General features: G+C 67.5%; 50 protein-coding genes and 1 riboswitch (1 of these 51 running past the window's edge). Of the genes, 21 read left to right on the top strand and 29 right to left on the bottom strand.

From position 1 onward, the window contains the following. Positions 1 to 115 precede the first annotated feature (115 nt). The gene (gene paaZ / locus ACIQCM_RS06365) at positions 116 to 2,227 is read left to right on the top strand and encodes a phenylacetic acid degradation bifunctional protein PaaZ (protein WP_400604846.1); all 2,112 of its coding nucleotides are present in this window, start codon (positions 116 to 118) and stop codon (positions 2,225 to 2,227) included. A gap of 147 nt (positions 2,228 to 2,374) precedes the next feature. Here the strand turns inward: paaZ and ACIQCM_RS06360 are convergent, their stop codons facing one another. The 5 genes from ACIQCM_RS06360 to ACIQCM_RS06340 all read right to left on the bottom strand — a co-directional run bounded on the left by ACIQCM_RS06360 (position 2,375) and on the right by ACIQCM_RS06340 (position 6,402). Continuing rightward, entirely contained in the window at positions 2,375 to 2,680 is a 306-nt protein-coding gene (locus ACIQCM_RS06360) for a hypothetical protein (RefSeq protein ID WP_400604844.1), read from the bottom strand. Positions 2,681 to 2,692: 12 nt separating this feature from the next. Next, positions 2,693 to 3,718, bottom strand: coding sequence for a S1C family serine protease (locus ACIQCM_RS06355; RefSeq protein ID WP_400605443.1), 1,026 nt, complete (start codon positions 3,716 to 3,718; stop codon positions 2,693 to 2,695). A 157-nt stretch (positions 3,719 to 3,875) separates the two neighbouring features. Then, the gene (locus ACIQCM_RS06350) at positions 3,876 to 4,505 is read right to left on the bottom strand and encodes a TetR/AcrR family transcriptional regulator (protein ID WP_400604843.1); all 630 of its coding nucleotides are present in this window, start codon (positions 4,503 to 4,505) and stop codon (positions 3,876 to 3,878) included. Between the two features lie 27 nt (positions 4,506 to 4,532). Beyond that, positions 4,533 to 5,912 (bottom strand): phenylacetate--CoA ligase PaaK, encoded by a 1,380-nt coding sequence (paaK, locus tag ACIQCM_RS06345; RefSeq protein WP_400604841.1) that lies wholly within the window; start codon positions 5,910 to 5,912, stop codon positions 4,533 to 4,535. Between the two features lie 7 nt (positions 5,913 to 5,919). Beyond that, complete coding sequence (locus ACIQCM_RS06340) at positions 5,920 to 6,402, bottom strand: hotdog fold thioesterase (RefSeq protein ID WP_400604839.1); 483 nt, start codon at positions 6,400 to 6,402, stop codon at positions 5,920 to 5,922. 232 nt (positions 6,403 to 6,634) lie between these two features. Between ACIQCM_RS06340 and pta the strand changes: the two genes are divergently transcribed. Next, a complete protein-coding gene (pta, locus tag ACIQCM_RS06335; RefSeq protein WP_400604837.1) occupies positions 6,635 to 8,698 on the top strand; it encodes a phosphate acetyltransferase in 2,064 nt (687 codons plus the stop codon). A gap of 36 nt (positions 8,699 to 8,734) precedes the next feature. On the opposite strand, the gene ACIQCM_RS06330 is transcribed toward pta, so the two are convergent. Beyond that, positions 8,735 to 9,061 (bottom strand): hypothetical protein, encoded by a 327-nt coding sequence (locus ACIQCM_RS06330; RefSeq protein ID WP_400604836.1) that lies wholly within the window; start codon positions 9,059 to 9,061, stop codon positions 8,735 to 8,737. Positions 9,062 to 9,293: 232 nt separating this feature from the next. Between ACIQCM_RS06330 and ACIQCM_RS06325 the strand changes: the two genes are divergently transcribed. Continuing rightward, positions 9,294 to 10,460 (top strand): acetate kinase, encoded by a 1,167-nt coding sequence (locus ACIQCM_RS06325; RefSeq protein WP_400604834.1) that lies wholly within the window; start codon positions 9,294 to 9,296, stop codon positions 10,458 to 10,460. Between the two features lie 54 nt (positions 10,461 to 10,514). On the opposite strand, the gene ACIQCM_RS06320 is transcribed toward ACIQCM_RS06325, so the two are convergent. Then, positions 10,515 to 11,708, bottom strand: coding sequence for an NAD(P)/FAD-dependent oxidoreductase (locus tag ACIQCM_RS06320; protein WP_400604833.1), 1,194 nt, complete (start codon positions 11,706 to 11,708; stop codon positions 10,515 to 10,517). A 166-nt stretch (positions 11,709 to 11,874) separates the two neighbouring features. Further along, positions 11,875 to 14,100 (bottom strand): S9 family peptidase, encoded by a 2,226-nt coding sequence (locus ACIQCM_RS06315; protein ID WP_400604831.1) that lies wholly within the window; start codon positions 14,098 to 14,100, stop codon positions 11,875 to 11,877. Between the two features lie 640 nt (positions 14,101 to 14,740). On the opposite strand from ACIQCM_RS06315, the gene ACIQCM_RS06310 reads away from it, so the two are divergent. After that, positions 14,741 to 15,163, top strand: coding sequence for an Hsp20/alpha crystallin family protein (locus tag ACIQCM_RS06310; protein WP_400604830.1), 423 nt, complete (start codon positions 14,741 to 14,743; stop codon positions 15,161 to 15,163). 209 nt (positions 15,164 to 15,372) lie between these two features. Here ACIQCM_RS06310 and ACIQCM_RS06305 read toward each other — a convergent pair whose 3' ends face one another. After that, positions 15,373 to 16,365 carry an NAD(P)H-hydrate dehydratase gene (locus tag ACIQCM_RS06305; protein WP_400604829.1) on the bottom strand — a complete coding sequence of 331 codons (993 nt, stop codon included), beginning with the start codon at positions 16,363 to 16,365 and terminating at the stop codon, positions 15,373 to 15,375. Next, complete coding sequence (locus ACIQCM_RS06300) at positions 16,349 to 17,134, bottom strand: histidine phosphatase family protein (protein ID WP_400604828.1); 786 nt, start codon at positions 17,132 to 17,134, stop codon at positions 16,349 to 16,351. The genes ACIQCM_RS06305 and ACIQCM_RS06300 overlap by 17 nt, the downstream gene beginning before the upstream one ends. 134 nt (positions 17,135 to 17,268) lie before the next feature. On the opposite strand from ACIQCM_RS06300, the gene ACIQCM_RS06295 reads away from it, so the two are divergent. Together ACIQCM_RS06295 and ACIQCM_RS06290 are read left to right on the top strand one after the other, a co-directional pair. Then, a complete protein-coding gene (locus tag ACIQCM_RS06295; RefSeq protein WP_400604827.1) occupies positions 17,269 to 17,613 on the top strand; it encodes a PadR family transcriptional regulator in 345 nt (114 codons plus the stop codon). A 4-nt stretch (positions 17,614 to 17,617) separates the two neighbouring features. Then, positions 17,618 to 18,019 carry a hypothetical protein gene (locus ACIQCM_RS06290; protein ID WP_400604825.1) on the top strand — a complete coding sequence of 134 codons (402 nt, stop codon included), beginning with the start codon at positions 17,618 to 17,620 and terminating at the stop codon, positions 18,017 to 18,019. Between the two features lie 63 nt (positions 18,020 to 18,082). On the opposite strand, the gene ACIQCM_RS06285 is transcribed toward ACIQCM_RS06290, so the two are convergent. From ACIQCM_RS06285 to ACIQCM_RS06250, 8 genes are all read right to left on the bottom strand, one after another. Next, entirely contained in the window at positions 18,083 to 19,771 is a 1,689-nt protein-coding gene (locus tag ACIQCM_RS06285; RefSeq protein ID WP_400604824.1) for an alkaline phosphatase D family protein, read from the bottom strand. A gap of 185 nt (positions 19,772 to 19,956) precedes the next feature. Beyond that, on the bottom strand, positions 19,957 to 21,039 hold the full coding sequence (locus tag ACIQCM_RS06280; protein ID WP_400604823.1) for an LCP family protein: 1,083 nt from the start codon (positions 21,037 to 21,039) through the stop codon (positions 19,957 to 19,959). Positions 21,040 to 21,070: 31 nt separating this feature from the next. Continuing rightward, positions 21,071 to 22,225, bottom strand: a complete 1,155-nt coding sequence (locus tag ACIQCM_RS06275) for an LCP family protein (RefSeq protein WP_400604821.1) — start codon at positions 22,223 to 22,225, stop codon at positions 21,071 to 21,073. A 128-nt stretch (positions 22,226 to 22,353) separates the two neighbouring features. Continuing rightward, positions 22,354 to 23,037 (bottom strand): low molecular weight phosphatase family protein, encoded by a 684-nt coding sequence (locus ACIQCM_RS06270; protein WP_400604819.1) that lies wholly within the window; start codon positions 23,035 to 23,037, stop codon positions 22,354 to 22,356. 189 nt (positions 23,038 to 23,226) lie between these two features. Next, the gene (locus ACIQCM_RS06265; RefSeq protein WP_400604817.1) at positions 23,227 to 23,853 is read right to left on the bottom strand and encodes a DUF305 domain-containing protein; all 627 of its coding nucleotides are present in this window, start codon (positions 23,851 to 23,853) and stop codon (positions 23,227 to 23,229) included. Positions 23,854 to 23,907: 54 nt separating this feature from the next. Continuing rightward, the gene (locus tag ACIQCM_RS06260) at positions 23,908 to 24,390 is read right to left on the bottom strand and encodes a hypothetical protein (RefSeq protein ID WP_400604815.1); all 483 of its coding nucleotides are present in this window, start codon (positions 24,388 to 24,390) and stop codon (positions 23,908 to 23,910) included. 94 nt (positions 24,391 to 24,484) lie between these two features. Next, a complete protein-coding gene (locus tag ACIQCM_RS06255) occupies positions 24,485 to 26,653 on the bottom strand; it encodes a heavy metal translocating P-type ATPase (RefSeq protein ID WP_400604813.1) in 2,169 nt (722 codons plus the stop codon). A 52-nt stretch (positions 26,654 to 26,705) separates the two neighbouring features. Further along, positions 26,706 to 27,050 carry a heavy-metal-associated domain-containing protein gene (locus tag ACIQCM_RS06250; RefSeq protein ID WP_400604811.1) on the bottom strand — a complete coding sequence of 115 codons (345 nt, stop codon included), beginning with the start codon at positions 27,048 to 27,050 and terminating at the stop codon, positions 26,706 to 26,708. 167 nt (positions 27,051 to 27,217) lie between these two features. On the opposite strand from ACIQCM_RS06250, the gene ACIQCM_RS06245 reads away from it, so the two are divergent. The 5 genes from ACIQCM_RS06245 (at position 27,218) to ACIQCM_RS06225 (ending at position 34,478) form a co-directional block, all read left to right on the top strand. Continuing rightward, the gene (locus ACIQCM_RS06245) at positions 27,218 to 29,827 is read left to right on the top strand and encodes an ATP-binding protein (protein WP_400604809.1); all 2,610 of its coding nucleotides are present in this window, start codon (positions 27,218 to 27,220) and stop codon (positions 29,825 to 29,827) included. Then, on the top strand, positions 29,824 to 30,501 hold the full coding sequence (locus ACIQCM_RS06240; RefSeq protein ID WP_400604807.1) for a response regulator: 678 nt from the start codon (positions 29,824 to 29,826) through the stop codon (positions 30,499 to 30,501). The genes ACIQCM_RS06245 and ACIQCM_RS06240 overlap by 4 nt, the downstream gene beginning before the upstream one ends. Positions 30,502 to 30,687: 186 nt before the next feature. Beyond that, positions 30,688 to 32,646 carry an amino acid transporter gene (locus tag ACIQCM_RS06235; RefSeq protein ID WP_400605440.1) on the top strand — a complete coding sequence of 653 codons (1,959 nt, stop codon included), beginning with the start codon at positions 30,688 to 30,690 and terminating at the stop codon, positions 32,644 to 32,646. Further along, positions 32,643 to 33,989, top strand: a complete 1,347-nt coding sequence (locus ACIQCM_RS06230) for a TrkH family potassium uptake protein (RefSeq protein ID WP_400604806.1) — start codon at positions 32,643 to 32,645, stop codon at positions 33,987 to 33,989. The genes ACIQCM_RS06235 and ACIQCM_RS06230 overlap by 4 nt, the downstream gene beginning before the upstream one ends. Positions 33,990 to 34,061: 72 nt before the next feature. Next, a complete protein-coding gene (locus ACIQCM_RS06225) occupies positions 34,062 to 34,478 on the top strand; it encodes a four-helix bundle copper-binding protein (protein WP_400604804.1) in 417 nt (138 codons plus the stop codon). 32 nt (positions 34,479 to 34,510) lie between these two features. Here ACIQCM_RS06225 and ACIQCM_RS06220 read toward each other — a convergent pair whose 3' ends face one another. From ACIQCM_RS06220 to ACIQCM_RS06210, 3 genes are read right to left on the bottom strand one after another with little or no spacing between them, the layout of a single operon-like run. After that, positions 34,511 to 35,152 carry a hypothetical protein gene (locus ACIQCM_RS06220; protein WP_400604802.1) on the bottom strand — a complete coding sequence of 214 codons (642 nt, stop codon included), beginning with the start codon at positions 35,150 to 35,152 and terminating at the stop codon, positions 34,511 to 34,513. A gap of 20 nt (positions 35,153 to 35,172) precedes the next feature. Further along, the gene (locus tag ACIQCM_RS06215; protein WP_400604801.1) at positions 35,173 to 35,880 is read right to left on the bottom strand and encodes a sortase domain-bontaining protein; all 708 of its coding nucleotides are present in this window, start codon (positions 35,878 to 35,880) and stop codon (positions 35,173 to 35,175) included. A 27-nt stretch (positions 35,881 to 35,907) separates the two neighbouring features. Continuing rightward, positions 35,908 to 36,678 (bottom strand): hypothetical protein, encoded by a 771-nt coding sequence (locus ACIQCM_RS06210; RefSeq protein ID WP_400604799.1) that lies wholly within the window; start codon positions 36,676 to 36,678, stop codon positions 35,908 to 35,910. 314 nt (positions 36,679 to 36,992) lie between these two features. Between ACIQCM_RS06210 and nhaA the strand changes: the two genes are divergently transcribed. Further along, positions 36,993 to 38,330 carry a Na+/H+ antiporter NhaA gene (gene nhaA / locus ACIQCM_RS06205; protein ID WP_400604797.1) on the top strand — a complete coding sequence of 446 codons (1,338 nt, stop codon included), beginning with the start codon at positions 36,993 to 36,995 and terminating at the stop codon, positions 38,328 to 38,330. Positions 38,331 to 38,422: 92 nt separating this feature from the next. On the opposite strand, the gene ACIQCM_RS06200 is transcribed toward nhaA, so the two are convergent. Together ACIQCM_RS06200 and ACIQCM_RS06195 are read right to left on the bottom strand one after the other, a co-directional pair. Next, positions 38,423 to 38,683 (bottom strand): GlsB/YeaQ/YmgE family stress response membrane protein, encoded by a 261-nt coding sequence (locus ACIQCM_RS06200; protein ID WP_400604796.1) that lies wholly within the window; start codon positions 38,681 to 38,683, stop codon positions 38,423 to 38,425. A 157-nt stretch (positions 38,684 to 38,840) separates the two neighbouring features. After that, complete coding sequence (locus tag ACIQCM_RS06195; protein WP_400604794.1) at positions 38,841 to 39,125, bottom strand: DUF1540 domain-containing protein; 285 nt, start codon at positions 39,123 to 39,125, stop codon at positions 38,841 to 38,843. A 221-nt stretch (positions 39,126 to 39,346) separates the two neighbouring features. On the opposite strand from ACIQCM_RS06195, the gene ACIQCM_RS06190 reads away from it, so the two are divergent. Beyond that, positions 39,347 to 39,703: an SPW repeat protein gene (locus ACIQCM_RS06190; protein ID WP_400604793.1), complete on the top strand. Its 357-nt coding sequence runs from the start codon at positions 39,347 to 39,349 to the stop codon at positions 39,701 to 39,703. Between the two features lie 334 nt (positions 39,704 to 40,037). Next, complete coding sequence (locus ACIQCM_RS06185; protein ID WP_400604792.1) at positions 40,038 to 40,436, top strand: response regulator transcription factor; 399 nt, start codon at positions 40,038 to 40,040, stop codon at positions 40,434 to 40,436. A 1-nt stretch (position 40,437) separates the two neighbouring features. Here ACIQCM_RS06185 and ACIQCM_RS06180 read toward each other — a convergent pair whose 3' ends face one another. The 5 genes from ACIQCM_RS06180 to ACIQCM_RS06160 form a co-directional block, all read right to left on the bottom strand. Then, entirely contained in the window at positions 40,438 to 41,130 is a 693-nt protein-coding gene (locus tag ACIQCM_RS06180) for a potassium channel family protein (RefSeq protein WP_400604790.1), read from the bottom strand. Further along, a complete protein-coding gene (locus ACIQCM_RS06175; protein WP_400604788.1) occupies positions 41,123 to 42,472 on the bottom strand; it encodes a TrkH family potassium uptake protein in 1,350 nt (449 codons plus the stop codon). Before ACIQCM_RS06175 ends, ACIQCM_RS06180 begins: the two co-directional genes overlap by 8 nt. Before the next feature lie 171 nt (positions 42,473 to 42,643). After that, positions 42,644 to 44,215 carry a signal peptidase I gene (locus ACIQCM_RS06170; protein ID WP_400604786.1) on the bottom strand — a complete coding sequence of 524 codons (1,572 nt, stop codon included), beginning with the start codon at positions 44,213 to 44,215 and terminating at the stop codon, positions 42,644 to 42,646. 90 nt (positions 44,216 to 44,305) lie between these two features. Beyond that, complete coding sequence (locus ACIQCM_RS06165; RefSeq protein ID WP_400604784.1) at positions 44,306 to 44,686, bottom strand: hypothetical protein; 381 nt, start codon at positions 44,684 to 44,686, stop codon at positions 44,306 to 44,308. A 23-nt stretch (positions 44,687 to 44,709) separates the two neighbouring features. Next, positions 44,710 to 44,785, bottom strand: a riboswitch (cyclic di-GMP riboswitch). Between the two features lie 218 nt (positions 44,786 to 45,003). Continuing rightward, positions 45,004 to 45,693, bottom strand: a complete 690-nt coding sequence (locus ACIQCM_RS06160) for a GntR family transcriptional regulator (RefSeq protein WP_400604782.1) — start codon at positions 45,691 to 45,693, stop codon at positions 45,004 to 45,006. Positions 45,694 to 45,832: 139 nt separating this feature from the next. On the opposite strand from ACIQCM_RS06160, the gene ACIQCM_RS06155 reads away from it, so the two are divergent. Next, positions 45,833 to 47,566, top strand: a complete 1,734-nt coding sequence (locus ACIQCM_RS06155; protein WP_400604781.1) for an L-lactate permease — start codon at positions 45,833 to 45,835, stop codon at positions 47,564 to 47,566. Beyond that, on the top strand, positions 47,566 to 50,409 hold the full coding sequence (locus tag ACIQCM_RS06150; protein WP_400604780.1) for an FAD-binding and (Fe-S)-binding domain-containing protein: 2,844 nt from the start codon (positions 47,566 to 47,568) through the stop codon (positions 50,407 to 50,409). Before ACIQCM_RS06155 ends, ACIQCM_RS06150 begins: the two co-directional genes overlap by 1 nt. Positions 50,410 to 50,501: 92 nt before the next feature. Here the strand turns inward: ACIQCM_RS06150 and ACIQCM_RS06145 are convergent, their stop codons facing one another. Then, positions 50,502 to 51,476, bottom strand: coding sequence for a type IV toxin-antitoxin system AbiEi family antitoxin domain-containing protein (locus tag ACIQCM_RS06145; protein ID WP_400604778.1), 975 nt, complete (start codon positions 51,474 to 51,476; stop codon positions 50,502 to 50,504). A gap of 367 nt (positions 51,477 to 51,843) precedes the next feature. On the opposite strand from ACIQCM_RS06145, the gene paaA reads away from it, so the two are divergent. The 5 genes in view from paaA to paaE are tightly spaced (at most 11 nt apart) and all read left to right on the top strand, a layout consistent with a single transcriptional unit that may run on beyond the window. Further along, entirely contained in the window at positions 51,844 to 52,854 is a 1,011-nt protein-coding gene (gene paaA / locus ACIQCM_RS06140; protein ID WP_400604776.1) for a 1,2-phenylacetyl-CoA epoxidase subunit PaaA, read from the top strand. Then, a complete protein-coding gene (paaB, locus tag ACIQCM_RS06135) occupies positions 52,851 to 53,234 on the top strand; it encodes a 1,2-phenylacetyl-CoA epoxidase subunit PaaB (protein ID WP_400604774.1) in 384 nt (127 codons plus the stop codon). Before paaA ends, paaB begins: the two co-directional genes overlap by 4 nt. Next, positions 53,231 to 54,154 (top strand): 1,2-phenylacetyl-CoA epoxidase subunit PaaC, encoded by a 924-nt coding sequence (paaC, locus tag ACIQCM_RS06130; protein ID WP_400604772.1) that lies wholly within the window; start codon positions 53,231 to 53,233, stop codon positions 54,152 to 54,154. The genes paaB and paaC overlap by 4 nt, the downstream gene beginning before the upstream one ends. 5 nt (positions 54,155 to 54,159) lie before the next feature. After that, on the top strand, positions 54,160 to 54,687 hold the full coding sequence (gene paaD / locus ACIQCM_RS06125; protein WP_400604770.1) for a 1,2-phenylacetyl-CoA epoxidase subunit PaaD: 528 nt from the start codon (positions 54,160 to 54,162) through the stop codon (positions 54,685 to 54,687). Between the two features lie 11 nt (positions 54,688 to 54,698). Next, positions 54,699 to 55,565: the 5' portion of a 1,2-phenylacetyl-CoA epoxidase subunit PaaE gene (gene paaE / locus ACIQCM_RS06120; RefSeq protein ID WP_400604769.1), read on the top strand. Its footprint extends 372 nt past the window's final position; the window shows 867 of its 1,239 coding nt (coding positions 1–867); the start codon lies at positions 54,699 to 54,701; its stop codon lies beyond the right edge, outside the window.

Raw genomic sequence — 55,565 nt, 5'->3', positions numbered from 1 at the left:
CAAATTCCTAGTGTGCACCACGGCGCATTCATGTACTGTAGTTATATTACCGAACGGCCGGTCAGTAATGATCGACCGTCTTCGTCTGCCCCCGTGTTGGAAGGACCAGTCAACGATGACCACCACTGCCACAGCTCCCCAGGCCACGGTCGACACCGTCGAGACCGTCCCCAGTTTCGTCCAGGACCGCTGGTGGACGCCCGACGCCGGCTCTGCAGCTTCCGCTGTCCCCGTCCGGGATGCCAGCACGGGTGAGCTCCTGGCCAGGGTGAGCACGGAAGGCCTGGACCTCGCCGCCGTCGTGGAGCACGGCCGCACCGTGGGCCAGGCCGAACTCGGCAAGCTGACCTTCCACCAGCGCGCCCTCAAGCTCAAGGAACTGGCGCAGTACCTCAATGCCCGCCGCGAGCACTTCTATGCCTTCTCCGCGCAGACCGGCGCCACCAAAATCGACTCCATGATCGACATCGAGGGCGGCATCGGCGTCCTCTTCACCTTTGGCTCCAAGGGCCGCCGCGAGCTCCCCAACGCCCAGGTGGTGGTGGATGGCCCCATGGAGATCCTGTCCAAGGACGGCTCGTTCGCCGGTGAGCACATCTACACGCGCATCCCCGGCGTAGCCGTGCAGATCAACGCGTTCAACTTCCCCGTCTGGGGCATGCTGGAAAAGCTGGCGCCCGCCTTCATCGCCGGCGTCCCCACCATCGTCAAGCCGGCCACCCCCACCGGCTACGTTGCCGCCGCCGTGGTGAAGGCCATTATTGAATCCAACATCCTGCCCAAGGGATCGTTGCAGCTGGTCTCCGGCTCCGTCCGCGGGCTGCTGGACGTGCTGGACTACCGCGACCTCGTGGCCTTCACGGGGTCTGCGTCCACCGCGCAGTCGCTGAAATCGCACCGCAACGTGGTGGAGGGCGGAGTCCGGTTCACCTCTGAAACCGACTCCCTCAATGCCGCGATCCTCGGTCCGGACGCCGTGGAGGGCACCCCCGAGTTCGACGCGTTCGTCAAGTCCGTGGTCACCGAAATGACCGTCAAGGCCGGGCAGAAGTGCACAGCCATCCGCCGCGCCATCGTGCCCCAGGCGATGGTTCCGGCCGTCTCCGCCGCCATTGGCAAGCGCGTCCAGGAGCGCGTGATCCTCGGCGACCCCCGCGCGGAAGGCGTCACCATGGGTGCCCTCGCCTCCGTAGAGCAGCTCCAGGACGTCCGCGCCGCCGTCCAGTCAATGCTCGACGCCGGCGGTGAGCTTGCCTACGGAACGCTCGATTCGCCGTCGGTCACCTCTGCCGACGGAACCGCCGGGGTAGTGGAGGAGGGCGCGTTCATGTCTCCGGTGGTGCTGAACTGGCAGGATCCCGAGGCGGAGGCGATCCACTCGCTGGAAGCCTTCGGTCCGGTCTCGTCCGTGATCGGTTATAAGGACATTTCCGACGCCGTCCGCCTTGCCGCCCGCGGCGGCGGCTCGCTGGTGGCGTCCGTGTGCACCAATGATCCCGAAGTCGCGCGTGAACTGGTCACCGGCATCGCTGCCCACCACGGCCGCGTGCTGATGCTGAACCGGGAGGACGCCCGCAGCTCCACCGGGCACGGCTCGCCCGTGCCGCACCTGGTCCATGGCGGCCCGGGACGCGCCGGCGGCGGCGAGGAGCTTGGCGGTATCCGGTCCGTCATGCACCACATGCAGCGCACCGCCATCCAGGGTTCGCCCAACATGCTCACCGCAGTCACGGGCATCTGGCACGCAGGGGCGGACCGGAACTTCACCGTGGAGACCGAGGGGACGCACCCGTTCCGGAAGCCGCTCTCCTCCCTCCGCATCGGCGACGCCGTCCGGTCCGGGCTGCGCCAGGTCACCCTGGAGGACATCACCGCGTTCGCCAACTCGACCGGCGACACGTTCTACGCCCACACCAACCAGGAAGCGGCGGAAGCGAACCCCTTCTTCCCGGGCATCGTGGCCCACGGTTACCTGCTGCTCAGCTGGGCCGCCGGGCTGTTCGTGGAGCCCGCTCCGGGCCCTGTCCTGGCGAACTACGGGCTGGAAAACCTGCGGTTCATCACCCCCGTCGCGGCAGGGGATTCCATCCGGGTGACGCTCACGGCCAAGAAGATCACCCCGCGCGAAACGGATGAGTACGGCGAGGTCGCCTGGGACGCCGTCCTGACCAACCAGAATGACGAGATTGTGGCCACCTACGACGTCCTCACGCTGGTCGAAAAGTAACGGCCGAAAAATCGCGGCGCGGAAAGCGGGCCCCTAACCCCCGACGCTCTCTCACTTAATGCGCCTTAACGCCCAACGCTCTCTCACTTGGTGAGAGAGCGTTGGGCGTTTTGCAGCATTAAGTGAGAGAGCGTCCGGCGGGGAGGATCAGGACTCGGCGCCGGCGTGCAGGCCGTCGTCGCTGCTGTCGTCCTCGGGGCCGGTGCCGTGACCGGTGCTGCTCTGGTCCGAGAGGTCCATGTTGCCGCGGGCTTCCTCCATGGTGGGGCCGCCGGACGGAACACTGTAGGTGTCCGGGCGGATGCCGTGGGACTGTTCCTCGATCAGGGCCTGCTCTTCACTGAACCGGATAGCGTTCGCCTCATCGCCGGCGTCGCCCGGGACGTCGTCCCGCACCTTGGACGGGTCCGGGACGATGAAACCGGCGTCCGCTTCTTCTTTGGGGTGGCTCATTTTCTGACCTTCCTATCGGGTGGTTCTACTGGTGGGCCGCTCCACGAGGTCCGCCTTGATATCCAGGCTTTGGTCCCCGCGTTTGATCTTGAAGCCTACGGTATCGCCGGGATTCCGGCCGCGAAGTTCAGCCAAGAGCTTCTCCGGCGCCGTCAGCTGGACGCCTTCCATGGACTCCAGCGCATCCCCCGGCCGGATCCCGGCGCGCCCGGCCGGCCCGTCGCCGTCGACCGCCAGGACCAGCACGCCGGAGCCCGCCCGGATGCCCAACTGGCTGGCGATCTGCGGCGTGAGCTCACCTGGGGTCAGGCCCAGGTAGGCGTGCTCGGCTGTGCCATCCTCCAGCAACTCCTCGGCAACCTCAACCGCGGTGGCGGCGGGTATGGCGAAACCCAGGGCCACGGCGCCGGCTGACGGCGGGATGTAGGCCTCGCTGATGCCGATGATCTCGCCCCGCATGTTGATCACGGCGCCGCCCGAGTTGCCGGGGCTGATGGGTGCATCTGTCTGGATCAGGTCCACCAGGGACAGGCTGTTGGATGCCGATCCGGGAATCGAGCGGTGCAGCCCGGAGATGATCCCGGCCGTGGCAGTGTTTTCGAAGCCCAGCGGGGAACCCAGCACCAGGGCGTCCTCGCCCACCTTGGGGAGCGTGGTCTGGTACACGGGCTTGGGCAGGCCGGTACGGTCGGCCTGGATCAGCGCGAGGTCGGTGACCGCATCCGTCGCCTTGACCGTGCCGCTCACCCTCTGTCCGTCCGCGAACCCCACTTCAACCTCGGCGGCGCCGCGCACCACATGCTCGTTGGTGAGGATCAGGCCGTCTTCGGAGTACACCACCCCGCTGCCCAGGCCGCCCCGGGTAAAAATCGTGACCACGGACGGCGACAGGTTCTCCACCAGTTCCGGAAGGCTGCCCGCCGCGGCCGGCTCCGGCGCGGCACTCGGCGGGGCAACCGCCGTCGTACTCGCTGGTCCCTCTGGCGTGGGAGGCAGGGAACCGGTGCAGGCGGAAAGTACGACGGCGGCGCTTGCCATGGCGGCGGCGGCAGCCGGGCGCCGGAGGGGCTGAGCTGCGGCTGGCTTCACGGGGCAAACCTCCCTGCGGATGCTGGTCTTGCTACCACCGTAACCGTCGGGCGCGTCGATACCAAGTACGCTTAGTATCCTTGGTTGAACCGACGTACGCGCCCTTCTACTGGTGGCCGTGCAGCCCGTCAAAGGCCATGGTGATGACGTCGTCCGCCAGTTTCTCCGGCGAGAGCGACCCGCCCGGCCTGTACCACTCCACGATGGAGTTGATCATGCCGAACAGAAGCCGGGTGACCGTGCGCGGATCGATGTCCTGGCGCAGTGAGCCCTCGTCCCGGGCAGCGGAAATGAGCGCGGCCACCTTGTGGTCGAACATGCGGCGGCGGGCCAGCGCGTCCCGCTCGATCTCCGTGTTGCCTCGCAGGCGCAGCAGCAGGGTGACGAACGGCAGCCGGTCCACCAGCACCGCCACCGTCTGCCGCAGCACGAATTCCAGCCGGGCATCCGCCGCGCCGGATGTGGCCTGCGGCTGCTCCAGGATGGCCTCCAGCCCGCCCAGCGCGTGGTCCAGGGCAAGCTTGAGGAGGTCGCCCTTGGACGGCACGTGATGGTAGATCGCTGACTTGGAGATGCCCAGGTTTTCCGCCAGGATGCCCATGGAGGTTGCGTCGTAACCATGCCGGTTGAAGACGTCCACCGCAATGCGCAGCACCGACTGCTGGTCGTAGCCCGGCCGGCCGCGCTTGGTTCCCGAAGGGGTGGCGGCTGCTGTGGTGCTTGCTGTGCTGGGCATAGAGGCTAGTTTCTCACGAACGGTCGGTCAGCCTTGTCCCTTGGGGCGCAGGTCGTAGATGCGGCGCAGCTTGCCGTTTGAGCGCTCAAGCGATCCCGGGTCCACCACATCCACGGCGCACGAAGAACCCACGTGGATCTTGATCTGCTCCTTCAAGGCACGCGCCGCCGTCGCGCATTGCTCGGGGGTGACGGCATCCCGCCGCTCGATCCGCACGGTCAGCTGGTCCATCCGCTGGCCTTCGGGGCGGGTGAGTTCGAGCTGGAAGTGGGGGCTCAGGTCGGGGATGCGCAGGGCGATCTCCTCGATCTGGGACGGGAAGAGGTTCACGCCGCGGAGAATGATCATGTCATCGCTGCGGCCGGTGATGCGGCCCATGCGGCGGTGCGCGGGGCGGGCGGTGCCGGGGAGCAGGCGGGTGAGGTCCTTGGTGCGGTAGCGGATGATGGGCAGCGCTTCCTTGGTGAGCGAGGTGAAGACGAGTTCGCCGTGTTCGCCGTCGCGCAGGACGTTTTCCTTGCCCACCGCGGGGTTGTAAGCGTCAATAATTTCGGGGCGGAAGTGGTCCTCCCAGATGTGGCTTCCATCCTGGGTTTCCACCGCTTCGCCGGCGACGCCCGGGCCCATGACTTCGGACAGGCCGTAGATGTCGCAGGCCTTGATGTCCATGGTGACCTCGAGTTCGTGCCGCATCTCCTCGGTCCACGGCTCGGCGCCCAGGACCGCGAATTTCAGGGAAGTGGACCGGGGATCGATGCCCATGTGCGCCATGGCGTCGGCGATGGTCAGCAGGTAGGTGGGGGTGGCCAGGATGGCATCCGGCCGGAAGTCCTGGATGAGCTGGATCTGGCGTTCGGTCTGGCCGCCGGACATCGGGATGACGGTGCAGCCCAGCGCCTCGGCGCCGGCGTGCGCGCCCAGGCCGCCGGTGAACAGGCCGTAGCCGTAGGCGTTGTGGACCTTCATGCCGGGCCGCACACCGGAGGCGCGGAGTGAGCGGGCCACGAGCTTGGCCCAGTCAGCCAGGTCCTTTTTCGTGTAGCCGACGACGGTGGGCCTGCCCGTGGTGCCGGAGCTTGCATGGACGCGGGCTACTTCAGCCTGCGGGACGGCGAACATGCCGAACGGGTATTCCTCCCGCAGGTCCTCCTTGGTGGTGAAGGGAAAGTTGCCCAGGTCGCTGAGTTCCCGGAGGTCGCGCGGGTGGATGCCGGCGTCGTCGAACTTGCGCTTGTACAGGGGGACGCGGTCGTAGGCGTACTGAACGGTATGCTGCAGCCGGCTCAGCTGGAGCGCTTCGAGCTCGTCGCGGGAGATGGTCTCCTCGCGGTCCAGGACGGCGTCCGAGCCTGTGATATCGGCTGAAGCGGCGGTGGCGGCGGGGGTTTCAGGGGCATGCAGGGACATGGTTTTCCTACTTCTTGGAGATGGTGCGGCTGCGCCCGCGGAACTCGGCGATGAGTTGGCCGTACTGGGGCAGGGAGGAGTCTGCGGGGGAGCCGGAAGCCGGCGTACGGGCGTCGGCGGCGAATATCTGGATGTCGTAGAGCCCGCTGCGGCCGGCGCTGGAGCGGCGGTCCGCCACTGCCGTGAGTACCTGGCCGCGGAAGGCGGGCTTGAGGAAGTTGATGTCGACGCCGGATGCCACGGTGATGCTGTTTTCTTCTCCGGGTGCCGGGGCGGCGGGGTTGCACGCGAGTGCGAAGGCCGTGTCGCCGAAGGCGAAGATCATTCCGCCGTGGGCCATGCCGAAGCCGTTGAGCATTTCCTGCCGGAGGGTCATCCGGATGGTGGCGTGCCCGTCGCTGAGCGCGATGACGTCGATGCCCATCCACTCGGAGGCGTAGTCGTTCTCCAGGATTTGGTGGGGTGGGCCCGAGAGGGTTGTTCCAGCCATGCGTCATTGCCTCCAGCTTTATTTACCGAATGTTCATTAGGTAATCCCATGCAGGGGGTCGGTGTCAAGGGTTGTCCGGCGCCGGGGCCCTTCGTTTCCCTTGCCTGCAGCCCCTCCGCGAGATGGCACTTAACGGCAGTCCGGGGTGTCAACACTGCTGCGAAGTGCCAACTCGCGGAGGGGAGGTGAAAGACTGGGGTGGACCTGCATCACCACTACCTAAGGGCGGACCATGGCCAAGGGGATCTACGTCAGTGCAACCACACCCGGATCGGGCAAGTCACTTGTGGCTTTGGGCCTGGCGGACACCCTCCACCGGCATGCGGACCGGATTGGATTCTTCAAACCGGTGGTCCAGGGGCCAGGGGACGATCCGATGGTGGCGCTGATGAAGAGCCGCTTCGAACTCGATGACCAGCGCTGCCGCGGCGGCCTGACGTTCCAGCAGGTCCGCGAGCTGCTGGCCGAAGGCAACCGGGCCGAGATCGACGCCCGCTGCGTGGAAATCTTCGCCGAAATCTCCCGCCACTGCGACGTGGTAATCGTGGAGGGCACGGACCTGACCGGCCAGGATGCCGCCGTCGAATTCGACCTGAACGCCCGGCTCGCCAACAACCTTGCCGCCTCCGTGGTGGCCGTTGTCGGAGCGAAGGGGAGGACCGTCGAGGAGGCCACCGCCGCCGTCGAGGTGGCCCGCAAGGAGCTCTCCGCGGAGAAATGCTCGCTGCTGGCCATCATGGTCAACCGCGCGAACCCGGACGACGTCGGTGCTATCGCCGCCGCCGTGAAGCCCGGCGCCTCCGGACGTCCCGTCTACGTTTTCCCCGAACTGGAGGACATCGCCCGGCCCACCACGGGTGAGGTGGCCGCGGCGCTTGGTGTGCGGCAGATCGCCGGCCGGGCAGACATGGAGCGGGACGTGAAGGACGTCAAGGTGGCGGCCATGAATGTGGGCAACTTCCTGAACGTGCTGGACGAAGGCGCGCTGGTGATCGTTCCCGGGGACCGGGCGGACGTAATGGTCGCCTGCCTGGCCTCGTCGTTCTCGCCCGAATTTCCGGTGCCGTCCGGGCTCGTCCTGACCGGCGGCCTGGCCCCGGATGCCAACATCTACCCACTGCTTGCACAGGCGCCATTCCCCGTTTTTGCCTCCGCCGAGGACACCTATGGCACAGCAAAGCGCATCTCTGAGGTCCGCAGCGAAATCTGGTCCGGGCACCGCCGCAAGGTGGCCTCCGCGCTGGGTTTGTGGTCGCGGAGCGTAGACGAGGCCGAGCTGGTGGAGCGGCTGCACCTGCCGCGGGCCGAACGCATGACACCCCTTCGGTTCCTGCACGACCTGATCGAGCGGGCCCGGGCGCAGCGCCGCCACGTAGTCCTGCCCGAAGGGACGGACGTCCGGATCCTGCGCGCCGCCGAAATCCTGCACCGCCGCGACGTATGTGACCTTACAGTCCTGGGCCCGGAACCCGAGGTGCGCGAACTGGCCTCCTCCAGCGGCATCGACCTGACCGGGATCAGCGTCGTGGACCCGGCCACCTCGGAGCTGCGCCAGAAGTTCGCTGAGAAGTACGCGGAGCTGAGGGCGCACAAGGGCGTGGACCTGCCCAAGGCGTTGGAAATCATGCAGGACGTCAGCTACTTCGGCACCATGATGGTCCAGCTGGGCGTCGTGGACGGGATGGTCTCCGGCGCCGCGCACACCACCGCGCATACCATCCGCCCGGCGCTGGAGTTCGTGAAGACGCGCGAGGGCGTAAAGATCGTTTCCTCGGTGTTCCTGATGCTCATGCCGGACCGGGTGCTGGTGTATGGCGACTGTGCCGTGAACCCGGACCCGAACGTGGAGCAGCTCGCGGACATCGCGCTGGCCTCGGCCGAGACAGCGGCACAGTTCGGCGTGGAGCCGCGCGTGGCCATGCTGTCCTATTCCACCGGGGGCTCCGGTTCCGGTGAGGCTGTGGACCAGGTCCGGCAGGCCACGGACCTGGTCCGGCAGCGGCGCCCCGACCTCGCCGTCGAAGGCCCCATCCAGTACGACGCCGCCGTGGACGCGTCCATCGCGGAGTCCAAGATGCCGGGCTCGTCCGTGGCAGGGCAGGCGACCGTGTTCATTTTTCCCGACCTGAACACCGGCAACAACACGTACAAGGCCGTCCAGCAAAGCTCCGGTGCGGTCGCCGTCGGGCCGGTCCTGCAGGGGCTCCGGAAGCCCGTGAACGACCTGTCCCGGGGCTGCACCGTGGAGGACATCGTAAACACGGTAGCCATCACGGCGATCCAGGCCCAGGCTTAGCCCCGGCGCCGGCCTCCTGATCCCGCGTTGCGTTCGTTAGCTGTTGTCCGGTTTGGCCAGGCTCTCCGGGTCTTCCTCTTTGGCGGGCTCATCGGACAGGCCCTGGGGGCTGAGGTCCAGGCCCTCAGTGTTTTCCGGGGCCTGGGGGGCCTCGCCGGTTTCGTTGGCCTTGAGCGCTCCGGTGTCGTCGAGCGCCGGGTTCGCACCCTCGACGCCGGTGGGATCCTTGGTGCCGGAGCCGCCCGGGCCGGCGCCAGCGCCGCCGTCGTGCGTTCCGCTTGCGCCCTCGGGCAGCGGCGCGGTGCTGCTGGATCCGGTATTGGTGGGGTCGTTGTCCTCGGCGGGCGTGGGCTCGTTGGTCATGCGATGTCCTCTCGGCGTGGTCCGGCCTGTCCGCTGACTGTAGGCACAGCGCCGGGGGATCCGCAAGGACCCGCCCGCCCCACTCAAACCCCGCCCGCCTCCTCCCCAGCCCCGCGAGATGGCAGTTAACGGCAGTCCCGGGCTCGAGTATTGCCGTTAACTGCCATCTCGCGGAGGGGGCAGCCGATAGTGTGGAACTGAACCGCGGAAGCTCAGGCTCAGGAGGCCCTTCATGCTCGTGCTCGTCATCAACTCCGGCTCGTCCTCGCTCAAGTACCAGGTGCGCGATGTCGCCGCAGGATCCGTCCTGACCGAGGGGCTGGTCGAGAAGATCGGGATGGGCAACGGCGGCGGCGGGGACGGCGAGATCGAGGGTCCGCGTGACCACGCCGAGGCCTTGGAGCAGGTGGACGCCGCCATCCACAGCGAGCTGGGCGACCTGGAGCTTGGCGCGGTGGGCCACCGGGTGGTGCACGGCGGCGAGCGGTTCGCCGAACCCGTGCTGATCGACAACGAGATCACCCGCGCCATCGAACGGCTTAACCCGCTGGCGCCGCTGCACAACCCGGCCAACGTCCTGGGCATCCGCGCCATCAGCAGGAAGTGGCCGGACATGCCGCAGGTGGCCGTCTTCGATACCGCCTTTCACCGCAGCATCCCCGAGCACGCCTGGCGCTACGCCATCCCGGACGAGCTGTACACGAACCACGGCATCCGGCGCTATGGCTTCCACGGCACCTCGCACGAGTACGTCACCCGGCAGGCGGCCGCGCTGCTGGACATCCCGGCGGAGGAGTTCGACGGCGTTATCGCCCACCTGGGGAACGGCGCCTCGGTCACGGCGATCCAGGGCGGCCGGTCGGTGGATACGTCGATGGGCTTCACGCCCCTGGAAGGCCTGGTGATGGGCACGCGCTCCGGCGACCTGGACCCCTCGATCCTCGTGTTCCTGGGCCGGGCCGGATGGACGCCCGAGGACCTGGACACCATGCTCAACCGCGGGTCCGGGCTCAAGGGCCTGGCCGGCAACAACGACATGCGCTCCGTGGTGGAGGCCGCGGAATCAGGTGACGGCCGCGCCGCGATGGCCCTCGCCGTCACGTCCTACCGCCTGGCCAAGTACATCGGCGGATACCACGTGGCAGTGGGAGGGGCGAAGGCGCTGGTGTTCACCGCCGGCATTGGCGAGAACTCGCACCAGTTCCGCGCGCTCGTTGCGGACCGGCTGGGTGCCCTGGGTGTAGAGCTCGACGGCGGCCTGAACCTTCAGCGGTCCAAGGAACCACGCGTCATTTCCACGCCGCAGTCCGGCCTGCCCGTCCTGGTGGTGCCCACGGATGAGGAACGCGCCATCGCGGAGGCGACGGCCGCCGTCGTCTCTTCATCGATTGCTCCGTAGATGCCGTTCCGGCGGCGCAAAACGGCATTATCGGAGCAGCCGACCGGGATAGGCCTAGGCGCGGCCCTTGAGGATGAGGTTCCAGTAGATCTTCGGGAAGATGTCCCGGTCCACCACCCATGAGAGCCGGCTCTCGTTCCATGTGGGCACGCGGGGGAGGGTGGGCATGGGGCGGTAGCGGTCGTCGAATTCGGCGAAGACCACGGTGTCGCGCGAGACGGTAAACGGGCACACGGAGTAGCCGTTGTACTTGGCGGGGAGGCGCTTGCCCTGCCGTGCGGCCACCAGGTTCCTTGCCAGCACCTTGGTCTGCTTGCGCAGGGCGCCGCCGGACTTGGAGTTGGTGGTGCCCGCGGCGTCGCCCAGGGACCAGACGTTTGGGTACCGGAGATGCCGCAGCGTCTGCCGGTCCACCTCCACGAAGCCGCCCTTGTCCCCGGCAGCCGGCAGATCCGTGGCCTTCAGCCAGTCCGGCGCCGACTGCGGCGGTACGCCATTGAGGACGTCGTAGTGGAGCTGTTCCTCATGCCCGGTCTCGACATTGCGGATGGTGGCCGTCTGAGCAGAGGGGTCCACGGCCACGAGTTCGCTGTTCGTGCGCAGCTCGATGCCGTACTCCGCGATCTTCCGGTCCAGTTCCCGGTCCACCTCCGGCACGCCGAACACGGTGGGGTAGGGCTGGACCATCACCACGCGGATCTGGTCCAGGACGCCCTGTTCGCGCCAGTAGTCGCAGGCGAGGTACATGGGCTTCTGGCTGGCGCCGCCGCACTTGATGGGCCCCGCCGGCATGGTGAACACGGCGGTGCCGGAGGTCAGCCCGCTGAGGAGGGTCCAGGCCTTGGGAGCGAGCTCGAATTCGTAGTGCGACGCGCCATGGGGCGAGTGCACGGCCTCGGCGAGGCCGGGAACGGCGTCCCAGTCGTACTGCAGGCCGGGGCACACCACCAGCTGCCCGTAGGCCACTGTTGACCCGGACTCCAGCGTGACAGTGTTGGCGTTGGCGTCCACATCCACGGCGCTGTCCCGGATCCAGGTGACACCCCTGGGCGTCACCGACTCCTGTGTCCGGACCGCTTCCTTGGCAGACGCCCGCCCGCCGGCGATATGCGAAAACAGCGGCTGATAGAGGTGGTGGTTCTTCGGCTCGATGAGGGCCACGTCCTTGACGCCGTACCGCTCCAACCGGGCCGCCAGCGACACGCCCGCGTTGCCGCCGCCGATGACCACCACTTCGAAGCTTTTCATGCCACTCCTTCGCCCAGGGTTCGTGCGGTCCGGCCCGGAACGGATCGCGGACACCCCTACATGGTAAGCAGGGTGAGCATGTGGCGGAACCGCTGCGGCACCCCCTCGGGAGTTGAGTGTTCGACGGCGGGCGGCGGCCGCCGTCGTACGCTCGACTGGGAGGGGCTTACTTCAGCCCGGCGCCCGGCAGCAGTTCGGTCGCGCCCAGGGCATCGGCGATGAATGCGTAGTCCCAGGCCCGCTCCCGCCATTGCACGTACCGTCCTGACGCGCCGCCATGCCCGCCGTCCATCTCGATCTTCATGACGACCGGCTCGGTCCCCGTGGTCTTGCTCCGCAGTTCCTGCACCCACTTGGCCGGCTCCACGTACAGCACGCGGGTGTCATTGAACGACGTGACGGCAGCGATTTTGGGGTAAGCGGCCGCCCGGACATTCTCATAGGGCGAGTAGGACTTCATGTAGCCGTACACGTCCGGGTCTGTGATGGGGTTGCCCCATTCCTCCCACTCCAGCGCGGACAGCGGCAGGTCCGGGTCCAGGATGCTGGTCAGCGGGTCCACGAACGGCACCTGCGCCACGATGGCCGCGTACTTCTCCGGGGCAAGGTTGGCCACCGCGCCCATCAGCAGGCCGCCGGCCGATCCGCCCAGCGCCGCGATCCGGGCCGGGTCCACCCAGCCGGACGCGGCCAGCCAGCCTGTGGCGTCGATGAAGTCGGTGAAGGTGTTCTTCTTGGCCAGCTTCTTGCCGTTGTCGTACCACTTCCGGCCCAGCTCACCGCCGCCGCGCACATGCGCAATGACGAACACCACGCCCCGGTCCAGCAACGACAGCCGTGCAATGCCGAACCCCGGGTCCATACTCATCTCGTATGAGCCGTAGCCGTAGACCAGGCCCGCCGCCGTCGAATCCTGCCGCACACTCTTGTGCCGCAGAACGGAAAGCGGGATGCGCGTGCCGTCCGCCGCCGTCGCCCATTCCCGGGTGGCCACGTAGTCGGCGGCGTCATATCCGCCCAGCACCGGGCTTTCCTTGCGCAGCAGCAGCTCACCGGCGGGCCGTTCCGCGGTGGGCAGCACGAAATCGTAGACGCGCGACGGGGTGAAATAGGACGTGTAGCCCAGCCGGATCACCGGGGCGTCATAGTCTGACCCGCCCACTCCGGCAGTGTAGAGCTCCTCATCGAACGCCGGTTCCACGGGCGCTTCCTGCGCCGGCGTCCCCAGCCCGGCCAGCCCCATCACCTGGACGCGCTCAATGGTGTCCTTGCGGATGGACACGATCAGGTGGGTGGCGGTGACGCCGGCGCCGTTGACGCGGACCTCCTCGGAATGTCCGACGACGGTCTGCCACCTCTGCTCCGCCAGCGGCTTTTCGAGCTCGGCCGGGTCAACCAGCGAGACCATGGAGTTCACGGCGCCGCGGTTGTGCGTCAGAAGGATGCGCTCTGCACCATCCAGCAGGAAGGGCTCGGCCTCGTAGAGGACCCGCTCGCTGCGCGGGATGACGGTCCGGACTGTCCCGGAGGGGTCATCGAACCGGAGCAGGCGTGTCTCGCTGTACTCGGAGCAGCCGATCCCCAGCACCAGGTAACGCCGGTCTGCGGAGAGCTCGAAGCCCAGCCACATGGCGGCGTCGTCCTCCTGGTAGATGACTACGTCGTCGGCGACGGGCGTGCCCAGGATGTGCGCCTTCACCTGGTAGGGGCGCCAGGAATCGTCCACCACGGTGTAGAAAATGCGCGTGCCGTCGGGGGAGAAGGCGACGCCGTAGAAGATGTTCTCGATGACGTCCGGCAGAAGTTCGCCGGTGCGGAGGTCCTTGATGCGGAGGGTGAACCGCTCGTCGCCGGAGTTGTCCACGGCGTAGGCGTAAAGGTTGCCGTCGACGGTCACGGCCGAGCCGCCCACGGAGAAGAAGGGCTTGCCTTCCGCCTCCACGTTGCCGTCCAGCAGGACTTCCTCGCCGGGAATCCCGATTCCCGGCTCAACCGCAGGCGGGGTCCAGTCGGCAATCTTGTCCTCGGTATCGCTGGCGCGGACGCGGCACTGGATGCCGTACTCCTTGCCTTCCACCGAGCGGCTGAAATACCACCAGCCGTCCTTCCGGTGCGGGACAGACAGGTCGGTTTCCTGCGTCCGGCCCTTGATCTCCTGGAAGATCGCCTCGCGCAGCGGTTCCTGGTGTGCCGTGACCGCCTCCTGGTAGGCGTTCTCGGCCTTCAGGTGCGCTACGACCTCGGCGGATTCCTTGTCCCGCAGCCACTCGTAGTTGTCCACGAAAGTGTCTCCGTGATGCGTCCGCTCCATGGGAATCCGCTTGGCGACGGGCGGTGAGGCGGCCGTGGCGGGGGCAGTGCTGGCGGGATCCTGCAGGGGAGTGGAGGTCATGCCTTCAATATATAGACCCCCTCGGACAATCCTGCGGCCCGTTCGCTACCGGGCAAACCCGCCTGGCCCGCTGCCGGCCACCTTCCCCGCTCCCCTCGCCGGCCCCCTTCACCGACGCTCTCTCACTTAATGCGGTTTTCCCGCTGACGCTCTCTCACTTGATCGAGCATCGGGACGCCGCCCTATCGGCGCCCAGGTCGCGGGCGTATTCTGGTCATTTGAGGCACATCCGCCCAGCGTGAGAGGGGAAGTTCCATGACCATCCCGCCAGTGCACGAACCCGAGCCGTTCCCGCCGGAGCCGGGTCCGGAACCGACATCACCTGACCCCACCCAGCCCCATCCTCCCGGACCGCCGGCGCCCGGTCCCTTCCCCACCCCCGAACCGCCCGGGCCGCTGCCGGTACCGGATCCGGGCCCGGCGCCGCTCCGCCCGGACCCGACCAGAAGCTAACCGAAGACCACCTGGCAGGGTCCCTTCCCCACGGGAAGGGGCCCTGTCTGCGCGGTTCGAACGCTCGAAAAACTTTCAAAAAATCTGTTCCGAACCGCTTGAAGACCTCCCGCGCCGGTGCTAAAAAATCTATATCAGTCAACACAGATCGGCTGATATGGAACCGTCTCTTTCGAGGAGGGAAGCCATGTTGATGCGAACCGATCCGTTCCGCGAGCTGGACAGGCTGGCCCAGCAGGTCCTCGGTACGGCAGCGCGTCCGGCTGCGATGCCCATGGACGCGTGGCGGGAGGACAAGGAATTCGTCGTTGCCTTTGACCTGCCTGGCGTAGCGGTGGATTCCGTGGACCTGGATGTGGAACGGAACGTCCTGACGGTGCGGGCTGAACGCCCTGAACCGGCCGGCAAGGACACCGAGTTGATCGCCTCCGAGCGGCCGCGCGGCGTGTTCAGCCGCCAACTGATTCTCGGAGACACCCTCGACACGGAAAACATCAGGGCCAGTTACGACGGCGGCGTCCTCACCTTGCGGATCCCCGTCGCCGAAAAGGCGCAGCCGCGCAAGATCGAGATCGAAACCAGGGGGTCGAAGCAAGAGATCGCCGCATAGTCCCGCAGGACAATTTCATAGGACCGGGAGGCCGCGCTCCTTCTGTTGGCTGCCTTTTGGGGCGATTCGCCATTCTGTGCACGCCACAGCGCCAGACAGCGCACCGGCAGCGTATGCACGGCCTTCCCGCAAGGTGGCCCCCGGTTCCGGCCGGGGGCCATCCCATGCCTGGTGGCTTTTGCGCCCGGGACCCGGGACCCCGCGTTGGGTCAGGAGCCGAGTTCCAGCATCAGCGCCGGGAGCTCGTCGGCAAGTTCGCGGGCAAGGAAGCCGAGCGGTCCCATCCTGCTGGCCAGCCGGTCGGCCGCCGCGGCGTGCATGTGAGTACCCCAGCAGGCTGCCTGCGGACCGGTGGTCCCGCGTGCCCGCAGCCCCGCGACCGCCCCGGCCAGCACGTCACCGCTGCCGGACGTCCCCAGTCCCCCGTATCCGGTGGTGATCTTCCACAGGTCCGGTTCACCAGGGCCGTGTGCCGGCGGCTGCGCGATCACCCCCTGGCAGCTGACCACGGCGTCATACCGGGCAGCCACCTCGGACACGGCTGCCTCAAGGCCGTCCGCGTGAAGATCGCCCGCATCGCGGCCCAGCAGGAGCGCGGCCTCGTTGGGATTGGGCGTGAGGATCAACCGCCCGCGCCACGGGTCCAGCTTGCTTTCCAGCCGCACCAGGGCGCCCAAAGCGTAGGCATCGAGAACGACGGCGGGACCGCCTTCCCGGCCGGCGTCACCGTCCGCGTCCTCCCGGGCAGCGTCCGCCCGCGCTGCCGCTTCCCGAGCCAGCAGCGCGCCCAGCAGCTCCTCGGCGAGGTCCAAATCGTCCAGCCCGGGGCCCACCAGGATGGCGTCGGCCCGGTCCAGGTAGGTGGTGATCCGCTCCAGCCCGCTGGCAAGGACGGACCCGCCGGAGTTTTCGGGCAGCCCGATCGAGCCGCACTCCGGCAGTGCCACCCCAACCTGGACGGCGGCGGACTCGGCTACGGCGAGCGTAAGTTTTCCGGCCCCTGCCCGGAGGGCCGCAGTCCCGGCCAGCAACGCCGCGCCGGGAGTGGCCCGCGCCCCTCCCACCACCAGCACCGAGCCGCGGGAATACTTGTCTTCGCCGGCGGCAGGCAACGGCCAGTCGCGGAGGAAGGAGGGCGTGACCAAGGCGGGCTGCGCTCCTGGGCCCGCGGCGCCGCCGTCGTAATTACCTGGGGTGGACACTTGCGTCCCCGGCGTGCTCGGTGACCTCGACGCCCTGCTCCGTCAGATGGTCCGCCACGTTGAAGCTCTCCAGCGTCCACGGACCCGCGCCGGACGGGCGGACGTAACGGGTGATGGAGGCATTGAGGACGGACGTGCTTGCGGCAAGGTCAAGCAGTTCCTGCTCCGAGAGCCCCTCCATGACGTAGCGGAACAGCATGATCACGGCGTCATGGCACACCAACATGACGCGGTGGCCGGTGCCCAGGTTGTTCAGCTCGGCCAGGACCGACCGAAGCCGCAGCGCCACATCGGCCCACGATTCCCCGCCGGGCGGCCGGTAGTACAGTTTCCCCAGCCAGAGCCGACGCTCGGCCTCTTCCGGGAAGCGGTTCTCCACGCCTAGCCGGGTGAGCCGGTCGAGGATGCCGAGCTCCCGGTCCCGGAGCCGTTCGTCGGTGACTACTTTCACCGGCCAGCCTGCCGTCTCCACGGCGATTTCCGCCGTCTGACGGGCGCGCGCGTAAGGGGAGGACACCACGGCATCGGCGCGGAACTCCTCCGCGATCCGGGCCAGGGCCGTCCCCAGCGCCTTGGCCTGTTCCTGCCCGGTCCCGGACAGATTCACGTCCGCGTCCCGGGCAGGTACGTCGATGACCTCGGCCCCCGCCAGCCGCGCCTCCGTGGCGGCAACGTTGCCCTCGCTCTCGCCGTGCCGGACCAGGAGCAGCTCCACCGCCCCGGCCTCCTGTACGGCCTCCGTCAATCCGTCGTCGTTCAAGAAAATCACCCCGTCCGCGTTCGGTGCCGAATGCAGGAACACTATCAGCGGCCTTACCCACGGTGCGGCAAAAATAACGTCCGACGGCGGTGCATCACGCGCGATACGTTGCATCACTATCTAGTTCGTGACACCATCTAGTCATGACTGCGGAGAAGCGATGGCCGAGCGACTGGGTGCGGGCGGTGCTGCCCATCTGCATCCTCCAGGTCATCGCCGACAACAGCGAAGCCTATGGTTACCAGATTATCCACGCGCTGAAGGCCGCCGGTTTTGACGGCCTTAGCGGCGGAACCGTCTACCCGGCCCTGAACCGGCTCGAAACGGATGCCTCCATAACTTCCGAGTGGCGCGAAGGCAGCTCGGGTCCGGGCAAAAAGTTCTACTACCTGACATCGGCAGGCCGCCAGAGGCTCACCGAAGCAGGTGCGGACTGGAGGGACTTCGCCGCACTCATCGACCACTTTCTCCAAGCGAAGAAAGGCTGAATAAGTGCCTGTAGACGAATACCTGAAGACCCTTGCCTACGAACTGCGGCAGCGGAAACACAGCGAGGAGATGGTCCACAGCACGCTTCAGGAAGTCCGCAGCTATGTAGCCGAGAGCGGCGAGAGCGCTGAGGCGGCCTTCGGGCAGCCGCGTGACTACGCGGCCTCGTTCCCTGAAGGAACAACCACGTCCAGAGGTGCGCGGGTGGGAACACTGGCCGGACTTGTCGTCATCGTGACACTCGCTGCCTACCTGGTCCTCCGGGGGACCTTCGGCATCAGCTTCGGCATCTCCGGAACGCTCGCCTATTTTGGCATGGTGGTGGCGGTCACGGCTGCCCTGATCGTGATCGGGCAGCACTTGGACAGACGTCTTCCGGACCTTCGGGAGGCCAACCGCTACTGATTCGGACAACCGCTACCCGGGTCCCGGCAGCGCTTGTCCGAATCCATAGCGAACGTCCGAAAACTACCGCTCCGGCGTCAGCACCTTGGAGAACACCGTGGCGCCGTTCGCGTTCCGCAGGCTCACCGTGAAGGCGTCGGTATCCAGCTGGACATGGCCGAAGAACTGGTTCTCGCCGTCGCGGGGTGACTCGCCGGGGAAGCGGCCGGCCTTGGAGAACACCACCTCCGGTCCGAACGTGCCGTCCATCGTGTTCGGTCCAAAGGACCCGGCCGCGATCGGCCCGGCCACGAACTCCCAGAAGGGGTCGAAGTCGGTGAACGCCGCCCGCTCGGGGGAGTAGTGGTGCGCGGCGCAGTAGTGCACGTCCGCGGTCAGCCACACAATGTTCTTGACCCGGTTCCGCTTGAACGCGCTGAGGACCCCGGCGATCTCCAGTTCGCGGCCCAGCGGAGCGCCGGCGTCGCGGTTGGCAACGCTTTCCTGGTTCACGGGTCCGTCGGGCACGATGACGCCCAGGGGCATGTCCGCGGCGATCACCTTCCACGTCGCCTTGGACTTGCTGACTTCGCGGATGAGCCAGTCCACCTGCTCCCGGCCCAGGATGTTGGTGGCGTAGCTTTCCTTGCCGTCGGTGTTCGGGGACTTGAAAGTCCGCATATCCAGGCAGAAGATGTCCAGCTGCGGGCCGCGGGAGATCTTCCGGTAGATGCGCGCGGGCTGGTACTGCCCGGCGTCGTCGAATGTTCCCGGCCGCCACAGCGCGGCACTGTCCGCGATGGGCATGTTCTCCTGCCACGCCTGCCGGCCCCGGGCCGCAAGCGTGTTGACGTCGCGCACCGTGTAGCGGGGGTCCTGCAGTATCTCCCCGGGGTACCAGTTGTTGGTGGTCTCGTGGTCGTCCCACTGGGCGATGACGGGCACGTCGGCGAACATGGCGCGCATGTTGGCGTCCATCTGGTTGTAGCGGTGCCGGCCCCGGAACTCGGTGAGCGTCTCGGCCACCTTGGACACTTCCTCGGTCACCAGGTTCCGCCACACCTGTCCGTCCTTCTCCACCACGGACTCGGCGATGGGACCGTCGGCGTACACGGTGTCGCCTGCGTGGATAAAGAAGTCCGGCCGGGTCCGGTGCATGGCCCGGTAGCCGCGCATCCCGCCGATCTCCTCGTTGATGCCCCAGCCCTGCCCGGCGGTGTCGCCGGTCCAGACGAAGCTTTGGGCGGTCGACGCCGGGACCTCACCGCCGTTGCTCGTCCCGCCGGTGCGTCCCGCGCCGTAGTACGTCCCCGCGTCGGGCGCCGTGCGGAAGGTGCCGCGGACGCTCTCGCCGGCTGCGCCGCCGTCGTCCTCGAAGCTGATCTCCAGCGCGAACCGCGTGTTGGACGGCAGATTCCCTGCGTGGATCTTGGCCGTGAAGTCGGAGGCCTGCGTGGCGCGGGGGCCGCGGAGGACGCGCTCGAAGGCACCCCGTCCGCGCAGGATTTCGCCGCCGTCGTCCACTGCGCGCAGGACCGCCGTCATCCGGCCGGCACCCGACGCGCGGGACCAGAGGACGGCCGAGTCTGAGGTGACGTCGCCGGTGGCGATGCCGCTCGGCAGGGTGAGCCGGTTGCGGACCAGGGCAACGCCGGCAGGGGAGAATGCGGCGTTGGCGTTGGCCGCGGTGGGGACGGAGGCAAGCGCGGCGGCGAGGACTGAGCCGCGGACCACCGTGCGGCGGGAAAGTTCAGGGCGTGAAGTATCAGTCATGGCCCCAGAATTCCGGCCGCGGGCGCACGCGCATTGTCCGGGCGGTGAACCGCAGGTAAGGCCCCGCTGAACAGTCGCACCGGCCGCCCTCCGAAAGCAGCGCGGGGTTCAGATCCGGCGCGCTAAGGGCCCGGAGGTGGGCGTTATCTGCCCCACGCCGCAGTGTCTGCGCGCGTTGCCCCGGGCTACCGCGCGAGCTGCGCGATCCGCCCGGAGCGCAGCGCGGCGCCGACGGCCGCGATGCCGGCCTGGTCAGGGAAGATCACGGACTGCTCTCCCACGTAGCCCATCCCCGCGTTGGGCAGCGTCATGCTGCGGATCGCCTTCACGTTGAGGTTGCGCAGGCTGTACGCCAGGATCGCCGCCTGCGCCGGGTCGAAACCCTTGTTCACGGTGAGGCAGCAGCTGGCCATGTCCACCAGGGCGCGCACGGCCGTGACGTTGTTGAGCGCGCCGCGGGCGGTCAGCCGGGCCAGGATGGCGCGGAGCAGGGTCTGCTGGTTGCGGACCCGTTGGAAGTCGCCGTCGGCAAAGGCGTAGCGCTCCCGGGCGAACTCCAGCGCCGCCTGCCCATTGAGATGGTTGACCCCGGCCTTGAAAACGTGGCGGGTCTCGTGGGTGGACCGGAACGGTGTGGTGACGTTGACGTCGATTCCGCCCAGCCGGTCCGTGAGCACCCTGAAACCGTGGAAGTCCAGCATCAGCGTGTGCGCGATCCTGATTCCCAGCAACTGCTCCACCGTCCGCTGCGCCAAGTCGATGCCGCCGCGTTCCAGGCTCGCGTTGATCTTCGCGCCGCCGACCCCAGGCACTTCCACCCAGGTGTCCCGGTTGATCGAAATCAGGGTCAGCGAACGCCGGTCCGCCGGGACATGGACCACCATCAGCGTGTCCGCCCGCTGGTCCGACGCCTCACCGGTGGCCGCCGTATGCGCCGCCTGCTTGCGTGCGTTCGCCCGGCTGTCACTCCCGATCACCAGCACGTTCATGGGCACGGCGCGGAGTTCCGGAATGGGCGCCGGGGCGGGCGGTTTGGTTCTGGTTGGAGTTGCCGACGGCGTGTCGCTGGGCGTCGCCGTCGGAGTCGGGCTGGCGGCGGGCCCGGCTTCGGTGCCGGCGCGGTTCAGGTTGAAAATTACGACGACGGCGGTGGCCACGAGTGCCACGGCCAGCAGTGCCGCGATCCAGCGCCTCCGCCCGTGAAACATTTGGTGCCAGGCGTCGCCCGCCGGGTGGGACTCCGGGCCGGGGCCAGCGGGAGCGCTCATTTGTGCCTCCACCTCATCGTGTTTGGTGGGATCAGTGTCCGCCCGCCAGCCCCCTGTTGGCTACAAACTTGTCCAAACTGTCACCTGCCAGGGCCTGGCCCATGGCGGCGACGGCGTCCCAGTCCGGCAGGACGATCGACTGGCCGTCCGATGAAGTGCCGGTTCCCGCCGTCGGCAACGTGAAAAAGACCAGGTCGCCGGGGCCCACGCCGCGCAACTCCAGAGCCAGCCGGGCCAGGGCCGCAGCATTCAGCCCGCTGTCAGCACTGATGAACGGCGAGATGGCCGAAAGTGCCTCGCTGACCTTGAACGGGTTGAGCAGCGTGCCGGCGCTGAGGTTCTTGGCCAGGAGGGCCTTGACGAATGCCTGCTGGTTCCGCACGCGCTGGTAGTCGCCGTCGGTGAACGCGTACCGCTCGCGGACGAACGCCAGGGCGCGCTCGCCGTCCAGCAGCGCAGGGCCTTGGGTGAAGGTGAAGTTGCCGTGCAGGGACACAAAGGGTTGGGTGACGTTCACTTCTACCCCGTCAAGGGCATCGGTCATGCCCTTGAAGCCCTCGAAGTCGATCATTGCCACGTGGTTGATGCGCTGGTTGAAGAGCGACTCCACGGTCTGCACCATGAGGGGGACACCGCCAAATGCGAGTGCCGCATTGATCTTGGCTTCCCCCTGCCCCGGGATCCCCACCCAAAGGTCACGCATCAGGGAGACGGCGAAGATCCGGGACCGGTCGGCGGGAACATGGACCAGCATCAGGGTGTCCGCCCGCTGGTTGGAGTTGCTGCCGGACAGCGCTTCGCCGGGCGTGGCGCCGCGGCTGTCGGTGCCCATCACCAGGATGTTCAAGGCCCCGCCCGGCGCGGGCGCCTTTTCTCCGGGGGCCACGGCGGCAGCCGGACCTGAACCGGCCGCCGCGCCCGGGGCCTCCTCCGCGGCGCCGGCCGACGGCCCGGTTGGCTGGGCGTTGGGGCGGGGCCGCAGGGACTCGTCGGGGAACGCGTTTTCGATCGTGGTGCTCTGCGAGTCGAAGGTCTGGCCAAGGGTGTACAGGAACGCTCCGGCAGAGGCCGCCATCAGCACCGCGACGGTCAGCAGCACCAGGAGGAGCCCCCGCAGCCGGTGCCGGGGATGCTTCTTGGGGAGGCCGGGGGCCGCGCCGCCTGGATACGTCTGCTGGGTGCCCATCGCCGAAAACTACTGCGGCCCGGGCGCTGTTTCATCAGGGGAATCCGCAGGAAGCCCGCACGAAAACCCGCAGTCCCGTGGTGTGCAGGGGCCGATGGACGTCGGTTTGGGGCAGCGGCCCCGGGAGGTCAGGAACCGGGGCCGGCGGCAGCCTCGGCGGACGGGGCGTTCAGGCGGGCGTGGCGCAGAATCGACACGATGGCCGGGGCGAGCTGGTCCTCCATCTGCCGGTACACCCCGGGGTCTCGCCGGTACGGGTCCACGATGTCGTTCTCACTGGAATCCGCCGGCAGGGACAGGTGCCGGACACCCGCCGCGCGGGCGGGCAACCCGCGCCAATAGGCGGCGTTGGCAGCCAAGGGGGAGCCGCCGTCGTGCGCGTCCGCCGTGGAAGGCACGACGGCGGCCCCTGCTTCCGCGACGCCGTCGGCAGCGCGCTGGTCGAGGACGTCCAGCATCCGTGCGAATTCGCGGATCGTGAAGGTCCGCTTCAGCAAGGAGGCATCCAGCTGGAGCACCTCGCCGCGGTGCCCGGAGGTCATGGTGAGCACCAGGTCCACGCCGCGGAGGATATTCGGCGTCAGCTGGCGGGCGGCAAAGTGGTCCGGGCTGCCGCCGAAGGTACGCACGATGTCGGCGGAGATCGGCTGCATCGGCTCACCCACCATGGCCCGCGTGCCGGCGCTGGCAACCTCGAAGCCGCCCGGCACCACCTGGTCCAGCCCGGCCTGCAGCAGCCTCTCGGCCACGGGCGACCTGCAGATGTTGCCCGTGCAGACGGTCAGGATTCTTACGGGTGCGGACGTGTCCAAGGAGCTCTCTTTCCAACCGGCGGGACCGTGCAGTCCGCGCACCTCAACTTAACATGCCACCCCCGCGACGCTCTCTCACTTAAGGCGGGTTTTGGGCCGACGCTCTCTCACTTAAAGCGGGTTTTGCGGCGGCGCTCCTGCACCCCCGAAAGGGAAGCGCAGGAGCGTTACGCCGCGGGGCGGCAGGAGCTAGAGCTTTCCCAGCAGCTGCTTCATCTCGGTGATCTCTGCCTGCTGCGCGGTGACGATATCGCGGCCCAGCTGCACGGCCTCGGCGTACTTGCCCGCGCCGATCTCCTGCTGGGCCATCTCTACGGCGCCCTCGTGGTGCATGATCATCTGCTCGAGAAACAACTTCGGGGCTTCGGGGCCAGGGGCGGCCTTGAGCTTCTCCATGCCGTCCGCGTCCACCATGCCGGACATGCCGTGGCCGGAGTCGGTGGGCATCATGGTGGGCTGTCCCCAGCTTTCCAGCCAGCCCGTCATCTTCTCGATCTCGGGGCCCTGGGCTTCCTTGATCCTGGTGGCCAGCGCCGTCACCTCGGCGGGCACATCCTGCTTGCCCAGCACGATGTCGCTCATCTCCACCGCCTGGGCGTGGTGCGGGATCATCATCTGCGCGAACATGGTGTCCGCCGCGTTGTGCCCGGCATTGGCGTCGGGCATCATGCTGGTCATCGGGCTGGAGCCGTGGTCCATGCCGGACATGCTGCCGCCCCCGGTGGGCGCCGAGCCGGAGTCGGCGGCGCAGCCGGCCAGGCCCAGGGTTGCGGCGAGGGCAGCGGTGACGGTGAGGGTCTTCAGTGTGGTGTTCATGCGGAATTCGTCCTTAAGGTTGAACCGGTTTTCGGGCGGAAAGCGCGGTTCGGTTTACGTCCGGCTGATGGACAGTTCGCAGGGCGTGGGGCTGGACGGAATGTAGGAATATGCGGCGGCGGCTGCGGCAGTGCGCGACTCCTGTTTCATGGCGGGCGCCGGCGGCGGAATCGCGGGGAACGATCCCGCGTTCGCCAACGGGACACACGCCGCCCCGGCCTCTTCCGCGCCCGGGCAGGCCTCCCCGCAGACCGCGCCGGCCGAGAGCACGACGACGGCGTCCCCGCCCGGGTGCGCCGGCCCGCCCGGCTGCCCCCCGCCGTCGTCCGCGGCCGCAGCGTGCCCGGCCGCAGATTCCCCGGCCGCAGCGGCCGCAGCGTGTGAAACCGCCGAGTGCGCAACAACAGAATGGGACGCGTGGCTCCCCGTCATCACGTGCATTCCGAGGATCCCGGCAATGACCGACAGGATCCCTGCGAACACCGCACAGCGCAGCAGCGCCTGTGATGTGAGCGAGGGCTGCCCCAAAACCCGCATTGAATGAGAGAGCGTTGGCCCGAAACGCGCACTAAGTGAGAGAGCGTCGGAGGGGAACGCGCAGGAAGTGAGAGAGCGTCGGGGCATGGTGTTTCTAACGTACCTCGGACGGATTGAGTTTCACGCGGCGCAGCAGCTGGGCGTTGAGGGCCACCACGATCGTGGAGGCGGACATCAGTACGGCACCGGCCGCGGGCGAGAGCACCACCCCGGCGAACGCCAGAACACCGGCGGCCAGGGGCACGGACAGGATGTTGTAGCCCGTGGCCCACACCAGGTTTTGCCACATCTTGCGGTAGCTGGCGCGGGAGAGGTCCACCATGGAGAGCACGGCGCGGGGATCGTTCCCGGCCAGCACCACGCCGGCGGATTCCATTGCCACGTCCGTGCCGGCGCCGATCGCGATGCCCACCTCGGCGCGGGCCAGGGCGGGGGAGTCGTTGACGCCGTCGCCCACCATGGCCACCTTGAGGCCCCGGGCCTGCAGCTCTGCCACCTTCTTGTCCTTGTCCGCAGGCAGGACCTCGGCAAAGACCTCGTCGATGTTCAGGTCCTCGGCCACGGCCTGGGCCACCTGGCGGGCATCGCCGGTGATCATGCCTACCTTCACGCCGCGGTTCTGCAGTGCGGCCACGGCCTGCCGGGATTCGGCGCGCACCGCGTCCTCGAGGCTGACGGCGCCCAGCACACGGCCTTCGTCCACCACGTGCAGCACTGCGGCGCCGCGCCCCATCCAGGCCCGGGTGGATTCGGCCAGGGCGGAAGGTTCGACGGCGGCCAGCTCGCGCAGCAGCGCCGGCCCGCCCACATGGACGGTGCGGCCGTCCACGGTGGCACGCACGCCGCGGCCGGTCATCGAGGTGAAGCCTGAGACCGCAGGCAGGGCAAGGCCGCGCCCACGCGCCGCCCGGACGATCGCGCGGGCTACGGGGTGTTCGCTGTCGGACTCCACCGCGGCGGCGAGCGCCAGGATCTGGTCCGGCTCCGCGCCTTCGACGGCCGCGATGTCCATAAGATCAGGCTCGCCGGTGGTCAGGGTTCCGGTCTTGTCGAACAGCACTACGTCGATGGTGCGCATCCGCTCCAGCGCCATCCGGTTCTTGATCAGCACACCCGCACGGGCTGCCTGTTCGGTGGAAATGGCGATGACCAGCGGAATTGCCAGGCCCAGGGCGTGCGGGCAGGCGATGACCAGCACGGTCACGGTGCGGGTCACGGCGTCGGCCACGCTGCCCAGCAGGGTCCAGGCGATGAACGTCAGCACGCCGGCGCCGGCAGCGAAGTAGAAGAGGAACGCGGCCGCCCGGTCCGCGAGGGCCTGGGCCCGGGACGAGGACGCCTGGGCTTCGGCCACCAGCCGCTGGATGCCGGCCAGCGCGGTCTGGTCTCCCACCGCGGTGACCTGCACACGGACGGTGTTGTCTGTGGCGACGGTTCCGGCCACGACGGCGTCGCCCGGCCCGCGCGGAACGGTCTTTGATTCGCCGGTAATCATGGACTCGTCGAACTCGGCCCGGCCGTCCACCACGGTACCGTCGGCCGGCATCCGTGCGCCGGACCGGACCAGCACCACGTCCCCCTCACGCAGGTCCGCCACCGGCACTGTCTCAGTGCCGCCGTCGTCCGAAATGCGGTCCGCCTCGTCCGGAAGGAGGGCGGCCAGCGCGTCCAGGGCGCCCTGGGCGGAGCCGAGGGCGCGCATCTCGATCCAGTGGCCCAGCAGCATGATGGCCACCAGCAGGGACAGTTCCCACCAGAAGTCCAGGTCGAACCCGCCAAGCCCCAGGCTGGTGACCCACGAGGCCACGAACGCCACGGTGATGGCCATGCCGATCAGCAGCATCATGCCGGGCCGGCGGTCGCGCACCTCCTGTACGGCGCCCTTGAGGAACGGCTGGCCGCCATAGAGGAAAATCACGGTGCCCAGGACGGGCGGAATGAGAGTTGAGCCGGGGAACATCGGGGCCATGTAGCCGAAGATGTGGCCCACCATGGGGCTGAAGTACACCACCGGAATGGACAGGGCCAGCGTGAGCCAGAACCGGTTCCTGAACATCGCGGTACTGTGACCGGCGTGCTGGCCGTGGGTGTGGACGGCGTGGTCGTCATCGGGCATTGGCCCCGCGTGGCCGCCGTGGCCCGGATGCCCCGAAGATGATGGGCGCGCTGCAGTCATCCCGTGGCCTGCGCGCCCCATGTGGTCGATGACGGCTGGCGTGGAAGGCGGGGCGCCGTCGTCGTGATGGTGGTTGTGGTCCTGCATGGTGCCGCCTTAGGTAAGGATGTTGCCCGGGGCACGCGGCCCCGGGCCGGAATTACGGGGCTGCGTAGCCGGCCGAGGCCACCGCCTGGCGCACGTCCGCGTCGGCCGCTGAACCGGTCACGGTCAGGCGCGACCGCCCGCCGGACACCAGGTCCACCTTCGCCGCGTCCACGCCTGCCAGCGCACCCACGGCCTTCTCCACGGTCTGCACGCAATGTCCGCAGGTGAGGCCTTCCACGGCGAACTCGCGCGGCGCGCCGGCTGTACGGGGAGGGACGACGGCGGCACGCGCCGGGGCGCTGCCGGTAGCTTCCGTGTCGCCGGCGGAGGGTCCGCAGCAGCTGCAGCCTGCCGCGGAAGCGAGGGGGAGGGTTGTCCGGGTTTGAGGTGCACACATGTCAGTTTCCATTCCGTCGAGGATTCATGGGCGCTGGGGTTGAACGGCTGTGAGAGGAGGCGCGGGGCGCCTGCCGGGACATACCACTTCACTGACAACACCTTGAACATACCCCTGGGGGGTATATGTGTCAAGACTGCGGCGCCCGGAGCGTGAACAATGGAGCCATGGGTCGAGGGGCGTTGCGCATATTCCTGGGAGCCGCACCCGGTGCCGGCAAGACATTCGCCATGCTGGAGGAAGGGTGCCGGCTCCGCCAGGAGGGCAAGGACGTTGTGGTGGGCGTTGCACTGAGCCGCGGCCGGTCAGAAACGGAGGCGCTGCTGGCGGGACTGGAGTTCTGCCCGGCAACGGCGCGCCCGGACCTCGACTCCGGGCTCGACCTCCCGGCCCTGCTGGACCGCGCACCGCAGGTGGTCCTGGTGGACGACTATGCCGCCTTTCCCGCGCCCGGTGCGGCCCGGTGGGAGCAGGTGCCGGTGCTCCTGGACGCCGGCATCGACGTGCTGTCCACCCTGGATATCAGAAACGTTGAATCGTTGCGGGACGTCGTGGAGGACATCACTGGTGCCCGCGCCACTGCCACGGTGCCCGACGCGGCGGTACTGGGTGCGGACCAGATCGAACTGGTGGACGCCTCGCCTGAACTGCTGCGCCAGCGACTCGGGGAAGGCAGGATCTTCAGCAGCCGGGAGGAGGCCGACTCGGCCCTGGCCGGTGACTTCCGCCCGGGGACCCTCGCCGCCCTGCGGGAACTTGCGTTGATCTGGCTGGCCGAACGCGTGGACGCCGGGCTGGCGGACTACCGCGTGGCGAGGAACATCAGGGACAGCTGGCCCGCGCGCGAAAAGCTTGTGGTGGGCCTCAGCGGCCGTCCCCGCGACCAGGCACTCCTCCGGCGGGCGGCCCGGATGCTGGCCGCGGCGGCCGGCGGAGAGCTCCATGCCGTGCACATCAGGACCGCAGCTGCCGGCAGCGACGCCCGGACCGGCAAGGACCTGGAGCTGCTTCGCAGGCTCACCCGGGAGGTTGGCGGGGTGTTCCATTCAGTCGGCGGGCAGGATACGGCCGCCGGGATCCTGGATTTTGCCCGCAGCATCAACGCCAGCCAGATTGTCCTGGGAACGACGGCGGGCCCGTGCCGCCGCCGGGGCATCGCGGACTGGGTGCGGGGTGGCGGAGTCGCGGAGCGGGTCAGGAAAAATGCCGGCAACGTGGACATCCATCTCGTTGCCACGAAAGCGGCTGACGGGTACGGTGCGGAGGGGACGGGAGGACCAGCGCGCCGCCTTGCCGCCCGTCCGCGGGCCGGGATGGGCCGGCCCGGCAGGGGCAGGGTCCGCCAGGGCGCCGGGTTTGCCCTGGCCGTGCTGCTCCCGGCCCTCCTCCAGTTCTTCCTGGGACAGCTGCCGCACCGCCAGCTTTCCACCGACATGCTGGTGCACCTGTCCGGCGTGGTGGCCGTTTCCCTGCTGGGCGGCGTGTGGGCGGCCGTGCTGGCCGCTTTGGTGGCGGGGATGATAGTGAATTACTTCAGCGTCCGGCCGGTGGGTTCGCTGTTCATCCTGGACCCTGAAAACGTCCTGGCGATCCTGGTGTTCCTGGTGCTTGCGGTGGCAGTTTCCCTCCTGATGGACCGGTCCGTCAACCTTCGCCAGGAGGCCAAAGTGGCCCGTGCGGAGGCGGCGGTCCTCGGCGAACTGAGCCGGCGTGCAGTCGCTGAGGGCAATACCATCCCCGGGTTCCTTGAGCAGGTGCGCGATTACTTCCAGGTGGACGGCGCCGCCCTGTGGACCAGAACGGACGACGGCGGCCCGGCCGCCTGGCGGATCAGCGAACATGCCGGCGGTGCCGTCCCCGGCGAAATTTCTGCCGCGTCCACACGGGAAGACCTGGACGGAAAACGGGCGCTCACTTTGACCGGGCGGGAACTGTCCCAGGACGAGCGCCGGCTCCTGGCCGCGTTCGGGGCGCACCTGCTGGCCATGCTGCAGCGTGAGCAACTGTCGGCCAGCCAGCGTGAAAACCTGCGTTTGGCGGAGGGGAACACCATGCGCACTTCCATCCTCCGTGCCGTCTCGCACGATCTGCGGACGCCGCTGGCCGGCATCAAGCTTGCCTCCAGCAGCCTGCGGGACGGGACCATCGCGTTTTCCAAGGCTGAGGAGCAAGAGCTCCTGGCCACCATCGAGGCCGGGGCCGACCGGCTGGACCGCCTGGTCAGCAACCTGCTGGACATGTCCCGCATCACTGCTGATGCGGTTTCCCCGTTGATCCGGCCCGTGTACTGGGCGGACGTAGTGGCCGAGGCGGTCCGCGGAACCGCGCCGGAGCGTGTGCGGGTGCTCCTGCCGGACAATATGCCGCCCGTGGATGCGGACCCCGGGATGCTGGAGCGCGTCATCGCGAACCTGGTGGAGAACGCCCTGAAATACGCGCCGGGCTCCGACGTGGTCATTGCCGGAGCGGTGGGCGGCGCCGGCAACGCCGTGATCCGTGGCGTCCCGGCCAGCGAGCTGACCATCGTGGACCATGGGGCCGGAATCCCCGCCGAGCAGGTTCTGACCATGTTCCGGCCGTTCCAGCGCGCGGACGATACAGCGGCCGGCACCGGCATCGGGCTGGGGTTGGCAGTGGCCAAGGGCTTCGTCGAGGCCATGGGAGGCGTGCTGCTGGCCGAACCCACCCCCGGCGGCGGCCTGACCATGGTGGTCCGCCTGCCCCTGTCCACCCGGGCGGCTGCCGAGCCTCCGAACCACTGGAAAGAGCGAACATGACGCCCGCCGTCCTCATCGTCGACGACGAAATCCAGATCCTCCGCGCGCTGCAGATCAACCTGAATGCCCGCGGTTACACCACCGTGACCGCGCTGAACGGTTCCCAGGCGCTCGAAGAGGCAGCCCGCCACCGGCTGGACGCGGTGATCCTGGACCTGGGGCTCCCCGATATAGACGGCGTGGAAGTCATCAGGCGCCTTCGCCGCTGGAACGGTGTGCCCGTCGTCGTGCTTTCTGCCCGGCACGGTTCCGAAGACAAAATCCAGGCCCTGGACGCCGGCGCGGACGACTATGTGACCAAGCCGTTCGGCATGGACGAGCTCCTGGCCCGGCTGCGGGCAGCGCAACGCCGCGGCTCGGCCGCCGACGCGGTCCCTGTGGTGGAGACCGCGGGTTTCACCGTGGACCTGGCAGCAAAGCAGGTCACGCGGCGCGGCGTCACGGTGCGGCTGACGCCGACGGAGTGGAAGATCCTGGAACTCCTGGCGCGGAACAGCGGGGCGCTCGTCACGCACCAGCAGATCCTGGCGCACGTGTGGGGGCCGGGTTATGCGGAGGAAACAGCTTACCTGCGCGTCTACCTCGCCCAGCTGCGCAGGAAGCTCGAAATGGACCCGGCCAACCCGCGGCACCTGCTGACCGAGACCGGACTGGGGTACCGCTTGAAGAAGTAGGCGCTGGACCGGGGCAGCCCAGCGGAAGGGGGCCATTAAGAAAGCATTAAGATCCCCGAACGGGCACCGGAAGGGCTTCCAGGCCGGTGCTAGGCTCCGGAAGTTACCAGCCCTTGTGCCGGACCGGTCCGCCGGGGCGGCGCAGCACAGAAAGACACGTAATTGTCGGCTTCCGCCCACTTCTCCATGCCCGCCACAGTTCCCAACCCGGAAAAGGAATCGGAGCCAGGCACCCCGCTGGTCAGGTGGCTGCTGGAACACCGCGTCAACCAGCCGGTCGGCCCCGAAACCGACGAGGGCCACGCCACCCAGCACGCCTGGTGGAAGGTGATGTGCCTTACCGGCGTGGACTACTTCTCTACTCTTTCCTACCTGCCGGGCATTGCGGCCCTGGCTGCCGGCGCCCTCTCGCCGCTGGCGACGTTGCTGATCGTTGCGCTGACCCTGCTGGGCATGTTGCCGATGTACCGCCGGGTTGCCGTCGAGAGCCCCCACGGACAGGGGTCCGTCGCCATGCTGGAGCGGCTGCTGCCATTCTGGCGGGGCAAGATCTTTGTGCTGGTCCTGCTGGGCTTCGTGGCCACCTCGTGGATCATCACCATCACGCTTTCCGCCGCCGACGCCACCGTGCACCTGCTGGAGAACCCGTACCTGCCGCCCGCGCTGGAAGGCCAGGCTGTGCCCATCACCGTGGTGCTGCTGCTGATCCTGGGCGGGGTGTTCCTGCTGGGCTTTTCGGAGGCGGTGGCGGTGGCCATCCCATTGGTGGCCGTCTTCCTGGGCATGAACGCCATCATCATCGGCACCGGGCTGGTGGAGGTTTTCGCCAAGCCTGAGGCGTTTTCTTACTGGCTGTCGGCATTGGAGGCCGACGGCGGCGGGCCGGGCGGCGTGGTGGGCCCGGCTTTGGTCGCGTTCCCCCTGCTGGTCCTGGGCCTGTCCGGCTTCGAAACGGGCGTGAGCATGATGCCGCTCGTGGCAGCCAGGGGGAACACTCCCGAGGAGAAGCTGGAGAACCGCATCCGCAACACGCGCAAGTTCCTCACTGCCGCAGCGGTAATCATGAGCATGTACCTGGTCGGCAGCAGCTTCGTGACCACGGTGCTGATCCCGGCAGAGGAATTCCAGGATGGCGGGGAGGCCAACGGCCGTGCCCTGGCCTACCTCGCTCACGAACACCTGGGCAACGGATTCGGCTCGGTCTATGACATCAGCAGCATCCTGATCCTCTGGTTTGCCGGGGCCTCCGCGATGGCGGGCCTCATCAACATCGTGCCGCGGTACCTGCCTTCGTACGGCATGGCACCGGACTGGTCGCGCGCAGTGCGGCCCCTGGTGCTGGTGTACACCACCGTCAGCATCCTGATCACCGTCGGCTTCCGCGCGGACGTCAACGCACAGGCAGGCGCCTATGCGACCGGGGTCCTGGCCATGATGGTCTCTGCTGCCGTTGCCGTGGCCATCTCCGCCATCCGGAACAAGCGGCGCGGGCAGGCCGTGGGCTTCACCGTTCTGACCCTCGTGATGCTGTACGCCCTGGGCGCCAACGTCATCGAAAAGCCGGACGGCATCACGATTTCCGCATTCTTCATCCTGGGGATCATCGCGGTTTCCTTGGTGTCCCGTGTCAGCCGCACTACCGAACTGCGGGTGCACGGAATCGAGTTCGATGCCGAGGCGCGGCGCTTCGTCAGCGATTCCCTGGCGTTCGACGGACGGCTGAACATCATCGCCAACCGGCCGCAGGCACGGGATGCCGCCGAATACGCCGGGAAGGAACTGGCGCAGCGGGCCAACAACCCCGTACCCGGCACGGCGGACGTGATCTTCCTGGAAATCGATGTCAGCGACCCTTCCGGCTTCAGCGACGTGCTGTGCGTCCGCGGTGTGGAAGTGGACGGGCACCGCGTGCTGCGGGCCGAGAGCCCTGCGGCCCCGAACGCCATCGCTGCCATCCTGCTGGCTTTGCGCGACGCCACGGGGGTCAAACCGCATGTCTATTTTGAATGGTCCGAGGGCAATCCGCTGGCGCACCTTATGCGCTACCTGCTGCTGGGGACGGGAGATACCGCTCCGGTGGTCCGGGAAATCATCCGCGAGAACGAACCCGATCCGGACCGCCGGCCGGGAATCCACGTCGGATGAGGGCCGGTACGGCGGAACTGCTGGCACACCCGGTCCGGGCGGTTCCGGCGGCCTTCCTGCTGGTCATCCTGGCCGGCGCCGGACTGCTGGCACTGCCCGCGGCGCAGACCGGCGCCGGCCCTGAAGACGGACTGGCGCCGCTGTTCACCTCAGTGTCCGCTGTCTGCGTGACCGGTCTGATCACGGTGGACACGGCCATCCACTGGACCCCGCTGGGACAGGGCATCATCCTGGGCCTGATCCAGGTGGGCGGCTTCGGGATCATGACCCTGGCAACCCTCCTGGCGCTCCTGGTGCGCAAGAGCATCGGCCTCCGCGGCCAGCTGGTGGCCCAGTCGGAGACGCACACCCTGAACCTGGGCGACGTCCGCTCCGTCCTGCTCAGCGTCGCCCGGATCATGCTGGCCCTCGAAGGTGCCACGGCCCTGGTGCTCACGCTCCGCTTCTGGCTGGGCGGTTACGATGACAATCCGCTGACGGCACTGTGGCACGGGGTCTTCCATGCGGTCTCGGCCTTTAACAACGCCGGGTTCTCCCTCTATAGCGACAACCTCATGGGGTTCGCCGAGGACCCGTGGATCCTGGTGCCCATCTGCCTGGCGGTCATTGCCGGCGGCTTGGGCTTCCCTGTCATCATCCAGCTCTCCCGCGGTGGAACACCGCCACGTGACTGGACTGTCCACCTGCGGCTCACGGTCTACGGGACGCTTCTGCTCCTGGCCGCCGGCGGGGCCTTCTTCGCCGCCTTCGAGTGGAACCGGGCTGAAACCCTGGGTCCGCTGTCTGTACAAGGGAAGCTCCTGGGTGCCTTCGCCGGCACGGTCTTCCCCCGCACGGCAGGCTTTAATGCCATCGATTACGGGGTGGCCGCGCCGGAGACCCTGATGGTCACCAACATCCTGATGTTCATCGGCGGCGGCAGTGCCGGTACCGCCGGCGGCATCAAAGTCACTACCTTCCTGGTGCTCGGCTTCGCCATCTGGAATGAGGTCCGGGGCCGCGACCAGGTGACCATCGCCCACCGCTCCATCAGCTCTTCCTCGCAGCGCCAGGCGCTTTCGGTGGCGCTGCTGGGTATCGCCGCGGTGATCAGCGGCACCATGCTGCTGCTGCTCTTCACTGACCACGGCCTGGAAAGGGTTCTGTTCGAAGCCATTTCCGCGTTCGGCACGGTTGGGCTGAGTACGGGAATCACGTACGGCCTGCCGCCCTCGGCGCAGTGGGTGCTGATGGCGCTCATGTTCACCGGCCGCATCGGAACCGTGACCGTCGCCTCCGCCCTGGCGCTCTCCGCGCGGCCCCGGCTGTTCAGGCTTCCGGAGGAGCGGCCGATTATCGGCTAGGCCTTTTGGCTGTCCAACGCTTGGGCTTAGCGTGGGACGTGTTAGTGCACCTCGACCGAACAGGAGAAGGACATGACACACCACATCAGCGCAATGCTCGGCTCACACCCGGGAGCCGCAGGAACCCCCGCCGTGGACAAGGAAAAACTCGCCGCCTGCATCGCCGCATGCTTCCAGTGCGCCCAGGCCTGCTCGTCCTGCGCGGACGCCTGCCTGGCCGAGGACATGGTGGCCGAACTCGCCTCCTGCATCCGCACGGACCTGGACTGCGCCGACGTCTGCGCCGCCACCGGGACCGTGCTTAGCCGCCAGACCGGCACCAATGTGGAACTGGTCCGGTCGTTGCTGGAAGCCTGTCGCACCGCGTGCGCGGTCTGTGCCGCCGAATGTGAGCAGCACGCCGGCATGCATGAGCACTGCCGGATCTGCGCCGAAGCCTGCCGCCGGTGCGAAACCGCGTGCTCCGAACTCCTCGAAACGCTCGGCTAGCGGGCACTCAGGCAGGGATACGGGCTGACAGCTTAGCCGTGCTCCACCCAGCAGGCCAGGATGGTGGTGGCCAGCTGGTACGCCAGCGCGTTGCGGGTCACGGCATCCGGGCCCACGGCGGTGGGCAGGCCGGACGCGTCCACGGTCAGCACGAAGCTGTCCTTCTGGAACACGGCCTTGCCGTCGGCGGTTTCGTAGGCTGGGAACCCAAGGTTGGCCAGGCCGCCGATGGGTGTGGCGTCCGAGGCGAGGGCCTGCATGGCGTCGAAGTATTCCAGCGCCGTGGCCTCGTCCCGGGCTTCCTGTACCGAGATGTCCAGGGAGCCCGGCACCGCCGGTGACGCCTGGTCCAGGTGGTACGTGCAGGTGAACGTGCTGTCCGCCCAGTTGTTCACGGTGTGCGGCGCCTTGTCCAGATCCAGGACGGCAATCAGGCGGTCCATAGGCTGGTCACCGCACACCATTTTCGCGGCTTCGCTGGGACCGCCCGCGGCGGCGCGGGCGGGGGCTTTCACGCTTTGGTGGTGGCCGCCGTCGTGCGCGCCGTGGCTCTCCGCACCGTGGCTCTGGCCCGGCTGGCCGGCGGTTCCCGGGCCGGCCGCGGCGGCCGAGCAGCCGGTGAGCAGGACTGCGGACAGGAGGACCGATGCCATCAGGGGCGGGCGGTTGTTCATGGCGGATCCGTTCCGGGGGGTCAGGCCTTGAGTTTGGCGTAGATGACGTAGTTGTCGTCGAAAAGTCCGGTGGCGGGGTCATAGCCGTCACACGTAATGAGGCGCAGTTCGGCGCCGGCCGTGTTGCCGTAGACCTCCAGCGTGGGGAAGCTGTCCTTCCCGTAGAGGGCGCCGCGTTCCACGGTGAACACCGCGGTGCTGCCGTCGGCGCGGGTCACTTTGATGTCCGCGCCGGGCTTGAGGCTGCGCAGGTCCGCGAACACGCCCTTGTTGCCGCCGAGTGCATTCACATGGCCCAGGATGACGGACGGTCCGCGCTCGCCGGGGGTGGGGGAGCCGTCATACCAGCTGGCGGGGGCGCCGTTGCCGGTGTCCTCCGGGACCTCGAGCGACCGGTTCGGGCGCAGCCCCAGATGGATCAGCTCCGTCCGCAGGCCCACCGACGGGATCTCCAGCGCCTTCGGTTTGGACCTGGGGAGGACAGGGCGTACGACGGCGGCCGGAGCCTTTGCTGCCCCCGGTGCCTTGGTCTTGGGCGGGGCCGGTGCAGTGGCCGTCCGGGTGGGCGTGGCCTCCGGTGTGGTGCTGGAGGGTGCGGCCGAGGCGGCAGGCGGGGCGCCGGCGTCGTACGTTCCGTTGCCGGGGGCGCCGCACCCGGTCAACGCGAGGAGCAGGAGAAGCCCGGCCGCCGCGGAAGCGCGGAAGCCCCCGCAGCGGCCGGATTCCATTGGTTTCACCTGTTGTATCCGGCTGACCTAGGCTGCTGCACCGTTGCGGCGGCGGACCACGTAGGTGCCGGCTGCAGCTGCGGCGAGCACCAGGCCGCCGCCCAGTGCGAGGGCGCCGGCGTCGTTGGTTCCCTCGGTGACGCCCGTGTCAGCCCCGCCAACCGGCATGGTCATCTGGCCCGCCTGGAGGGTTCCGCACAGTGCAGGGGAAGTGGCTGCGAGGGGCAGGCTCGGGACGAGGTCTGACTTGGCGGCCTGTGCCTCCTTGCTGAGGGTGGCCGGATCCAGGCCGTGGACCACCACTACTGCCGTGCCGGCCTCAAGCGCCGCCTTGGTCTCTGCGTTCAGTTCGAAGGTGCGGTCCACCGTGTAGCCGGCGCCCTGGCCTGCGACCTTGAGGTCGAGCCCGGCGGCGGGGCTCGTGTCGCCGCTGGTGGAAAGCGTGGTCACGATTTCGCCGTAGCTCGGGTTGCCTTCCGTGGTGGAGATGACGCCGTCGCCGTTGGCGTCGGCACCCGGGGCGGGGCAGATGCCCTTGGCTCCCCCGTGGATGTGCTGGACGTGCGGGTAGGGAGCGTCGTTGAAGGTGGGGGCCAGGCCGGAGACCGTCAGGACCGCGTGGGCCTGGTTGCCGGTGACATCGACGGTGATGGTGCCGGAAGCGGAACTGCCGTTGATCTGGCCCAGCGTGGACTGGTAGTGATCGGACCCGTCATGGGCCATGGCCGGCGAACCGGACAGTGCCAGGGCGCCGAGTGCCAGGGTGGGAACGGCCAGGAAGCGAAGTGCCTTGTTCATCGGAATGCTCTCCTCATACAAGTAACGGTGATGTCCCGAATGGGGACCTGTCCCGGGAAAGGACGGTATCCCCGGAAGAGGGGACACTGGCAGTTCGGAGCGGCTGCGGTGACGGATGGGAAAATTGTGAAACGGGCCACTTTGGGTGCTGCCGGGTGGGACGCAAGCGCGGGCGTCCGCAGGTTCGAGACCCGCCCCGCAGGGGCCGCTCCGGTTGCGGCAGTGTGACCCGCGCCCCATACAATGGGTTGGAGGTGCGCCGGGAAGTCTGGTCGGCAACAGTTTTGTCGAACCCGAAACCAGGAGGACCCTCCATGAATTCAGCGCCGCCCCCCACTCCGCCAAAGGCCGGGTCGACCATCCTCGGACGCGGCAGTTACGCCGAAGCCCTGCGTATCGGCGAGATCCTCCGGAAAGAAACCGTCGGCGGCGCTCTGCTTGTTATCGCTGCGGTGATCGCGCTCGTCTGGGCCAATTCGCCGGCATCGGACTCATACTTTGCGCTCCGCGACTTCAAGGTGGGCTACGAACCCTGGCACCTGGAACTCAGCCTGGGCGCGTGGGCTGCTGACGGGCTGCTGGCCATCTTCTTCTTCCTGGTGGGCCTGGAGCTCAAACGTGAATTCGTGGCCGGGGACCTGCGGCAGATCAACAAGTCGATCGTGCCGGTCGCCGCGGCGGCCGGCGGTGTGGTTGTTCCGGCGCTGATCTACGTGGCCATCAACCTCGGCAGCCCCGGTACCCTGCGCGGCTGGGCCATTCCGACGGCCACGGACATCGCGTTCGCCGTCGCCGTGCTGGCCATCATCGGTTCCCACTTGCCCAGTGCGCTGCGGATCTTCCTGCTCACGCTCGCCGTGGTGGATGACCTGATCGCCATCACCATCATCGCGTTCTTCTACACCAGCGACCTGCACTTCGAACCGCTGCTGCTGGCGCTCATCCCGCTGGGCATCTACACGTTCCTGGCGCAGAAGTACCGGCACTTCTTCGGCCGGAAGGTCTTCGCTGCCTGGCTGATCCTGTTGCCTTTGGGCGTCGTGGTTTGGGCCTTGGTCCACGCTTCCGGCATCCACGCCACAGTGGCCGGCGTGCTGCTCGGCTTCGCGGTCCCCGTGATCAAATCCCGGGCGCTCGGGCCGGAAGGCGGCCCCGGGCTGGCCGAGATTTTTGAACACCGCTTCCGGCCGATCTCCGCCGGCGTGGCCGTGCCGATCTTCGCGTTCTTCTCCGCCGGCGTGGCCGTGGGCGGCTGGGACGGGCTGCTCTCGGCACTGTCGGATCCTGTGGCGCTGGGCATTATCGTGGCGCTGGTCCTGGGCAAGCCGATCGGTATCCTGGGCACCACCTGGATCCTGACCAAGGCCACCAAGGCCCGGCTGGATGACTCCTTCAAGTGGATCGACATCTTCGGTGTCGCACTGCTGGCCGGCATTGGGTTCACTGTCTCGCTCCTGGTGGCTGAACTGAGCTTCGGCCTCGGGAGCCCGCATGACGACCACGCCAAGGTGGGCATCCTCGGCGCGTCCCTGCTCGCCGCGCTGCTGGCCACGACGGTGCTCCGGACCCGCAACCGGCAGTACCGGGCCGAAGAGGAGCGGGAAAAGGTGGACGCGGACCAGGACGGCATCCCGGACGTCTACCAGAAGTAGCCCTTTTCTAGGGCCGGGCGGGGAGGGTCACTTTCCGCCCAATAATCCGGGTCTATTGGGCCGAAGGTGACCCGCGTTGGGGTTACGGGTGGCTAGTGGACGCCCTTGCGGCGGCCGGCGATCGCCTCGGCGGTGCCCACCAGGAGCACGGCGGCAATGACGGCCACGATGAAGCCCAGGAAGTTCAGTTCGAAAATGTCGCCGGTTCCCAGCAGCGACGCCACCACTCCGCCGATTACGGAGCCGGCCAGGCCCAGCAGCAGGGTGGCCAGCAGGCCCAGGTTCTGTTTGCCGGGCTTGATCAGGCGGGCCAGGGCGCCGATCACCAGGCCTGCAACGATGAATCCAATCATGGACTACTCCTTCGGGTCTTCGCCGCACCCACGGGTGCGTCCGCGGCACGGTGCAGCGGCGCTTCCAGTCTATGAATGCTGGGCGCTGCGCGGATGCCGGGCAGCGCCGGAGCACCCGGGGCCTGGCCGCGCCGGGTGCTCCGGGGATCGGGGGTTTCTACTGGTGCGAGTAGGTGAGGCAGTCGGCGTTGTCGGCGCCGGGGCCAACGTGGACCTCGGGTGCCTTGCACATGAGGTGGTCGTTGTGGATGCATTCACTGCGCTGGCAGGCTCCCACGTCGGCGAGGACCTTGGGCAGGCCGCCGTGGGATCCGGTGTCAATGAAGGTGGCGCAGTGGGCATGGTTCTCAGCGCCACCGACGGTGATGGCGGCTGCGTTGCAGTTGGTGTGGTCGTTAAAGGAACAGTTCGTTACGCTGCAGTCAGCGACGTGCGTTGTCATGGAAAGTCCTCCTCCAGGCTGCCCCGGGCGGGCGGCTATCTGTGGGACTACCGTAAACCTGTAACGTCCCATCAAAAAGACCCACTTGTGTTGCGTAATTGCTGGTCACTGCCCTGTAAAACGCCTCTGCATAGGAGTTCAATAGGAGTGTGGGCGGTTATCCGCCCGCACGCCCGGAACGCCCGTGGCGTTCCCCGCGTCAAACAGGAAGGAAGGACCCAATGGAAAAGTGGCATCGTTGGCAGGATTGGGTCAGCGTGGCTGCCGGACTTGTGGCAGCGGCGTCAGTCCTGTGGATGCGGCAGGAAGGCATGTCCACCACCCTGATGCTCGCGTTCGGCGGGCTTCTGGTAGTCAGCGGAATCATCAACCTGGCCATGCCCGGCACGCCGGCCATGGAGTGGGTGCAGGCGGTCCTCGCCGCCGGCCTGATTCTTTCCCCTTGGCTCGGTAGCTACTCAAGCACCGTGGGGGCTGCCTGGACTTCGTGGATCGCAGGTGGTGTGGCCCTGGTTGTGACAGCGGCCGCCATCAAACCGAGCACGGAGCTCCACCACCAATACCGCATGTCCCACTAGGAGACCGTTTCCCGGATGCCCGCCAGGCTACAAACGCCCGGCCCGCACCCGGGAAGCATGGCCGGTTCAGCGTCCTCAGCGGAACGAACCCGGCGAATTTATTATCCCGCCGGATTATTCCATTTGATGCCGGAATCATATTCTCCCATTATTCCTCGTGTGTTCAGGAGGAGTCATTCATCAATTCGCCTTTTCAGGGTGAACTGTTTTTGATTTTCGGCTATCACTTTCGCCCTGACTAGGACTGCGACTCCTTATTAAGCGTAGACTGCCGTTTATCGGGGGAATTGTAGCTTTTGCGCTGGGCAAGGGCTGGGGACTTCCGGGAGGCACCATGGGCGGTATACGCGTGGTTGTCATTGAAGATGATTTGGATATGCGGAACCTGCTCGAGGCGGTACTGCACCAATCCGGCTATGAGGTCTTCACCGCGGTGGACGGCCGCTCGGGACTTGAACTCACCCGCACCGCACAGCCGGACGTGGTCACGGTCGACGCCGGCCTGCCCGATCTGGACGGACTGGAGGTCCTGCGGCAAATCCGCGGGTTCAGTTGCGCCCGCGTGGTGATGCTGACCGGCCGGACCCACCCGGCGGACCAGGAGGCCGCCTTCGAAGCCGGTGCGGCGGACTACATCATCAAACCGTTCCGCCCCCGCGACGTGCGTGCCCGGATCGCCGCCCTGCTGCAGCCTTCGAAGCCCAACGCGGGCGGGCAGCGCGCGTCGGAATGAGCTAAGCCCGCGTGCTGAACCCCTCAGCCAGGTTCTTGGTCCCCTGCACAATGATCTGGTCCTCTTCGTAGAGGACGGTCTGCGCAGTGGTGTGCTGCCAGGTGCCGCCGGGACGCTTCACGGCGACGATGGTGATTCCGTACTGGTCCCGCAGTCCCAGAACGCCGAGCGGACGGTCGCGGGCTTCGGACGGCGGCTGCGTGCGGATCATCACGAAGTCGTCCTCGAACTCCACGTAGTCCAGGATCGCGCCGCGGACCAGGTGCGCCACGCGCTTGCCCATGTCATGCTCGGGCCGGATGACATGCTGCACGCCCAGCTGGCCCAGGATTTCGGCGTGGGGTTCGCTGATGGCCTTGGCCCAGATCTCCGGGTGCTTGAATGTGAGCAGCCGCGAGGTGGTGAGGATGCTGGCTTCGAGGTCCGAGCCGATGCCCACCACCGCCCGGTCGAACTCGTGCACCGAGAGCTGGCGCAGCACCTCTTCGCGGGTGGAGTCGGCACGGACCACGTGGGTGAGCCGGCCGTTGTAGGACTGCACGATTTCCTCATTGGTGTCGATGCCCAGCACTTCGGTGCCCTGTGCCTCGAGCTCCAGGGCAAGCGACCCGCCGAAACGGCCCAGGCCGATCACGGCCACCGAGTCCGTCTGCGCCACGCGCTCGGCTTTGCGGGAGAAGATGTCCTTAGCCAATGAGCGGCCTTTCCTTCGGGTATTCGAACAGTATGGGACGGCTGCGGAGGGCCAGTGCGGTTCCCAGCGTCACGGGGCCAAGGCGGCCGATGAACATCAGCAGGATCAGGACCACCTGTCCCGCTGGCGGCAGCCCGGCCGTGATGCCGGTGGACAGGCCCACGGTGGCGAACGCGGAAACCACCTCGAACAGGATGCGCTCCTGCCCGAAGTCCGTGATCAGCATCAGGAACATGGTTGATGCCACCACCAAGGCGATGGCCAGCAGCACCACGGTGATCGCCTGGCGGTGCACGGCCCTCGAGAGGCGCTTGCCGAAGATGTTCACGGCCGTGCCTCCGCGCAGTTCCGTGGACAGGATGAAGAACAGGACCGCGAACGTGGTGACCTTCAGGCCGCCGGCGGTTCCGGCGGGGCCGCCGCCGATGAACATGAGGATGTCCATGCCCATCCAGGAGACGGGGTGCATCTGCGAAATGTCGATGCTGTTAAAGCCCGCGGTTCGCGTGATAACGGACTGGAAGAACCCGTTCAGCACCCGGTCGCCGGGGGACAGGGCAGCCATCGTGGCCGTGTTGGTCCACTCCGCGGCGGTGAGGAACAGGGTACCGCCGGCCAGGAGCGTGGCGCTGCCGGCAAGGACGAGCTTGGTGTTCATGCTCCAGTGGATAGGGCGGCGGTACCGGCGGCGAAGTTCGAACAGCACAGGGAAGCCCAGGCCGCCGATGATCACCGCGGCCGCGATGGGCAGCAGTACCAACGGATCGGAGGCGAACCCCACCAGGCTGTCTGAGTACAGGGCAAAACCGGCGTTGTTGAACGCGGAAATCGAGTGGAACGCGCCAAACCAGATCGCCTCGCCGGCCGGGTAGTCGTACGCCATCGCGAAATGCACGGCCAGCACGGTCGCAAGGATGACCTCGACGGTCACGGTGATCTTCAGGACCCCGAACAGCACAGACCGGACATCCCCGAACCCCGTGCTTTTGGTTTCTGCAGCCGCCAGCATCCGGGACCGCAGCCCGAGTTTCCGGGCCATCAGCACCCCCAGCAAAGTACTGAAGGACATCACGCCGAACCCTCCCACCTGAATCAGCGCGAGGATCACAGCCTGCCCGAATCCGCTCCAGAATACGGGCGTATCAACGGTGACCAGCCCGGTTACGCACACAGCGGATGTGGCGGTGAAGAGTGCTTCGAGGAATGACGCGCCACCCGCGCCCGGCGTGGCCACCGGCAGCATCAGCAGCCCCGTGCCCACCAGAATGGCCAGCAGGAATCCGGTAACGATTACCTGGGCGGGATGCCTCGGCACCAGCAGCTCGCCCGCTCTGCGAAGCATCGCCACTAGCCTGCCCGCGAAAGATGCGGAGGAACGCCCGACGTCGGTCAGAACCTTTCGCGGCTTCCTCTTCTTCGGGCGCTGCGGGGTGGGGCCTCGCTGGTAGGCCTTGAGATGCATAGGCGTCACGGTATCACCGGCGGCCGTCGGAACCCATTTCGACGTACGCGGCTATCGCTTGGGCAGCAGTTCGACGGCGGAGGCGTTCTGGACGTCTGGCGTTACGGCCGGATCTGCGGCGGGGCGGCTCGCACCCGGACGGTACCGGTAGGTGATGTTCTCATCCCGCACGATGAAGGTTTCCACGCCGCTGCGGTTCCAATGCAGGACCAGCAGGCCGTAGCGCTCGGCCAGCTTGGCCAGGGTTGCGAACGTGGTGACGTCGATGACCGGATGCCCTTGGGGCGTCGTCATCGGATGGACGTGGACTAGGAGGTTCGCATAACGGCGGAGAATGGCGGTGGCTTCGTCCACAGGGGCACTCCGGTGTGCCAGGAGGAGGACAGCCGCGCCTGTGACGACGCCGGCGAGCACCAACAGGGCGGACAGTATCCGGGCCGTTTCAGCGGTGATCCTCCAGGAGTTGAAACCGATGGTCCTCGGTGCCATCACTGTCTGCTGGTTGGTGGAGCTGTCGGTGACAGTGAGCGCTTCTTCTCCGCCAACCATGGCCAGCTGGAGCGGAGCCAGGGTGAGCTTGAGCTCGGGATTGAATTCAGCGCCGGACTCGGTGGCGACTTTCGGCACTACGGTGAGCGCGACGGGCGCTGCGGGCAGCCCGGTGGCCGCCGCGGCGGCGTCGGCTTTGGCTTGGAGGGCTTCCAGGTCCAGGGTCACTTTGCCGTCATAGGCTCTGCCGCTGAAGGTTTGTGGTTCTGCCAGCGGGACCGTTGACCGCCAGCCACTGGGCGACGACAGCTCTGCATCGACGGCCACGGTTCCGGGCTCACCTTCGTAGGTGAAATCCACCTGCACGGTGTCGGCAAGCTTGCGGAAGACCGGGGCCGGGGAAACGGCGGTGGTGCCGTCGTACGCGGCGCTCCGGCCGACGTCGGCGGTGTAGGAGAATTTCATGCTCGTGCCGCTTTGTACGGCGGCGGAGGAGGATTCCTCCAGTGGGCCCGCCCAGGCGGCGACTCCCAGTGACGCGCCCAGGACTGCCACCAGGGCGGCGCCGCCTGCTGCGAGCCGGAGCGATGGGGAGAGGTTGCTGATCGCCAGGCCGGCGGCCGGCAAAGGCTTGGCGCGGCGGTCGCTGAGGTGGCGTGACACTGTGGCTCTCCTGTTTCTGCGTTTTTTACGGGTAGCGGCGGCTGTTCCACCGCTGGCGACGAGGGCGAAGGCAATCAGGCCAAGGACGGGAGGGCTGGTCAGGCGGTCGAGCCAGAGTCCGCCCTGGGGTACCTGGAACGCCAGTTTGCCGATGAGATGACTTTCAGCGGGTTGCTCGGGATCGAGCCAGGAGTTGTTGTCCCCCTTGAGGCTGTAGTGCGCATCCTCGATCCCGACGATGCGGTGCATCACGGTCGTGCCCAAGAGTTCGCTCCGGTAGGCGACGACGTCTCCTGTGCTGTAGGTGCCAGCCGGTCGCAGCACCGCGAGGTCCCCGGCCTTGAAGGATGGTTCCATGCTGTTCCCGTACGTGCTGACATAAGTTGTCTGCCCGCCGAGGGAAGACGGCAGGAGCCAAAAACCAGCCAGGACGATTACTGCTATCGCCACCGCCCAGCGCACCTGCCGCATTACATGTCCCATCGTTGCTGTCGTTTGGAAGAAGGTCTGAGGTTCGGCCGCGCCCGTGGTGGGAGCGGCCGAACCTCAGCGCGTCAGGAACTAGCTGACGACGACGCCCGTGGAGGTCAGTCCGGCGGTGGACTGGGTCTGGGTGCAGGTGTAGGTGGTCGTGTTGGCGGTTGCATCTACGGTGCCGGTGCCACATGCGAAGGATGTGCCACCGTTGTAGTTCATCTTCACGGTAGACGAGCTCGTATCACCGGCCAGGACGAGCGTTGCTGAGTTGATGGTGTCGCCCGCACCGTTGAGGTTGTACTGAAGCGAGTTGACGGTGGCGCCCGTGACGCTGGTGGTCGCGTAACCCGTGAGGGGAGCCATGGAGCCCTCGGCGAAAGTGTTGCCCGCGGTGAAGGCGGAGCCTGCAGCAACTGCGAGGCCGGCGACGGACAGGGCGGTGACGATCTTTGCGGCTTTGCGCATGGTGATTTGTTCTCTTTCGGTTTGGTGGTGGCCCGGCTGACCTTGGATGGCCCCGTGGCTTTGCGTCCCCGGCTTACGGCGGGTTTGCCTTTATCAATCAACCGGCCCGCAGAAGAAGGATCTTGCGTTTGCTCGGTCCGATAAATCGAAGTTAGCAAGCAGATTTGGCGCAATTCCGGGATCTGGGAGGATCCTGCGGAAAGCTTCAGGCGATTAAATCCAACGGTGGGATTTATTGAGGAAAACCTGCGTTAGCGTCGCGGAACCGCGTGAGCATGAGCCGCACCTGCTCAAGACGGCGGATGAACAGCGTCCGGTTAGGTAGCAAGGCTGGATGGCAGATCCGCTTCCGGACCGGCCTCGCCGCCCATGGCGGCCACCAGCCGCTCCCTGGCGCGGCCCAGGTGCTCGTCCAACAGGCGTGCGGCGTCTTCCCCGCGCCCGGCCTCGATCAGTTCAAGGAGCCTTTGGTGTTCGGCCTGGATGAGGGCAGTGTCCAGAAGGTGCAGTGACTGCACCCGGGACATGCAGAGGCGGACCTCCGCCACCAGGGACGAATACATCTTGCTGACCCGTTCGTTGCCCACGGCGTCGATCAGGCTGGTGTGGAAGCGCATGTCCGGCTCCACCACGTCCAGCGGCGCTCCGGTGGTTAGTGCGGCTATGTCCTGGTTGGCTTGCACCGCGCCGGCGGGAACGGTCCGCCCGGCTGCCAGCCTGCGGAGCACTTCGCTCTCAAGGTAGGCCCGCGCCAGGTAGATGTCGCGCACCGACTCAGGCCCAAGGTCAACCACGCGGGCAGTCTTATGCGCCCCGCGGGCCAGCAGTCCCTCCGAGACGAGTTTTTCGATGGCCGCCTTTGCGGTGGGCCGGGCAACCTCGTAGGAGGCCGCTACGTCCGTTTCAGTAAGCGCGTGCGAGGATTCGAGATCGCCGGAGAAGATCCGCAGCCGCAGGTCCGAAGCCACTGCTTCAACGATCGAGACGGCTGATACCCGGCCTGCCACGGTTCTCCGTTCCTTGCTTGTGTATGTCCTGGTGCCAATCTTGCCAGACAAGCGCGCACAACTATTGACCTACATGTGTACTTGTTAGACAATCGATCCATCATCACGTCGATGTGATGGCCCACACAACTGGAGTCTTATGTTTCAGCAAATCCTCGATCCAATAGCAGGCTCGCTCCTGCTCTCGGCCCTCTGTGCTGCACTTCCGCTGGCCCTGCTTTTTATCCTGCTGGGTGTTTTCCGGGTCAAGGCGCCCAAAGCCGCCATTGCCAGCCTGGTCCTCTCCCTGGCCCTGGCCGTCATCGGCTGGCGGATGCCGCTGGACCAGGCGCTGAGCGCCACGGCCGCAGGCATCTTCTACGGCCTGTTTCCCATTCTCTGGATCCTGGTCAACGCGCTGTGGATCTATAAGCTCACGGTGGCTACGCCCTGGTTCGAAGTCCTGGGCCGGACCATCCGCTCCATCTCCAACGACCTGCGAATCCTCGCCATCCTCATTGCCTTCTGCTTCGGCGCGCTCCTTGAGTCCCTTGCCGGATTCGGCGCCCCTGTGGCAATCTCCGCTGCCATGCTGATGGCCGCCGGCATGAAGCCGCTCAAGTCCGCGATCGTTTCCCTGCTGGCCAACACCGCTCCGGTGGCGTTCGGCGCCATGGCCGCCCCGATCATCGCCCTGAACGGCGTCACCGGGCTGCCCCTGCAGGACCTGTCCTCGATGGCAGGCCGCCAGACGCCGTTCATCGCCCTTATCGTTCCGTTGCTGCTGGTCTTCATCGTGGACGGCAAGCGGGGCGTGAAGCAGACCTGGCCCGTTGCCCTCGTAGCGGGCGCAGCCTTTGGCGCCTCACAGTTTGTCACCTCCAACTACCTCGCCGTGGAGCTCACCGACGTGGTTGCCGCCGTGGTCACGGTCGCCGCGGTGCTGCTGATGCTCAAGGTGTGGCAGCCCGCCGAGACCGTGGGCGTGGGCGGTTCCGCTCAGACCGCTGACGTTCCGGCCATGGTGCCGCCCGGCGGTACCCTTTCCGGGGCGGGAGCGGCAGCGGAAAGCACGACGGCGGCCGGCCGCCCCCGCCGATCGGCGGCGGGCACTGACGCAGCCGGCATCCCCACGGACAACACCCGGCCCGAGCCACGGCAGATCTGGTTCGCCATAGCCCCCTACCTCATCATCATCGCGGTGTTCTCCATCGCGCAGATCCCGGCCATTAAGGCCTGGCTGGGCCAGGTTGGCAGCGTGACCTTCGCATGGCCCGGCCTGCACATCGAGGACTCGGCCGGCAAGGCCGTGGCAGCGACCAAGTTCAAGCTGGACCACTTCAAGTCCACCGGAACCCTGCTGCTGCTGTCCGGCGTGCTCACCATGGTGCTGTACAAGATCAGCGCGTCGCAGGGTCTGCGCATCTACCGGGAGACCCTGGTGCAGCTCCGCTGGACCATCGTCACCGTGACTGCGGTGCTGGGCCTGTCTTTCGTCATGAACCTCTCTGGCCAAACCACCACGCTGGGCTTCGCCCTGGCCTCGGCCGGCGGCTTCTTCGCGCTGCTCTCGCCGCTGATCGGCTGGATCGGCGTCGCCCTCACCGGATCGGACACTTCGTCCAACTCGCTCTTTGGCCAGATGCAGGCCACCGCCGCCGAACAGACCGGTCTTTCGCCTGTGCTGATGGCCGCCTCCAATTCTTCCGCCGGCGTGATGGGCAAGATGCTGTCCCTGCAAAACCTCGCCGTGGCGTCCGCGGCCGTGGGCCTGGACGGCGCGGAAGGAACCCTGTTCCGCAAGCTGATCGGCTGGAGTCTGGCCCTCCTGGCCCTCATCACGGTGCTGATCTTCCTGCAGTCCACCCCGGTGCTGGGCTGGATGGTTCCCTGATGCCCGGACCCGAGCTTGCGGCCTTCCGGCAGGCAGTGGCCGACCCGGGGCAGGTCAAGACCCGCGCCATCGACCTTCACGCCAACGCCCACGACGCCTCCCACTTCCTGCTCATCCCGCAGGCCGTGGCGGTTCCGGCGAACGCGTCGGAAGTGGGCAGCCTGCTCCGTGCCAGCGCGGCGCAGGGCGTCCCCTTGACGCTTCGTTCCGGCGGGACCAGCCTCAGCGGCCAGGCCGTGACCGACGGCGTGCTGGTGGACGTGCGCCGCAACTTCAGGGACGTTGAGGTGCTCGACGGCGGCGCCCGGGTCCGGGTGCAGCCCGGCGTGACCGTTCGGGCACTCAATGCCCGGCTGGCCCCCTATGGGCGGAAGTTCGGCCCCGATCCCGCGAGTGAATCCGCCTGCACCATCGGCGGCGTGGTGGCAAACAACTCGTCGGGAATGAACTGCGGCACCGTGGACAATGCCTACCGCACGCTCGAGTCGCTCACGGTGGTCCTCCCCTCCGGGACCGTTATCGACACCGGCGCCGCGGACGCGGATGCCAGGCTGCGCGCCCTGGAACCGGAGCTGCATGAGGGCCTGGTGCAGCTTGCCGCCCGGCTCCGCGGCAACAGTGGCTCGGTGCAGCGGATCCAGCAGCAGTTCAGCATGAAGAACACCATGGGCTACGGCCTGAACTCCCTGCTGGACTACGACCGGCCGGTGGACATCATGGCCCATCTCATCGTGGGCAGTGAGGGCACCCTGGGTTTCGTGGCCGAGGCCGTGTTCCGCACCATTCCGCGGCTGCCGCACGCTGCCACCGGGCTGCTGGTCTTCCCGGACCTGCAGGCCGCCAACGAGGCGCTGCCGGCTCTGGTGGATACCGGCGCCGCCACCGTGGAGCTCCTGGATGCGCTCTCGCTCAAGGTGGGCCAGACGCTGAAGGGGACTCCCGCCGTCGTACAGGACCTGGCAGTCCACGAGCACGCGGCGCTGCTGGTGGAGTACTCGGCCGGGCAGAAGGACGACCTGGCCGCGCTGCAGCAGGTGGGGGAGCGCACCCTGGCGGGCCTCAACCTGGCAGCACCGGCCCAGTTCACCGGGGACGCCTCCGCCCGGGCGCAGCTGTGGCACCTGCGCAAGGGCCTCTATGCGTCGGTGGCCGGGGCACGGCCGCAGGGCACCACGGCGCTGCTGGAGGACATCGTGGTGCCGGTGCCGGCACTGGCCCGCACCTGCCGGGAACTGATCGGGCTGTTCGGGAAGTACCGGTACGAGAACAGCGTGATCTTCGGCCACGCCAAGGACGGCAACGTCCACTTCATGCTCACCGACGGATTCGCCAGCACGGAGGAACTGGACAGGTACACCGCCTTTACAGAGGACATGGTGGACCTGGTGCTCGGTGAAGGCGGCTCCCTGAAGGCCGAACACGGGACCGGGCGGGTCATGGCCCCCTACGTGCGCCGGCAGTACGGCGACGAACTGTACGGGGTGATGCGGCGGATCAAGGAACTGTTCGATCCCGCCGGAATGCTGAACCCCGGCGTACTCATGGACGACGACCCCGAGGCCCACCTCCGCCACATCAAGACCGCGCCGCCGGTGGCCGAGGAAGTCGACCGGTGCGTTTCCTGCGGATACTGCGAACCGGTGTGCCCCAGTAAGGACCTCACCCTGACGCCGCGGCAGCGCATCGTCACGCTCCGCGCCATCGAGGCCGCCAGGCTGGCCGGGGACGCGGCTCTGGTCAAGCAACTGGAGAAGGACTACGACTACGAGTCCGTGCAGACGTGCGCCGTGGACGGCATGTGCCAGACAGCCTGTCCGGTGGGAATTAACACCGGACTGCTGGTCAAACGGTTCCGGCGCGCGGATGCCGGGCCGGTGGCCAACGGCGCCTGGAACGCCGCCGCCAAGCACTGGGAAGGCGTCACGCGCGGGGCCTCGCTCGCACTGACCGTGGTGGACAAGCTGCCGTCGCCCGCGGTGGTGGCCCCCAACAAGGCCGCCCGAGCGGTGCTGGGCAGGGATACGGTGCCGCTGTACTCGCCGGAGCTGCCCGCCGGCGGGTCCGTGCGGAAGCGCCCGACGCCGGACAACGCGCCTGACGCCGTCTACTTCCCCGCGTGCGTGGGGACGATGTTTGGGCCTGCCTCGGCGGGCGGATCGGGGGCATCCGGGGCCGCCGGTGCCGGCCGCGGGGTGCAGTACAGCTTTGAACAGCTGTGCGAACGGGCAGGCATCACGCTGCTGGTCCCTGAAGGGATCGATTCGCTGTGCTGCGGCACCCCGTGGTCGTCCAAGGGCATGGCGGCCGGGCAGGCCACCATGCAGGAGAAGACCATCGCCGCGCTCCGGGAGGCAACCCGGGACGGGGAACTGGCCATCATCTGCGATGCATCCTCCTGCACGGAGGGGCTGCGCCAGGCGGTCGAGGCGGACGTCCCGCTGGTGGGTCAGCGGCCGCTGCGGATCGTGGACGCCGTGGATTTCGCCGCCGAACGCATCCTGCCCGGACTGCCCGAGTACGCGAAGCTCGAATCGCTGGCGCTGCACCCCACCTGCTCCTCCACACGGATGGGGATCAACGGTTCCCTGGATGCCGTGGCTGGCGCCGTTGCGGAGAAGGTGGACGTCCCCGTGAACTGGGGCTGCTGCGCCTTCGCCGGGGACCGCGGCATGCTCCACCCCGAGCTCACGGCTTCCGCCACCGGCAAACAGGCCGCGGAAGTGGGGGAGCTCGGCGCGCAGGCGCACGCCTCCTGCAACCGCACCTGTGAGCTGGGAATGACCCGGGCAACCGGCGCGGACTACCGGCACGTGCTGGAGTTGCTGGAGGAAGTGACCCGCTGACCGCCTCCCAGCTCCAGTCCGGGCGTAGGGGCCGGCCGACACGCGCATTACCTGGCGCCGCGCCACATGCGGGGCGACGGGTAATTTGCGCGTCATGGCCGGGCTCCTGCGTCGATAACGGCAGAACGCGTACGACGGCGGGGCACGCCTGCTGCGGCCAGCTCGGCTTCCAGCCGCCCGGGTTCCATCAGGACCGCCCAGTCCCACCGCACCACGTTCAGCCCGGTGGCGCGGATCCGGTTCTCGCGGTTCTTCTCCGCCACCACCGCTTGGGAAGTGGTGCGGCCCTTGAGGTACTCGGCCTTCACATACTTCTCCACGCCGTCGAACTCGCCCGCCACCCAGGCCTCTTTCCAGTAAAAGTCCGTGTAGCCCAATGAGCCTTCCGTTGTCCGGACGTTGAATTGCAGGACCGGTGCCTCGAACCCCGCAACATGGATCAGCGCCCGGCTCAACGATTCTCCCGGCGACCCCGAGCGCGGGTCCGCGAACTTGATTGCCGCCCGGATCCTCCGCGCCGCAGCTGCGGAATAGTTCGATTCAATACCCGCTTCCAGCTCGGCTTTGGTGAGGGCCGGCAATGCCCGGGCAATGTCCGGCTTCAGTACATGATCGAGCGGCGCGATGGCTTCGGTAAACGGAAGAAAGGCGCCGAGATCCAGGACGGTGCGACGGCGGCCGGTGACCAGCAGTCCTTCCCGCTGGACTGGATCCACACATCCCAGTGCGGCGAAGTGGCGGCGGACCCCGGCGCGCGACCGCCCGCCGTCGTTCTTGTGGGTGAGGGCCTCGACGGGATGGTGCTGGCCAATTATGGGGATGCCCCACACGCTGGCCGAAGAGCGCCGGGCAAACACCGTGGGATTTTCGAGCGTTTCCGCGGCTGCCTGGACCCGCACCCGGTACTGCTCCCATGGTTTAAGTTCCTGCCACGTCTGCCCGTCCACGTAGACCCCGTGCCGGACCCGGACCAGCTCGCCGGCCCGCACTCGCTTTCCGAGGTCGTTGGCCGTCAGCCCGTGTTCGATCCGTTCGCGGGCCAGCAGGAGTGGGGGAAGGTCTTGCATGGATTCACGGTGGCAGCGCCAGGCCAGCAGCGGGAGGGGGAAGTCCTGCTATGTGGATAACCGGGGCTGTCGGGGGACCGCCATGCCGTGTCAGGGGTGCCGGCGTGTAAGAAAGCGGGGTCCGGGACCGCAGCCGTGGGCATGTTTTCGACGCGCATATTTGGCCTCGACCCGGTCCTGCCCTGGCGCACGTCATATATGGGCCGCGTCCGGGAACATGCGCGTCGATTTCAAAGATGCGCGTCGAAGGGACACCACCAGCCACCCGCCCAACACGCTTGACGCCCCACGCCCCTTCCGCATATCCTGAACGAACGGTCGGTAAATAATTCCGCACGTCCCCGAAGGTCATTGCATAGGAGCAACCATGGCAGCGCATACCCTGCAATCAGTGCCCGCCGAGCCACCCGCGTCAGAGCAGCACCAGGCGCAGCTGGACGCCGAAGGCCAGGCCAACTTCGACCGCATCATCGCCGAGGATTCGAGGGTCGAGCCGAAGGACTGGATGCCGGCCGCGTACCGCAAAACCCTCCTCCGCCAGGTGAGCCAGCACGCCCACTCGGAAATCATCGGCATGCAGCCTGAAGCCAACTGGATCTCAAGGGCCCCCAGCCTCAAGCGCAAGGCCATCCTCATGGCCAAGGTCCAGGACGAGGCCGGCCACGGCCTCTACCTCTACTCCGCCGCCGAAACCCTTGGCCAGTCCAGGGACAAGATGATGGATGACCTCATCGCCGGCAAGGCCCGTTACTCCAGCATCTTCAACTACCCTGCCCTGACCTGGGCGGACATGGGCGCCATCGGCTGGCTCGTGGACGGCGCCGCGATCTGTAACCAGGTCCCGCTGTGCCGCGCCTCCTACGGGCCCTACGGACGAGCCATGGTCCGCATCTGCAAGGAAGAATCCTTCCACCAGCGCCAGGGTTTTGAGATCCTGCTGGAACTCGCCAACGGTACAGAAGCCCAGAAGCAGATGGCCCAGGACGCCGTGAACCGCTGGTACGCCCCGGCCCTGATGATGTTCGGCCCGCCGGATGACGATTCGCCCAACTCCAAGCAGTCCATGGCCTGGAACATCAAGCGCTTCAGCAACGACGAGCTCCGCAGCCGCTTCGTGGGCATGATGGTGGAACAGGTCAAGGTCCTTGGCCTCACCCTCCCCGATGACCAGATCCGTTTCAACGAGGACACCAGGAAGTGGGAACACGGCCCGCTGGACTGGGAGGAGTTCCACGAGGTGCTCGCCGGCCGCGGCCCGTGCAACGCCCAGCGCCTGGAGCGCCGCAGGGAAGCGCACGACGCCGGCGCCTGGGTCCGCGAGGCAGCGGCGGCTTACGCAGCAAAACAGTCAGCCAAGGCAAAGGAATACGCAGCATGAGTCCCCACGGCAACCCGGAGGCCCCCGCAAGCGCCGCAGCCCGGATCAACCGCGACGCCCCCAAGGCCAGCCCTGCGCCCAACGAGCACACGGATGACCGCTCCGCCTGGGGCCTTTGGGAGGTCTTCGTCCGGTCCAGCCGCGGCCTGAGCCATGTCCACGCCGGCTCCCTGCACGCCCCGGACGCCGCCATGGCACTGCGCAACGCCCGCGACCTCTACACGAGAAGGAACGAAGGCGTGTCCATCTGGGTGGTCCCCGCGGACGCCATCGCCGCCAGCGACCCCGACTCCAAGGGCGCCTTCTTCGAGTCGCCCCAGGGCAAGGATTACCGGCACGCCACCTACTACACCAAGAGCGAAGGGGTGAAGCACCTGTGAGCTCCACCCATACCGAAGGCCACGGCGACATCTCCACCGGCGTGGCTGCGCCCAGCGGCAGTGGTGACTCCAACGCCTCCGCAACAAGAATCACCCCCGGTAACGCGCTCCGTCCGGAAGATATCGCCCTCGACGTCAGCACTGGCGCAGCCCGGCCCAGCCGGGACATTGCAGAATATGCCCTCCGCCTTGGCGACGATGCCCTGATCCTGGCGCAGCGCCTGGGCCACTGGATCTCCAGGGCCCCCGAACTGGAGGAGGACATCGCCCTGGGCAACATCGCCCTGGACCAGCTGGGCCACGCCCGCAGCTTCCTCACCTATGCCGGCGCCGGCCTGCCCAGCGAGGACGGCACGCCGCGGACCGAGGACGACCTGGCCTACTTCCGCCGCGAACACGAGTTCCGCAGCGTCCAGCTGTTCGAGCAGCCCAACGGGGACTTCGCGGCCACCATCGCCCGCCAGTTCGTGGTGAGCTACTACCAGTTCGAGCTTTACCGCCGCCTCACAGGATCCACGGATGCAACCCTCTCAGCCATCGCCGCCAAGGCCGTGAAGGAAGTGGATTACCACCGGGACCACAGCGCCCAGTGGATCCTCCGCCTGGCCGGCGGCACCGAGGAATCCCGGACCCGCATGATCCACGGCCTGCGCACCATGTGGCCGTACGTGAACGAACTGTTCCAGGACGACGACCTGACGCTGCGGCTGGCTGAGGCGGGTGCCGCCGTCGTGCCTTCCACTCTGCGGGAGGACTTCGACCGGCTCACCGGCGAAATCCTCGCCGAGGCGGAACTGGACGTCCCGGACATCCCGCCGGCCCCCGGCGGCGGCCGCCAGGGCAGGCACTCCGAGTACCTCGGCTACATCCTCGCGGAGATGCAGGTGCTGGCCCGCGAGCACCCCGGGGCAGGCTGGTGACCGTCATGGCCACGGAGGTTGACCGGCGCCAGAAGGCCTGGGACATCGCCGCCACGGTGTGCGATCCGGAAATTCCGGTGCTTACCATTGCTGACCTGGGCATCCTCCGCAACGTCCAGGTGACGGAGGAAACGGACGACGGCGGCACGCCCCGGACCGTCCGCGTCACCATCACGCCAACGTACTCGGGCTGCCCGGCCATGGACGCCATCCGGGATGACCTGAAGACTGCCTTCGCGAAGGAGGGCTACCAGGACGTGCAGGTGGAACTGGTCCTCGCCCCGGCGTGGACCACGGACTGGATGACGGACGAAGGCAAGGCAAAGCTGCAGGAGTACGGCATCGCCCCGCCCACCGGCAACTCCAAGGCCGGCGGCCACTCCGGTCCCGTCCGCTTGAGCCTGGCCGTGAAGTGCCCGCAGTGCGCCAGCCTCAACACCAAGGAACTCACCCGTTTCGGTTCCACCTCCTGCAAGGCGCTGTACGTCTGCCAGGACTGCAAGGAACCGTTCGACTACTTCAAAGTCCTGTAAAGGAAGCACCCATGCCTGTTGTCCGCCAGACCGCCGCCGAAGAAGCGCAGGTGACCGGCCGCCGTCGTCCGTCCTTCCATACGCTCGCCGTGAAGGAGGTCCGCCGGCTCACCGATGACGCCATCGAGGTCTCCTTCCACGTACCCGCGGAGCTCGCCGGCCAGTTCGACTACCTGCCCGGCCAGTACGTGGCCCTGCGCACCACGCTGCCGGACGAGACGGGCGAGCCGAAGGAAATCCGCCGCAGCTACTCGATCTGCGCCGAGCCGCGGAGCTTCGCGGACGGCACCAGCGAGATCCGCGTCGCCATCAAGAAGGACCTGGGCGGGCTGTTCTCCACGTGGGCCAACGCCGAGCTCAAGGCCGGGGACACGCTGGACGTGATGAGCCCGATGGGCGCGTTCGTGTCCAAGCACGGGCGGGACGGGCAGGCTGTGGAGCAGAACGTCATGAACTCCATGAACCACCCGGAGGAGCTGGCGGGGGACGCCGGACTTAGAGGCGGCACGTTCGTGGCCATCGCAGCGGGGTCCGGCATCACCCCGGTGATCGCGATCGCCCGCACGCTGCTGGCCGCCAACCCGGATACCCGCTTCGACCTGATCTACGCCAACAAGGCCGCCATGGACGTGATGTTCCTGGAGGAGCTGGCGGACCTGAAGGACAGGTACCCGCAGCGGCTGGCCATCCACCACGTGCTGTCCCGCGAGCAGCGGATCGCGCCGCTGCTGAGCGGCCGGATCGACGCGGAGAAGCTGCAGCAGCTCCTCGGCACCGCCATCCACGCGGACGACGTGGACGAGTGGTTCCTGTGCGGGCCGTTTGAACTGGTGCAGCTGTGCCGCGACACCCTGGCCGAACGCGGCGTGAAGCCGGAG

Source organism: Pseudarthrobacter sp. NPDC092439 (genome assembly GCF_044754945.1).
Taxonomy (GTDB): Bacteria; Actinomycetota; Actinomycetes; order Actinomycetales; family Micrococcaceae; genus Arthrobacter.
This window is presented reverse-complemented; position numbering and strand designations above follow the sequence as displayed.

What these genes read in the sequence shown, in the direction of transcription:
- ACIQCM_RS06190 (WP_400604793.1), top strand. Translation starts at nt 39,347, where the DNA reads ATGGAAAAGTGGCATCGTTGGCAGGATTGGGTCAGCGTGGCTGCCGGA.
- ACIQCM_RS06285 (WP_400604824.1), bottom strand. Translation starts at nt 19,771, where the DNA reads ATGACTGATACTTCACGCCCTGAACTTTCCCGCCGCACGGTGGTCCGC.
- ACIQCM_RS06175 (WP_400604788.1), bottom strand. Translation starts at nt 42,472, where the DNA reads ATGCTTCGCAGAGCGGGCGAGCTGCTGGTGCCGAGGCATCCCGCCCAG.
- ACIQCM_RS06220 (WP_400604802.1), bottom strand. Translation starts at nt 35,152, where the DNA reads ATGAACAACCGCCCGCCCCTGATGGCATCGGTCCTCCTGTCCGCAGTC.
- paaB (WP_400604774.1), top strand. Translation starts at nt 52,851, where the DNA reads ATGAGTCCCCACGGCAACCCGGAGGCCCCCGCAAGCGCCGCAGCCCGG.
- paaA (WP_400604776.1), top strand. Translation starts at nt 51,844, where the DNA reads ATGGCAGCGCATACCCTGCAATCAGTGCCCGCCGAGCCACCCGCGTCA.
- ACIQCM_RS06315 (WP_400604831.1), bottom strand. Translation starts at nt 14,100, where the DNA reads ATGACCTCCACTCCCCTGCAGGATCCCGCCAGCACTGCCCCCGCCACG.
- ACIQCM_RS06325 (WP_400604834.1), top strand. Translation starts at nt 9,294, where the DNA reads ATGCTCGTGCTCGTCATCAACTCCGGCTCGTCCTCGCTCAAGTACCAG.
- ACIQCM_RS06275 (WP_400604821.1), bottom strand. Translation starts at nt 22,225, where the DNA reads ATGGGCACCCAGCAGACGTATCCAGGCGGCGCGGCCCCCGGCCTCCCC.
- ACIQCM_RS06195 (WP_400604794.1), bottom strand. Translation starts at nt 39,125, where the DNA reads ATGACAACGCACGTCGCTGACTGCAGCGTAACGAACTGTTCCTTTAAC.
- ACIQCM_RS06350 (WP_400604843.1), bottom strand. Translation starts at nt 4,505, where the DNA reads ATGCCCAGCACAGCAAGCACCACAGCAGCCGCCACCCCTTCGGGAACC.
- ACIQCM_RS06165 (WP_400604784.1), bottom strand. Translation starts at nt 44,686, where the DNA reads ATGCGCAAAGCCGCAAAGATCGTCACCGCCCTGTCCGTCGCCGGCCTC.
- ACIQCM_RS06185 (WP_400604792.1), top strand. Translation starts at nt 40,038, where the DNA reads ATGGGCGGTATACGCGTGGTTGTCATTGAAGATGATTTGGATATGCGG.
- ACIQCM_RS06255 (WP_400604813.1), bottom strand. Translation starts at nt 26,653, where the DNA reads ATGCAGGACCACAACCACCATCACGACGACGGCGCCCCGCCTTCCACG.
- ACIQCM_RS06340 (WP_400604839.1), bottom strand. Translation starts at nt 6,402, where the DNA reads ATGGCTGGAACAACCCTCTCGGGCCCACCCCACCAAATCCTGGAGAAC.
- ACIQCM_RS06355 (WP_400605443.1), bottom strand. Translation starts at nt 3,718, where the DNA reads ATGGCAAGCGCCGCCGTCGTACTTTCCGCCTGCACCGGTTCCCTGCCT.
- ACIQCM_RS06230 (WP_400604806.1), top strand. Translation starts at nt 32,643, where the DNA reads ATGAGGGCCGGTACGGCGGAACTGCTGGCACACCCGGTCCGGGCGGTT.
- ACIQCM_RS06200 (WP_400604796.1), bottom strand. Translation starts at nt 38,683, where the DNA reads ATGATTGGATTCATCGTTGCAGGCCTGGTGATCGGCGCCCTGGCCCGC.
- ACIQCM_RS06310 (WP_400604830.1), top strand. Translation starts at nt 14,741, where the DNA reads ATGTTGATGCGAACCGATCCGTTCCGCGAGCTGGACAGGCTGGCCCAG.
- ACIQCM_RS06170 (WP_400604786.1), bottom strand. Translation starts at nt 44,215, where the DNA reads ATGCGGCAGGTGCGCTGGGCGGTGGCGATAGCAGTAATCGTCCTGGCT.
- nhaA (WP_400604797.1), top strand. Translation starts at nt 36,993, where the DNA reads ATGAATTCAGCGCCGCCCCCCACTCCGCCAAAGGCCGGGTCGACCATC.
- ACIQCM_RS06320 (WP_400604833.1), bottom strand. Translation starts at nt 11,708, where the DNA reads ATGAAAAGCTTCGAAGTGGTGGTCATCGGCGGCGGCAACGCGGGCGTG.
- ACIQCM_RS06155 (WP_400604781.1), top strand. Translation starts at nt 45,833, where the DNA reads ATGTTTCAGCAAATCCTCGATCCAATAGCAGGCTCGCTCCTGCTCTCG.
- ACIQCM_RS06280 (WP_400604823.1), bottom strand. Translation starts at nt 21,039, where the DNA reads ATGAGCGCTCCCGCTGGCCCCGGCCCGGAGTCCCACCCGGCGGGCGAC.
- ACIQCM_RS06260 (WP_400604815.1), bottom strand. Translation starts at nt 24,390, where the DNA reads ATGCGGGTTTTGGGGCAGCCCTCGCTCACATCACAGGCGCTGCTGCGC.
- paaK (WP_400604841.1), bottom strand. Translation starts at nt 5,912, where the DNA reads ATGTCCCTGCATGCCCCTGAAACCCCCGCCGCCACCGCCGCTTCAGCC.
- paaZ (WP_400604846.1), top strand. Translation starts at nt 116, where the DNA reads ATGACCACCACTGCCACAGCTCCCCAGGCCACGGTCGACACCGTCGAG.
- pta (WP_400604837.1), top strand. Translation starts at nt 6,635, where the DNA reads ATGGCCAAGGGGATCTACGTCAGTGCAACCACACCCGGATCGGGCAAG.
- ACIQCM_RS06245 (WP_400604809.1), top strand. Translation starts at nt 27,218, where the DNA reads ATGGGTCGAGGGGCGTTGCGCATATTCCTGGGAGCCGCACCCGGTGCC.
- ACIQCM_RS06250 (WP_400604811.1), bottom strand. Translation starts at nt 27,050, where the DNA reads ATGTGTGCACCTCAAACCCGGACAACCCTCCCCCTCGCTTCCGCGGCA.
- ACIQCM_RS06225 (WP_400604804.1), top strand. Translation starts at nt 34,062, where the DNA reads ATGACACACCACATCAGCGCAATGCTCGGCTCACACCCGGGAGCCGCA.
- ACIQCM_RS06265 (WP_400604817.1), bottom strand. Translation starts at nt 23,853, where the DNA reads ATGAACACCACACTGAAGACCCTCACCGTCACCGCTGCCCTCGCCGCA.
- ACIQCM_RS06210 (WP_400604799.1), bottom strand. Translation starts at nt 36,678, where the DNA reads ATGAACAAGGCACTTCGCTTCCTGGCCGTTCCCACCCTGGCACTCGGC.
- ACIQCM_RS06240 (WP_400604807.1), top strand. Translation starts at nt 29,824, where the DNA reads ATGACGCCCGCCGTCCTCATCGTCGACGACGAAATCCAGATCCTCCGC.
- ACIQCM_RS06215 (WP_400604801.1), bottom strand. Translation starts at nt 35,880, where the DNA reads ATGGAATCCGGCCGCTGCGGGGGCTTCCGCGCTTCCGCGGCGGCCGGG.
- ACIQCM_RS06145 (WP_400604778.1), bottom strand. Translation starts at nt 51,476, where the DNA reads ATGCAAGACCTTCCCCCACTCCTGCTGGCCCGCGAACGGATCGAACAC.
- ACIQCM_RS06330 (WP_400604836.1), bottom strand. Translation starts at nt 9,061, where the DNA reads ATGACCAACGAGCCCACGCCCGCCGAGGACAACGACCCCACCAATACC.
- ACIQCM_RS06235 (WP_400605440.1), top strand. Translation starts at nt 30,688, where the DNA reads ATGCCCGCCACAGTTCCCAACCCGGAAAAGGAATCGGAGCCAGGCACC.
- ACIQCM_RS06360 (WP_400604844.1), bottom strand. Translation starts at nt 2,680, where the DNA reads ATGAGCCACCCCAAAGAAGAAGCGGACGCCGGTTTCATCGTCCCGGAC.
- ACIQCM_RS06150 (WP_400604780.1), top strand. Translation starts at nt 47,566, where the DNA reads ATGCCCGGACCCGAGCTTGCGGCCTTCCGGCAGGCAGTGGCCGACCCG.
- ACIQCM_RS06295 (WP_400604827.1), top strand. Translation starts at nt 17,269, where the DNA reads ATGACTGCGGAGAAGCGATGGCCGAGCGACTGGGTGCGGGCGGTGCTG.
- paaD (WP_400604770.1), top strand. Translation starts at nt 54,160, where the DNA reads ATGGCCACGGAGGTTGACCGGCGCCAGAAGGCCTGGGACATCGCCGCC.